The organism is Micromonospora sediminimaris (genome assembly GCF_016863575.1).
Classification (GTDB): Bacteria; Actinomycetota; Actinomycetes; order Mycobacteriales; family Micromonosporaceae; genus Micromonospora; species Micromonospora sediminimaris.
Genome location: NZ_BOPD01000013.1, coordinates 1 through 57,671 on the forward strand (window position 1 = coordinate 1; position 57,671 = coordinate 57,671).

Below are 57,671 nucleotides of genomic sequence, written 5' to 3' on the forward strand. Positions count from 1 at the left end.
TCCGCTGCTCTGCCAGTTGAGCTAGCGGCGCTCGCTGACAACGGGGGAAACACTAGCACGCACTCTGAAGCGGGTTCCAATCAGATCCCGGGGTCCTCCCTTCGGTCGAGCTTTTCGGACATTTAACGAGAAACCTTTGCAAAGTGTGGGACCGGGGTGATGCCGGGCGGCAGCGATACGGCACGATGTCCGCCAGGTGCGCTAGGACAGGGGTGGGGATGGGCAGGTTCGCGCGGGCCGGGGCGTTGTTGGGTGCCTTGGGGCTGGTGGCGTCGCTGGCATTGTCGGGCTGCGGCAAGGAACGCGCGGCGGCCGAGTTCGTACCCGGTCAGACACCCGGGGCGACCGGCACGGAGGCCCCGGGGACGCCGGGGGCGCCGGAGGTGCCGAGTGGTCCGCCGCTGACGGTGAGCCCGGCCGACGGGGCGAAGAACCGGCCGGTAAGCGTGGAGATCGGCGCGAAGCTGCCGGACGGCGGCGAGGTGTCGCAGGTCACCCTCAAGACCGAGGACGGCAAGCAGGTCAAGGGCAAGCTGCGTACGGACGGGTCTTCGTGGGTGCCGTCGGCGCCGTTGAAGTGGTCGACCCGCTACACCGCCACGGTCTCCGCAAAGGGGCCGGACGGCGCGGTGAGCGAGGGCACCAGCACGTTCACCACGATGGCCAAGCCCGGCTCGATGATCACCTCGGGGCTGTACCTGTTCGACGACCGGACGTACGGGGTGGCCATGCCGGTGGTGGCGGAGTTCCACCCGGGCATCCCGAAGAAGGACCGGGCCAAGGTGCAGAAGCGGATGTTCGTGCAGACCGATCCGCCGCAGCCGGGCGCCTGGCACTGGGTGGACAACGGCACGCAGGCGTACTACCGCGCGCCGGAGTACTGGAAGGCCGGCACCAAGCTGACCGTACGCATCGCCCTGGCCGGCATTCCGCTGAGCAACGGTCGGTTCGGCAACGTCGACCGCAACGCCACCGCGAAGATCGGCTCGGCCTTCGAGATGAAGGTGACCAACTCCGACAAGCGGATGCGGGTGTACGAGGACGGGCAGCTGATCAAGACGCTGCCGGTCAGCCTGGGCAAGAAGAAGACCCCCTCGTCCAGCGGCACGCTTGTGGTGATGGAGAAGAAGGAAGCGACAGTCTTCGACACGATGGACGACCCGGATCCGGAGAACCGGTACGTCACGGACATCGAGTTCGCCCAGCGGATCACCTGGGGCGGCGAGTACATCCACGCGGCCCCCTGGTCGGAGCACGTCCAGGGACGACAGAATGTCTCCCACGGCTGCGTGAACGTCTCGATGGCGAACGCCCGCTGGCTCTTCCAACGTACGAAGATCGGCGATCCGATCACCATCACCGGCACCGAACGCAAGCTGGCGGCGGGCAATGGTTGGACCGCGTGGAACCTGAGCTGGTCGGAGTTCGTCAAGGGCAGTGCGCTGCCAGTTCCGGACGGTGGCGCCGGTCCGGCCGTATGACCGGACGAAATATGTCACTATCCGGACATCCCGCTTCCACGTGTTTCGGTTCACTTGTCGCAACGGGTACGTGAACTGGTGCGTCAGTAATGGGAACGGGCAGCGGACCACGACTGTGAGGACACCATGCGAGTTCGGGACCAGCGCAACCGACGGCGGGGGGTGCTCGCCGCGGGCTTGCTCGCCGTGACGTTGGCACTGACCTCCGCCTGCACCGGCGGTAAGGGTGGCGACAAGGGGCCGGGCTGGCAGGACGGCGCCGAACAGCCGGCCGCGAAGGCGTCGGTGAGCATCAGCGAGCCGGCCGCGGACGCGAAGGACGTGCCGGCGTCGGCGGCGATCGCCTTCGCCGCCGAGCAGGCCGAGGACGTCACGGTCGAGCTGACCGACGCCGAGGGCGAGGCGGTCGAGGGCGACCTGGCCGCCGACGGCCGCAGTTGGCTGCCGTCGAAGGCGTTGACCTACGGCGCCGCGTACACCGCCACCGTCACCGCGACCGGCGACGATGGCCTGCCGGTGACCGCGACCAGCGCCTTCACCGTGATGGAGGAGCCGGAGAAGCAGGTACGCGTCAGCAGTTTCCTCGGCGACGACCAGACGGTCGGGGTGGCTATGCCGCTGATCGTGAAGTTCGGTCGGGACATCCCGGAGCAGTACCGCGCCGACCTGCAGCGCCGGATGACGGTGACCTCGGAGCCGGCCCAGGAGGGCATCTGGCACTGGGTCAGCCCCACCGAGGTCCGCTACCGGCCAAAGGAGTTCTGGCAGGCCGGCAGCAAGGTGTCGTACCGGGTCCAGGCCGGCGGGCTGCCGCTTGGCGACGGTTGGTACGGCCGGGCCGACCTGACCGTCGACATCGCCATCGGCCCGAAGCTGCTGATGACGGTGGACAACCGGACCAAGCGGATGATCGTCACCAAGAACGGCGAGAAGATCAAGACGATCCCGGTGAGCCTCGGAAAGAAGAGCACCCCGTCCTCCAGCGGCACGATGGTAGTGATGGAGAAGCTGCGCAAGACGGTCTTCGACACGTACGACGAGCTGGGCCCCGAGGACGGGTACCGGACGAAGATCGATTACGCGCAGCGGCTCACCTGGGGCGGCGAGTTCATCCACGCGGCACCGTGGTCGGAGGGGCAGCAGGGCACGACGAACGTCTCGCACGGCTGCGTGAACGTCTCGATGGCCAACGGCGCCTGGCTGTTCAACAACACGCGGGTCGGTGACCCGATCGTCGTCAAGGGCACCGAACGCAAGCTCCAGATCGGCAACGGCTGGACAGACTGGAACGTCAGCTGGGAGGAGTACGTCAAGGGCAGCGCCCTGCCGTACGAGCCGGCCGCCAACGACGAGACCGACCCGGACGTCTCGTCAAGCGAAGCACCCACCGCCTGACCCCACGCCGGCACCGGCGCCACGACGTGCCGCAACCTGGGGCCTCCGCCGGCAGGCGTACCGCGACACGCCGCAACCTGCGGCCTCCGCTGGCAGGCATACCGCGACATGCGGCAGCCGGGGTGGCTGCTCCCCGCAGGGGACCGCAACGCTCCCGTGGCCCAGCCGCCGGGAGATCGCCGACAGCGGCACGTTCGGCGAGATCAGCCGCCGCCTGGGTGTGCCGCAAATCGTGGATACGCAGCCCGGACAGCCCGGCCGCCTCCACTGACGTGAGCCAGCCCCGGCGGAAGTTCCTGGCACGCACCGGCTCGCCGTTGGGGTGGCGAAGACGAATTCATCGCGGCTCTTGCCGACGACCAGTGCGCTGAGCGCCTCGGCGACCTTCGGCGTGAACGTGACGGTACGGCACCCCCGGGCCTTCTTCGGCGTACCGAAGATCAGCGACCCGATGCTGACCTCGTTGGCGTCCGGCTCCTCGTCACGGGCGGCCCGGTCCGGGTTGAGGTGCTCCAGCAGCAAGAAGCGAACCGCGAGCAGGCTGGCGGGCGAACGCGCCTCGGGGCCATCTCCTTGATCGACTGATGGTGAGCGGCGATACACTCCTGACCCGCACCCGGACAGGGGACGACAACGCAAGGGAGCACTGCATTGAGGCGCTGGCTACCGCTACTCGTGGCGCTCGCCTGGGTGGGGCTCTGGGTGGTGGCTCTTCGCCCCGCCGTCGGACCCGCCAACGACGCCTACCGCTACGCGAGCGCCACTCTTGAGCTGCTCGGCGAGACACCCGCCGACGCGCAACAGGCCGCCCTCGCGGCCTACTGCCGCGACCAGGCCCGGTCGGACGCCCGGCGGGCAGCCGTCAACCCGCTCACCATCGACAAACCGCCCCGCATGGCCCAGCGCGTCCGTGACTGCATCGCCAAGTACCCCGACGGCCTGACACCGAACAAGCCCCGCTACGAAGCGATCTTCGGCGACCGGCCCGGCTATCCGATCCTGGCCGCCCCGCTCGTCGCAGTCCTCGGCGTCAACGCCGGCCTGTCCGTGACCTCCGTGCTGTGCACCGCCATCGGCGGGCTGATCGTCGCCAGGCTGCTACGCGAGCTCGGCGCGCCGGTGCACCTGGCGGTAGCCGGGCAGGTGGCCTACTACGGGTCACCGATCGGCTGGTGGGGCTCCTACCCGCTCACCGAAGGGCCGGTCATGGCGCTCACCGTTGCCGCGCTACTTGGCGCGTGGTGGCTGACGCGCCGCCGTATCATGGCCGGCACGGTGCTGCTTGTCGGCGCGGTCGCGGTAGGGGCCACGATGCGCCACTCCACGTTCCTTCTGGTCGCGGCGGGGCTGACCGCTGCCGCTCTCCTTGCCGCCGCGACCAGCCGGCAGCACCGGCACGCCGGCACGTTCCTCCTCGCCGGTGTGGGTGCCGCCGCGGCGACGGGTATCGCCGTGACCGCCAAGGTGCTCAACCTGGCAGGTGCCGGGGAGACGTTGCAGGACAAGTTCACCGACCACTTCACCCGGCCCGACGTCGCCGACCCGTGGCGTCGACTGGTCGACCTGAATGTCAACTTTTGGCCGCAGTGGTTGCAGCAGGAGCTGCGGGCACCGTGGCTGCTCGCTGGTCTGGCCCTGGGCGCGTGGGCGCTGATGCGCCGCGACCGTGCTTTGGCGTGGGTGACGTTGGCTGTCGCCGGCACTGGGTTGGCCACGCAGGTCGCCCACCCGGTGACAGGTCAGGGTGATCGGCTCTACATTGCGATGTGGCTGGTGCCGGTCGTGGGTGTTCCGCTGCTGCTGGCGTCGCGGCGTGACGCTCCTACTACCGGTGGATCATCGTCTTGGGCCGCGGATTCGACCCACCCCATCGATCTTGACAAAGATGCTGCGGACCGAGTGGTAGCCGATCGCGAACGAGTGCGGCGGATGCCACGCGTTGTAGACCCGGCAGGCGTTACGCACCCGCACCCTGATCGTCCCGTCCGTCGGTGAATCCCACACCTCATCGACCTGTGACAGCCAGCTGTCCGACCAGTAGGCCGGCCGGATCCCACCAGCGGCGGTCCGGCCACCGCACCGGGTACTCCATCCCCAGCTGCCGCACCGCCTCGCCCGCCGCCAGGTGGTCGGGGTTGTCGTCGAGCAGACCTACGCCGAGGGGTACGCAGACAGGGCACATGAACTGACTTCCCCTACCCGTTCCCTATGACGTGTCAGGCCCCCTCCGTGGAGGGGGCCTGACCGCTGGGGTGACTGATGGGAATTGAACCCACGACAACCGGGACCACAACCCGGTGCTCTGCCAACTGAGCTACAGCCACCATGCCGCCGCGCCCGGTCGATTGCCCGGGGCGGGTGCGGTGAAATCATACCCCCACCACGGCCGACCACGTCCAGCGGGTTGCCGCCGGGCCGCGACAGGCAAGCCGCGGCAGCCTGGGGGCGGTCAGAGTTCGCCGGCGATCGCCTTGGCGCTCTCCACGTCGGGCCCGGGCAGGGGCACGAAAATGGTGCGCCGGTAGTACTCCAACTCCCGGATGCTCTCCCGGATGTCGGCCAGGGCCCGGTGCGCCAGACCCTTCTGCGGCTGACCGAAGTACACGCGGGGGTACCAGCGGCGGCACAGTTCCTTGATCGAGGAAACGTCGATCATGCGGTAGTGCAGGTGGGCGTCGAGGCGGGGCATGTCCCGGGCGATGAAGCCACGGTCGGTGGCGATCGAGTTGCCGCAGAGCGGGGCGGTGCGCGGATCCTTGACGTGGCGGGTGACATAGTCGAGCACCCGGTCCTCCGCCTCGGCCAGGGTGACGGCGGAGCGGCGTACCTCGTCGGTAAGCCCCGACTTGCCGTGCATCGTCCGGACGATCTCGGGCATCGCGTCCAGCGCGGCGTCGTCAGCGTGAATCACCACGTCGACGCCGTCACCGAGCACGTTGAGGTCGGGATCGGTGACCAGCGCGGCGACCTCGATCAGCTTGTCGCCACCGAGGTCCAGCCCGGTCATCTCACAGTCGATCCAAACGAGAAGATCAGCCACCGGGACAGCCTACGCGCAGGCCAAGTCTCGTGGCTCCGCGCCGCCACGGTCACCGACCGCTAAGGTCTTCCCCGTGTCCGCCGAACCCGCCACACCACCCTGCGTCGACCTGGACGACCCGGGCAGCCGTACGGCCCGCCGGGTCGTGGGAGCGCTGGCGTTGGCGGCGGCGCTTCCCGCCCTCTACCTGCCGGGACGCACCCACGACTACTTCGACCTGAAGATCTACATGGCGGCCATGGACTGGTGGGCCGCCGGCAACCCGCTGTACGACTACGTGCAGCCGGACCGGGTGCAGGGCGAGTTGTACTTCACCTATCCGCCGTTCGCCGCTCTGGTCCTGCTGCCGTTCTCCTGGCTGAAGTTGGGCGCCACGGTGGCGATCTTCACCGGGCTGACCCTGCTCGGCGTGGTGGTCACCACGAAGTGGCTGCTCGACCCGGTGATCCGTCGCCACCACCTGCCCCACCTGTTCACCCTCGTGGTCGGCGTGCTGCTCGTGCTCGGCGTGGAGAGCACCCGGGAGACGATCACCTTCGGGCAGATCAACATGCTGCTGGTGGTGCTGATCCTGGCCGACCTGCTGTTCGCCGTACCCCGCGACAGCCGCTGGGCCGGAGTGGGCGTCGGGTTGGCGGCGGCGCTCAAGCTGTTCCCGGCCATTTTCGTGATCTACCTGCTGGCCACCCGGCGGTGGCGGGCGGCGGTGGTGGCCGGGGCGACCGCGGCCGGGGCGACCCTGCTCGCCGCGGCGGTCGCGCCGGCTGATTCGTGGCGGTTCTGGACGCACGAGCTGTGGGCCACCGACCGGGTCGGCCGCACCGACTACACCGGCAACCAGTCGCTGTTCGGGCTGCTGAGCCGGCTCATCGCTCCGGAGGAGCCGAGCCGGCTGCTCTGGCTGCTGCTGGTCGCGGTGGTCAGCGGGTACGGGCTGTGGCGGGCGGTGCGGGCGTCGCAGGCCGGGGACGCGCTGACTGGTCTGACGCTCACCGGACTGGTGGCGGCGCTGATCAGCCCGATCACCTGGACACACCACATCTACTGGTTCATCCCGGCGGTGGTGATCCTGGCGGACGCGGCGTTGGGCACCGATCCGCGCTCTGTGGCGGGGGCACGCCGACGCCGCCGGCTGCTGATTCTCGCCGTCGCAGTCACCTCGATCATCGTGTACGGGGTGGTGTCCTTCTACGACTGGGGAATCACGCCGACGCCGACCGGCAGCCCGTGGGAGTTCCTGCTCCGCAACGCGTACGTGTGGCTCTGCCTCGTGCTGCTGGTCGTCCTGCCGGTGCGTCCCGGCACCCGGGTCCAGCGCCGACAGCACGCAAAGTCGGACACTCTTCCCGAGACCCCCATTCGTCGGTAATCTGGTCCCAGGGTTATCAAAACCCCACGGACACCGATATCCCCCGGTGAAGGGCGGCCCTCCGCGTCGGCAGCACGGAGGGCCGCCCACCCCCGCCTCCCCCCACCAATCCCCCACCCCACCCACCCCACCCCCGCGTCTCGCCCACCCACCCCGCCCCGCCCCACCTCGTCGATCTTGCCGTTGTGGTCGCCAATACGCCACCTTTGCACCCTTTGCCGGGACCAGAAGTGCAAGATCGCGGGCGAGGTGAGCGGGCGAGACGCGGGGGTGGGGGTGGGGTGGCGTGGTCAGCTGGGTGGGGCGGGTGGGCGGAGGGGGCGATGGGGGGTGGCGGGGGTGGGAAGCTCGGCGAGAGTGGCGGGACGCGGGACGGGGCCGATCGCGGGGCGGCTCGTGGTGGCCGGCACCGTGGCGGCGACCGGGACGAGTTGACGCTCGGGCAGCCTGCGGGGGCCGGGCGGCACCGGCGCCCCCAGGCCGGTGAGCGAGCTGATCCCGAGTCGTCCGGCGAGGACCGGCACCTGATCCGGCTCGACCACGATGACCACCTCGCGCGGGCGGACCGGCCGCAGCAGCACCAACGCGGCGAGGATCACCAGCAGCGTCCCGCCGGTGAGTGAGCCCCAGGTGGCCGGGGCGATCCAGCCGGCCCGCAGTTCCGCACTCAGGTCGAGGGTCACCCCCGCCCCACCGTCGGGTCGCATCAGCACCAGACTCAACCGCTGCCCGGCCAGGTCGCCGGGGTCCCATTCGAGTACGCCGTAGCCCGCGCGTACCCAGAAGGTCTGTGCGGCGGGTGCGGCCGGGACGGTGGGCGGCGTCCCCGCCACCGGGGTCACCTGTTCCAGCCGGACCGGCAGCGGCCCCCGGGCCAGCGACATCCGGAGCACCGCGGCGTGCGGCGCGCCGGCCAGCCACCGTTGTGCCTCCTCGGCCGGGGCCAGGCCGACGAAGGCCGGCCCGTCGGGGGTACGCGCGTCCAGCCGCAGCCGGGCCTGCCCGCCACGGGCGAACGGCACCTCCTGCCGGACCAGCGCGTCGAGGTCGGTCACCACCACCGCGTGCCCCGGAGTCTGCACGGTCTCGAACCGGGCGGTGAACGCCCCGTCGGGGCCGGCGTGACCGGTCAGCAGTCCGAGCGCGGCCGCACCGATCAGCGCGGCGGTGCCGACGGTCAGCAGCAGCATTCCGGTAAGCGTCCACACGAAACGCATGCGCCCTGTTCCCCTCTGTAGCCAGACACCCGGCCGACCTTACCTACGCCGACCCGCCAATCAGCGGATATCCACGGCACGGACGCCGAAAGCGGGCAGGCCCGCCGGGATCACCCGGCGGGCCTGCCACTGCGGTGACGCTCAGGAGGTCGGAGTGGTCGCCTCGTCGCCCGGGGCCCCGCCACTGGTACGCCGGGTACGGGCGAAGGCCAACCCACCGAGCACCAGCCCACCGAGGCCGGCGATCAGCCCGGCGACGCCGAGGCCCACCGCCACACCGTTGCCGTCCTCGTCGTCGCTGTCGTCGGGCGACGCCGCAGCGGGCGCGTCGGTCGGTGCCGTCGTCGGCGTGTCGGCGCCGGCAGCGGTGAGGGTGAGCACCGGGGCCGGGGCGGCCGGCTCCTCGCCACCGGGCTGCGGCTCGTCGATCCAGCGCACCACGGCACCGTCGGAGTAGGTCTGCAACGCCTTGAAGACCATCTGGTCGATCTCAGGCAGCGGACCCATGGAGACCGGGAACTCCTGGAAGGTACCGGGGGTGATGGCGGCTCCCTCGCCGGCCGTCCAGGTGATCTTCGAGACCACCTCGGTGATCTCGCTGCCGTGCACCTGCACCGGCGGGTCGACCTGCCGCTTCTCCACGGCCACCGTCCAGCCCGGCACCGGCATGGTCGACACCGAGCCGAGCGGCGCGTTCTCCGGCAGGAAGATCTCCAGCTTGGTGGTCGACGCGGTGTCGCTCTCGTTCGGTACCCGGAACGCGAGCCGGCCGTAGCCGCCCTGGGTCGCCTCACGCGGATTGACCGTGACGTGCGCGGAGGCCGGCGCCACGAAACCGAACACGGCTGTGGCGACGGCGCCGAGCGTCAGAGCGGCGGCGGTGGCGGCGAAACGCCGGTGACGGAGCATCGATGGAACCTCTCTATCGGACGGGCACGGTGGCGGTCACCGTGGCCTGGTCGATCTCGGTGGTACGGGCGGTGACCCGCAACTCCCACTCGCCCGCCGCGGGCAGACTGATCTCGCCGGTGGCGTGGTTGTCGGTGAGCGGCAGCAGGGGCACCTGGATCGGCTCGATCCCGGCCGCCGGCAGGGCCACGGTGACCTGCCACTCGACGACCGGCAGCGGCTGGTTGTCCAGCGTGTACGCGTACAGGTGCACCGAGTTGTTGCCCCTGCGGGCCGGGGACACCTCGATCTGCATGGAGTAGAGCGAGCTGGTCGCCGTGGTGCTGAAGTACCCGCTGTCGGCGGCGGACACGTCCGTGGAGACGCTGCGGGCGGGTGTCGTCTGGACCAGGGTGGCCGACACCCCGAGCACGATCGCGGTGATCGTCAGCTCCGCCCAGATCGCCCGGCGTACCGGGGCCGGTTGGCTGGCCGCGACCCGGGTGCGTACCAGGTGACGGGAGTAGGCGGCCACCGCGATGACAAGCACGAAGAGCCCGATCTTCGCCAGCACCAGTCGCCCGTACGTGGTGTTCACAAGTGCCGCCGGGGTGGCCACCTCGATCAGCGCCTGGACGGTGCCGGCGAGCAGCAGCGCGGAGACCGCCAGGGCCGCCCAGCGTGACCAGATCGGCAGGATCGCCCCCAGTTCCCGCTCGTCGGCCCGGGGCAGCAGGAACACGGCGAGCATCACCAACCCGCCCAGCCAGACGGCCATGCCGCCCAGGTGGACCGTGTCCACGAGCACCGACACCGCCGGGGCGGGCGAGGCGGCCGGGTGCCCGGCCATCGGCCAGGTGAGCAGCGCGCCCACGGCGAGCACACCGAGGATCACCAGGTCCGTCCGGCCCACCGGACCGGCCAGCAACGGCCGGAGCAGCAACGCCACCGCGGCCAGCAGTCCGAGCCGGACCAGGTGAGCGGCGCCGAAGGCGCTGCCGAGCACCAGGCTCAGCCCTTCGCCGGTGATGTCGAACAGTCCGCCGCCGTTGGTGTAGGGCACCTGGAGCAGGACCGCCGCCACCGTGGCCAGCGTCACCAGCCCGAGGCCGGTCCAGGCCAGCCGGGCCGGCCCGCGTCGGGACAGCCGGCGCGGCCAGAGCAGGGCGAGCACCAGCGCCGGCCCGATCACCAGCAGCAGTCCGGCGTAGCCGACGAACTTGGCGACCTTGACCGCGGTGCCGACCACCGGGTTCGCCTGGCCGTCGTCGCCGCTGTCCACCGGCGGCTCGGAGGGTGCCCCGACGGAGTAGGTGAACGCGCCGGAGACCGGATGGCTGTCGGCGGAGATCACCCGGTAGGTGACCAGGTAGGTGCCGTTACCGCGACCGGTGTCGACGGGAATGTTGACCACACTGCCGGCGAAGGTGGGCTCGCCCTGATCCGCGCGCGATCCGTCCGGGGCGATCACCCGGATCCGGTCCGGCACCTTGCGTACCGACTCGCTGAAGGTGAGCACCACCTCGGCCGGCGCGGCGGGTACCACGGCCGAGGCAGCCGGGCTGCTGCTGGACAGCACGGCGTGAGCACCGGCCGGGCTGGCGGGGACGAGCAGCAGCGCCACGACGGCGACCAACAGGCCGGCGGTCGCGGCCAGCCGGGCGAACCGGCGGCGATGGGCGGCAGTCATGACGCCCATGGTCGCCGACGACACCCGTTCCAGGCGAGCCACATCCATCGATTGATCCCGATTTCCCATGAGCGGGCGCGGGCGCGCGGAAACCGGACCGGACGTCATACGCGGATAGTCGGTCACCGGGCCGGCAAAGTTCCCGGAGTGGCGCATTCCATGGAAGGGCCGAAGGACCCTGCTGCTCACCGTGCCGCCGCGTAACCTGGATTGTCGTGATCCCCGCCCCGCGCGACATCCCCGCCACCGCCGACAGCGGCATCGTCGGCGCGGAGCGCGCCGACGGCCCACCCCGGTCACCTGCCCGATCGGCGCAGCAGGCAGAGCCGGACCCGACCGTCGACCCGACCACCCGGTGGGCGCTGGCCGCACGGGACGGCGACCCGGTGGCCCAGGCCGCGTTCGTGCGCGCCACCCAGGCCGAGGTGTGGCGATTCGCCGCAGCGCTTGTCGATCCGGACAGCGCCGACGATCTCACCCAGGAGACGTACCTACGGGCCTTCCGCGCGCTGCCCGCCTTCGCCGGCCGGTCCAGCGCGCGCACCTGGTTGCTCGGCATCGCCCGCCGAACCTGCGCCGACCACCTGCGCACCGTGGTACGGCGGCGCCGACTCGATCAACGGCTCACCGCGCACGCGCACACCGACGTGCCGCACCCCGACCCGGCCGGTCAGCTCGGCGCGAGCGACCTGGTCCGCCGGCTGGCCGCCGAACGGCGCGGGGCATTCGTGCTGACCCAGCTGCTCGGCCTGTCGTACGCCGAGGCCGCCGCGGTGGAGGGGGTGCCGGTCGGCACCATCCGCTCCCGGGTGGCGCGAGCCCGGGCCGAACTGGTCGACGCGGTCGGTGAGGCGTTGGCCGGATGAACAGCAATCTGCGCACCTGGCGCCCCTGGCTCGGTCTCGCCGTCCGGCTCGGCCTGGCCGTCGTCTGGCTGTGGGCCGGCTGGTCGAAGGTCGGTGACCTGGCTGGCTCCGGTCGCGCGGTGAACGCCTACCAGGTGCTGCCGTACGACGTGGCGATGGTGGTCGGTGCGGCGCTGCCCTTCGTCGAGCTGGCGTTGGCTCTGCTGCTGCTGCTCGGGCTGGCCACCAGGCTGGCCGCCGGAGTCTCCGCGGCCCTGCTGCTGGTCTTCATCGCAGGCATCGCCTCGGCCTGGTCGCGGGGGCTGGCCATCGACTGCGGCTGCTTCGGGGTGGGCGGCGAACTGCCGGCCGGGGAGACGCCCAGCTATCTCCCGGAAATTCTCCGGGACATCGGCTTCCTGGCACTGGCCGGGTTCCTGCTGATCTGGCCCCGCACCGCCGTCTCTGCCGACGGCGCGCTGGCGGGCGAACCGGTGGAGGACGACAATGAGTAGTCGCAAGGGACGCAAAGACGCGGCCCGGGTGGTCCGGGAGCAGATGGCCCAGGAGCGACGCCGCAAGCGCACCCTGTGGATCTCCCTGAGCGCGGTGCTGGTGCTGGTCATCGCCGGCCTGATCGGCTGGAGCGTCTGGTCGAGCCAGAAGTCCGACGAGTTCACCGCGCCGCCGGGCGCGAACGAGGCAGGCACCGGCGTCGTGGTCGGATCCGGGCCGGTGACCATCGACATCTACGAGGACTACCTCTGCCCGGCCTGTAAGCAGTTCGAGCAGACCAGCGGTGCCACCATCGAGCAGTTGATCGCCGACGGCAGGGTGCGGGTGGTGTATCACCCGGTGGCCTACCTCAACCGTTACTCCAGCACCGAGTACTCGACCCGGTCCTCGGCCGCTTCCGGCTGCGCCGCCGAGGGCGGCAAGTTCACCGAGTTCAGCAAGGCGCTGTTCGAGCGGCAGCCCCCGGAGGGCGGGGCCGGCCTCAGCAACGACGAGCTGATCGACATCGGGGTCGGGGTGGGGCTGGACCGCGACGCGTTCGGCAGCTGCGTCCGGGACGGCAAGTACCAGCCGTGGACGGAGCACGTGACCGCCGAGGCGAGCCGCGCCAACGTCACCGGCACGCCGACCATCCTGGTCGACGGGGAACCGGTGCGGGAGTGGACGCCGGAGAACATCACCGCAGCGGTGGAGGCGGCCGGCCGGTGACCCTGCTCGCCCGGGCCGGGCTGCTGCTCGCCGCCACCGTCACCGCGATCCTCGCGACCGCCGCCCCGGCCCTCGCCCACGGCGCTGACGCGCCGAACGGGACGGACTACCGGGTGACCGTCACCGACGCCGGTCGCCCCGACCTGCGGGTGCGGATCATCGAGGCGGGTGCCCGGCTGGAACTGACGAACACCGGCGACACGCCGGTCGAGGTGATCGGCTACTCGGGAGAGCCGTACCTGCGGATCGGTCCGGACGGCGTCCACGAGAACTCCCGCTCACCCGCGACGTATCTGAACCGCACCATCGTGGGCGACACCGCCCTGCCGGCGGAGGCCGACCCGGCCGCCGAGCCGCGCTGGCGTCGCGTCGACGGCGGGACGACGGCCCGTTGGCACGACCAGCGGGCCCTGTGGCGCGAGACGACACCGCCCGCCCAGGTCCGCGCCGCGCCTGAGCGCGAGCACCGGGTACGCGACTGGGTGATACCGCTGCGCGACGCGGACGGGCCGCTGGAGATCCGCGGCACCCTGGACTGGGTGCCGCCGCCGGACGCGTACACCTGGTGGGTGGTGACCGTCGTCGGTGCGCTGGCGGTCGGTGCGCTCGGGGTGCTGCCGGCGACGTCCGGCCCCGGGCGGCGGGCGCTTGTCGCCCTCGGCGGGCTACTCGTCGTCGGCGGGGCCGCGGCGATCGCGCTCGCCCTCGGACGGACGCTTGACGCCGGGGCCCAAGGACTGGGCGGAGTGCTTGCCGGCCTGCTGACCGGTCCGGTATGGACCCTGCTGACCGGCCTGGGGGCGATCGCCGCCGGGGCGCGGGCGATGACCGGCGGCCACACGTCGACCGACGGCGGTGGAGCGGCGTCGGCTTCCCGCTCCCACGCCGACTTCCTGGTCGCGCTCGCCGGGGTCTGCCTGGCGTTGTTCGCCGGGGTGACGAACATCGCCGGGTTCGCCCGGGCGGTGCTTCCAGTGCCGTGGCCGCCCACGATCGCCCGGGTGCTTGTGGTTCTCGTGCTGGTCGCCGGTGCCGGCGCGCTGGCCGCCGCATTGCTGCGCCTGCACGCCGCGGCCCGCCACGCGGCTGGGGCGACGGCCGCTACTCGCTGATCGACGTGCGCCCCGGGGTGGGACGGAACGGGTAGGGCAGTTCGAGGCGGTGCCGGGCGAGCAGTTCCTCGTCGTCGAGCAGGACGGCTGTCGGCCCGTCGGCCACGATCCGCCCGCCGTCGAGGATGACCGAGCGGTCGCAGAGTTCGTACGCGTACGGCAGGTCGTGGGTGACCATCAGCAGGGTCACCGGCAGGGTACGCAGGATGTCGGCCAGTTCCCGCCGCGCCGCCGGGTCGAGGTTGGACGACGGCTCGTCGAGCACCAGGATCTCCGGACGCATCGCCAACACGGTGGCCACCGCCACCCGACGGCGCTGCCCGAAGGAAAGATGGTGCGGGGTCCGGTCGCGGTGCTCGGACATGCCCACCGCGGCCAGCGCCTCGTCCACCCGGGCGGCCAGCTCCGGCCCGCGCAGCCCGAGGTTGCCCGGCCCGAACGCCACATCCTCGGCGACGGTGGGCAGGAAGAGCTGATCGTCCGGATCCTGGAAGACGATGCCCACCCGGCGGCGGATCTCCGCAAGCGTCGCCCGGTCCGGGCCGACGGTCAGACCGCCGACCGCGATCTGCCCCTCGGTGGGCGTCAGGATGCCGTTGAGGTGCAGCACCAGCGTGGTCTTGCCGGCGCCGTTGGGGCCGAGCAGGGCGACCCGCTCGCCGCGCCCCACCGTCAGGTCGACGCCGTCCAGCGCGACATGGCCGTCGGGATAGGCGTACCGGACGCCGTGGACGTCCAGGCTGGGCGGGGTGGGCTGCACGCTTCGATCATGTCAGGACGGCGGCGGTGGCGGCCACGGTGCCCGCCAGGACCGGCACGGTGGCCGCGATCAACCACTGCCCGGTCGTTGCCGCCGCGGTGCCCTGCCACACCGTCGGCATCCGACCGGTGTAACCACGCGACAGCATCGCCAGGTAGACCCGCTCGCCGCGCTCGAAGGCACGCAGGAACAGCGCCCCGATGCCGGCGGCGAAGCCGCGTAGCTGCCACACGAAGCGCGGGTCGTCGCCCCGGGAGATCCGGGCGACCCGCATCCGCCGGGCCTCGCCGACCAGCACGTCGAGGTAGCGCAGCATGAAGGTGGCGATCTGGGTGAGGATCTGTGGACAGCGCAGCCGGTCCAGCCCCACGATCAGGTCGCGGGTGCTGGTGGTCGCCGCCAGCAGCAGCGACGCCCACACGCCGAGGGTGCCCTTGGCGATGATGTTCCACGCACCGTAGAGACCGTCGACCGACAGGTGCAGCCCGGCCACGTCCACCCGTTCGCCCGCGCCGAGGAACGGCAGGGCGAAGGCGAAGAGCACGAACGGCAGCTCGATTGTCGAGCGCAGCAACAGCCAGCGGGCGTTCACCCGGGCCAGCGCCGCGACGGCCGCGACCAGCAGGGCGTACGCGCCGAAGGCCCAGAGCGCCTCGCGGGGGGTGGCGACCACGGCGATGGTGAACGCCACCATCGCCGCGATCTTGACCTCCGGTGGTAGCCGGTGGACCGGCGAGTCGGACGCCCGGTACAGCACGTGGGCGTGCCCGGCCCCCACCTCGGCTACCCGCCGCTCGTGGTGGCCGGGTCGGTGCGCTCCGCCCCGGTCGCGTTCTCCGCCGCCGGCTGCCGGCGGCGGACCAGCCAGAAGGCACCGCCAGCCACGGCGAAGGTGAGCAGTACGCCCAGCACGCCGGAGAGCCCGGTGGAGAGGAAGTCGTTGTCGATGCCCGCGATGCCGTAGTCGGCCAGCGGTCCGCCGATCTCGTGCTCCCGCTCCTGCTGCGCCGGGCAGCTGCCGCCGGTGATCTCATCGTCGGCGTCGAAGGTGCAGCCCTCCCGCAGCGACGAGTCCAACCCGTCCGGATGCGACGAGGCGAAGTTGCTGACCACACCGGCCAACAGCAGGGAGACGAGGAGCCCACCGACGAGGAAACCCCACTTTTTCACCGGACACCTCCGACGGTCGGGACGGTCACCGGCGCGGCCGGCTTCAGGGCGCGCAGCGCGTACACCAGATCGGGGCGGACCTTCGCCACGGTGACCACGGTGGTGGCCGTGATCAGCCCTTCGCCGATGCCGATGAACAGGTGGGACACGGCCATGGTGCCGGCCAGGCCGGCCAGGTTGCCGCCGAGGTCGGTGGTCCCGCCGAGCTGGTACTGCAACACGAAGCCCATCGCCGCGACGACCACGCTGACCAGCGCGGAGACGAAGGCGGTGGCCGCCAACCCGGCCGGGGTGCGGGGCAGTACCCGGAGCAGCAGCGCGATCAGCAGGTACGCCACGGCGATGCCGATGACGGCCATGTTTGTGATGTTGAGCCCGAGCATGGCCACGCCGCCGTCACCGAAGACGAGGGCCTGCACCACCAGCACCACCGCGACGCAGAGCGCGCCGACCCAGGGCCCCACCAACATGGCGGCGAGCGCACCGCCGAGCAGGTGGCCACTGACCCCGGCGGAGAAGATCGGAAAGTTGAGCATCTGCACGGCGAAGATGAAGGCGGCGACCAGGCCGGCCATCGGCGCCAGCCGGTCGTCCAGGTCCTGCCGGCCACGCATGACGCAGTACGCCATCGCCGCCAGCGCGATCACCGCGAAGACCGCGGCGACCGGACCGTTGATGATGCCGTTGGAGATGTGCATCGCCAGGGCTTCCACGTGACCTCCCACGTGCCGGCGGACCCGTGCTCACCGGCAGAGGTGAGCGTATTTCCCGTACCACGCTGTTGCCAATAGCTGGCAACAGTGCCGTACGCCTCGCTCCCGTGCGGCGCCGGCCGGGCCGACGCAGCCCGACGGTAGGGTCGTGCCATGACCGCACCCGCCCGCCTCTCCCCCGGTGACCCGGCGCCCGGGTTCAGCCTGCCCACCGACAGCGGCAGCCAGCTCGCCCTGACCGACCTGCGCGGGCGCAAGGTCGTCCTGTACGCCTACCCCGCCGCGATGACTCCCGGCTGCACCAAGCAGGCCTGCGACTTCCGCGACTCGTTGGCCTCGTTGCAGGCCGCCGGATACGAGGTGGTGGGCATCTCACCGGACAAGCCGGAGAAGCTGGCGAAGTTCCGCGAGCGCGACGCGATCACCTTTCCGCTGGTCGCCGACACCGACAAGTCAGTGCTGACCGCCTACGGCGCGTACGGCGAGAAGCAGATGTACGGCCGCACCGTCACCGGCGTGATCCGCTCCACCTTCGTCATCGACGAGGAGGGCCGGATCGAGCGGGCGCTCTACAACGTCAAGGCCACCGGCCACGTCGCCAAGCTGCGCCGCGACCTCGGCCTGGACTGAATCGTCGCACCGGTCGGCGCGACGGACGGACCCGGATCCCGTTCCGCCCATCCCCGAGGGAGGGCCGGGCTCGACACGGCCAGGTGTCGCTCTAGAATCACTCAGGCCGGCGGGAGTGGCGGAATCGGCAGACGCGATAGGTTTAGGTCCTATTGTCCGAAAGGATGTGGGGGTTCAAGTCCCCCCTCCCGCACCAGTGGGCGCTCTCCCAACACAAGGGGTCAAAGGCGCTGTCGGACTCGTCACCATCTCGGGCGGTGGGTACGACTCGCGGGTCAGGATGACGGGCGTGAGCCTGCGCTTCGTCCTCGACCCGGAACTGACCGCTGAGCTGCGCGAACGGATCGTCGCACTCTGGGTCGACGTGACAAACGCCGGCGGTGCCGTCGGTTTCGTGGCACCGGTCACCGCCGACGAGGTACGCACCATCGCCGACCCGACGCTCGCCGGCATCGCGGACGGGCCGGACCGGTTGCTCCTCGGCTACGACGGCGACCGGCTGGTCGCCATGGCGATCTTCACCGATCCCCGGTTCCACCTGAAGCCGCACCTACGGGTGCTCACCCGGGTGATGGTGCATCCCGACACGCAGGGGCGTGGTTTCGGCGAGGCGCTGATGCGCGAGGCCGAACGGGTGGCCCGCCGCCTCGGGCTGGCGGCGCTGCACGTCACCGTCCGCGACGGGCTCGGGCTCAACCGGTTCTACCGGCGGCTCGGGTACCGGGAAGTGGGCCGCTGGCCCGCGGCGATCCGGGTCGCTCCCGGCGACGACCGCGACGAGATCCTGATGTGGCTCGGCCTGACCACAGACCGGCAGGATCACGGCACGAGCGGCTGACCGGCTCCGGCGCGGACGGCCCCGGCGCGGACGGTCGAAGCCCGCCGGCCGCAGCGTCAGCCGCAGCTGGGCGAGGGCGTGGCGAGCGGCGCGGCGGCGAATGCCTCAACCGCGGTCGGCTCAACCGACGCGGTCGCGTCGGTCGTCAACGCGACCGACGGCGTCGGCCGGGCCGAGGCGCGCGTCGACGCGCTGGCGGACGGTTTCGGGCGCGCCGACGGCGTTCCGGTGCCCGTGGCCGACCCGCGTGAACTGCCTCCGTACATCCGGACGGAGCTGCGCTGCACCGTCCCGGGTGCCATCCGGACGCCAGTGGCGGTGACCCGGTGGCCCCGGGTGTCGGTGACCCGGATCTGGTACGGACCAGGCCCGGCACCGGAGTCGATCAGCCAGTAGTTGTAGCTCTCCCGAGTGGCGGTCCGCCACTGGCCCGAACTGCCCTGACGCACCTCGACCGAGCGCAGCGGGTTGCCGTGGTTGGCGATCAGGACGGCGAACCACCACTGCGACGCGCCCTCCTTGATCCGGAAGGTGAGCGGACCGGGCAACGGCGGATCGACAACCAGCCGGTAGTTGACATCGACGATGCCCTGCACCGGGTCGGCGATGCGGGCGAACGCCTCCCGGGACAGGTCGAGATGGCCGGGAGCGCACTCGGGGCACTGGTCCATCACCATGACCCGTACGGTGCCCTTCGGGCCGGTCACCTCCAGGTATCCGCCGCAGGCGGCACCGTCGGCGTACTCGGACGGGCCGAGCGCCACGTAGCGCCGGTCGGCGGGGGCGGCCGGGTACGAGCAGTTCCCGCCCGCGCCCTTCGAGTCGTAGAAGGTGACCTTTCCCTTGTGGACGGTGCCGGCGGCCGGCGGTGCCAGCAGCCCGCCGACGGCGCGGAGCGCGGCACAGGCGGGGGCGGCACCCGAGCGCACCGCGAGGGTGACTCCGAGGAGTACGGCGAGCGCGGCGACGCTCCCACCGGCGAGCCAGCGGCCCAGAGCAGGACGGGACGCAGGCATCCCAGGCTCGTCCGCGGCGGTGGTGGCGTCGGTCATGAGGACCGATGCTGCCGGACCGGCGGGCTGGCGGACAAGCGAGCTAACTGAAATCTAAGCCTGGGCAACACCCACGCGCGGTTCCCGCAGCGAACCATGCCGATGCGGTGGCCGGAAGAGCTGAACTCCGAATTGGACACTGATCACAAACGGGTTCTCGGCGGACCGCATCCCTGACACGGTGTTCGTGGATGCGCATTCCGTAATTGACAGGAATGCCATCCACGCGGGGATGAGGGCGTGGGTGGCACATGACCGAACGGATGATCATTGTCTGCACACGCACGAACAAGGCGGTCGGCAGGCGTTCTCGCCGCGGTACTGGCAGTCTGGACGGGCGCGCTCTTCGCACCCGGTCAGGCGGCGGCGGCCCCACCCGAGATCGCTGTTGAGGACGGCGCCACCCAACCGGTCTTCTCCCTGGCCAACGCGATCAGCGAGACCGTGCATGTCGATTCGGACATGGACAGCGACGGTGACGGCCTGCTCGACACCATCACCGTCCAGCTGATCCGGCCGGCGGAGACGGCCGACGGCATGCAGGTCGCATCGATAGTCAAGGCAAGTCCGTACTGGACGGTCCAGAGCACGGCGGCCCGCCGCAGCACGGTGACCGACCCGATCGGTGATCCGGCCGTCCACTGGAGCGGCTGGTTGGACGAGTACTTCGTACCGCGAGGCTACGCGGTGCTCGAGGTGGAGATCGCCGGTACGGGCACGTCCGACGGGTGCCTGTCGGTCGGTGGCGAGTCGGACGGGCGGAGCGTGGCCGCCGTCATCGACTGGCTCAACGGCCGTACAACCGCCAACTACGCCAACGGCACCGCTGCGGTCGCGTCGTGGAGCACCGGCAACGTAGGCATGTACGGGGTCTCGTACGACGGCACGCTGGCCACGCAGGTGGCCGAGACGGGCATCGACGGGCTCAAGACGATCGTGCCGGTCAGCAGTATCTCCAGCTGGTACGACTACACCCGGGCCCAGGGCATCGGGTACCGCAGCTGGAGCGTCCGCTACATGGAGGGGTTCACCTCCCGCTGGGGCAACGACCAGTCCCTGGTGAACTGCACGGCGCAGTACCAGGCCATCGGTGACGGTGAGACGCTGGCCGAGTGGGACTACAGCCCCTTCTTCGCGGAACGTAACTACCGCAACGACGTGGATCAGGTCCAGGCATCGGTGTTCCTCGTGCACGGGCAGCGTGACGACAACGTCAAGACCACCCAGTGGGGCCGTTACTGGGACGAGTTGGTTACGCATGACGTCCCGCGCAAGGTGTACCTGCACGACGGAGCGCACGTCGACCCGTTCTACAGCGAGTCCAAGGACCCGGTCGGCCGGTGGATGGACTACTGGCTGTACGACATCGCCAACGGTGTGATGAACGAGCCGCAGGCCACCATCGCGCGACCGGACGGCACCCAGGTGAACGAAACCGGGTGGCCGCCGGCCGGCACCACGGACACGTCGCTGTACCTGGGCCCAGCCGGCAACGGGGGTGCCGGCAGCCTGACCACCACCGCGGGAGCGGGCAGCCAGCAGTTCACCAGCTCCGGCGCGGTGGCGGAGTCGACGATGCTGGCGAGCCCCGGCACCGTGCGGAGCTACCGGCTGGCGTATCTCGGGCCGACCCTCGCCTCGGAGAGCCGGCTCTCCGGCGCCGCCCGGATCGAGGTGACGTTCACCTCGGCCACCACGAGCACCCCGCTCACGGCTCTGCTCGTGCACTACACCGGCGGGTCGGTCACCCGCGTCGTGGCACGCGGCTCGCTCGATGCCAAGAACCGCCTGTCGCTGACCACCGGCACTCCCCTGACTCCGGGGCAACAGGCCACGGGCACCGTCCTGCTGGAGCCCAAGGACTACGTCTTCCCCGCCGGCAGCCAGGTCGGTCTCATTCTCACCGGCAACTTGAACGCGTTCGTCCACTCGGACCCGCTGGCGGGCCAGCTGACGGTGGCGCTCGGGACCAGCCGGGCGATCCTGCCGCTTACCGTCGCGCCAGCCCCGTCCTGCGCAGACCCGGCGTGGAGCCCCGCGGCCGTCTACAACACCAACGACGTGGTGTCGCACAACGGCCACCGCTGGCGTGCCCAGTGGTGGACGCAGAACCAGGAGCCGGGCACCACCGGTCAGTACGGCGTCTGGGTTGACCTGGGAGCCTGCTGACCTTCCCACCCCGAGGGCCCGCGCCGAAGACCGGCGCGGGCCCGACGGTCGTGTCGGCGGGTACCGCAGCCTGCTGATGCTACGAAAGGGCCCTGGATCACGCGTGGCGAGGGGTGGCCACCGCCCCGCCGGCCAACCAACGACGCAGCGCGGAACGCTGAGTCGGTGCCTGGTCGGCGGGGCCGTCGATTCCGTCGGTCACGTGCAGACATGCTGCCGGAGACTCGACCGCCCGGACAAGCGAGCTAAGCGAAAGCTAAGACGAGATCCATCTCGGCTGGGCGGTGGCCACCAGCCGGCGCAGCGGTTCCACGGCGTCCGGGTGGCTGCGCAGCGCGTCCTCGATCCGGACCCGCCACACGCCAGCCTCCACGAGGTCACGGCCGTCGTCCGGGGCCGAGCGCAGCCGGTCCCGCGTCTCCCGCAGCGACTGCGCCGTCCCCTCGCCCAGCAGTCGTTCCAACTCACCGGCGATGCTGCGGAAACGCTCGTCGTCGGGTACCGCCCCGACCAGCGTCCGGGCTGCGTCCCACGCCACCCGGGGATGATGGATCACCGACATCTCAGACTCCTTGGTCGAGGGCCCCTTCGGCCATCATCGATCCGCCGGTGGCTCAGCGACAAGGGCTGTCCGCCGGTCGTCGCCGAGCCGTGTCCGCCCGGTCAGTCGACAAGTTCCACCGGGTCGTCGAGCTTCACCTCACCCGACTCCAGCGGCACCAGGTTCAGTCCGAAGAGGAGCTTGCGATCGATGTTGCGGTGCCGGGCCAGGGTACGCAGCGGCTCCCGGCCGCGTACCCCGGTCTCCTGGTCGGTGGCGATGACCAGACAGCGGGCCGACAGGTCGGCGGCGCGGAAGCGGACGGACCCGATCCGCAGCCCACGCCCGACCCACTCGTCCTCCGCCCAGGCAGGGGCGCCGTCGACCACGAGGTTCGGCCGGAAGCGGGTCATCGGCACCGGTTGCGCACCATCCGCGACGAGCCAGTCGCCGAGCGCGGCCAGCGACGCCGTGCTGGTCAGCAGCACCGGGTACGCGTCGGCGAAGCTGACCTGGTCACCGGGATCGTACTTCCGGTCGCCGCGCGGGACGTGCCGGGCCGGGCGAGCCAGCCGGACCAGCCGGACCGGCCGGTCGAGCACCGCGCCGAACCAGGCGTCGGCGGCGGGGCCGGCGGGCAGCGCGTCGACAGTCAGCACCCGCCTGCGGAAGGTCCGCACCGCAACCGGCGTGACGTCGGCCGGCACCGGCACCACCAGGTCGGGGTGGCCGTCGGCGCGCAGCAGCAGCCCTTCGGGGTGCGGCCGGGCGCGCACCCGGGCCAGCGCGGTGACCTCACGCTGGGTGACGCCGACCCCGGCGTCGTCGACAAGCATCCACCGCCGGTCGTCGTTCAGCCCCCACTGTCGTACGGCGGCCGCGCCGTGGACGAGGCCACGGCAACCCTTTACCGGATAGGTGGTGATCCCGCTCAGCCGCACCTGGCTACCATGCCACGCCGATGCCGTCGCCCGGGTACCAGTGGTTCGCCGGCGTCTCCCGGTAGGCGAGGAATCGCCGCCCGGTGCGTTCGGCATGCTCGGCCAGCACGTTGGTGTGGGTGACGTTGTCGGTGAGCAGAATCGCGCCCGGGGCCAGCTTCACCTCGACGGCGGCGAACTCACGCCGCTCGTAGGCACGGCTGTGGTCGCTGTCGTGCAGGAACAGGTCGACCGGCCGGTCCAGCGCGGTGATCGACTCGACCGAGTCGCCGATCACCAGGTCGATCACCTCCGACCAGGGTGCGGTGCGGGCGAGGTAGCCGGCCTCGGGGTTGATGTCGATGGAACTGACCCGGCCGGGGTGCCCCTCGGCGGCGTTGCGCAGCAACGCGGCGGCCAGTACGCAACTGCCCAGCCCCTTGTCGACGCCGGTCTCGACGATGTGCTTCGGCCGCTTGGCCCGGACGATCGCGTACCAGCCGATGCGGCGGGCATAGCGGACCTGCTTGTCGGCCAGGCCACGCCGGGCGGCGCCCGCGACGGCCGAGCTGATGTGCTGCCGCAGCACGTCATCGGACTCGATCTCGGCGAGGTACTTACGGACCTGCTTGACCGGCAGCTCGCAGACGACGCTGACGAACCAGGCGAGATGATGGCGACTGAGCTTGGTCAACTCGTACGTGTAGTTGTGATGCTCCCGCGAGGCGACCAGCCAGCGGGCCGAGGTGCGCAGCACCTTGGCGTCGTGCCGCGCGACGGCGACCAGGCGTTTCGGAAAGGCGGCGACGGGGGCGAGGCGGGTACGGGCGATCGCCCGGCGCAGCTTGACGGCATCCACCGGGAGGTTCTACCAGATCGAGGGAACCAGTTGGGTAACTTCACGTCCGCAGCCGGCAGGCCGACGCCCCACAACTGCGCTGGGTGCTGGCTCCGCTAAACCTCCCCACCGGCAGCGGCGCAACGCGGGCGGACGTCGGCTACAGACAGATCTTGAATGACTAATACGGCAGCCGCCGTTTGAGATCTTGCTGGTGAGCCGGGGTGGACGCGAGGCGGCCACCGCGTGATCGTCTGTGCGTTGTGGACACAACATCAGATCTTGCGGTGGCCGCGTGCCACAGCGTAGCTGTTGCTCGGTGGGAGCGGGTGCTGGCCGAAGTGCTTAGCTGTTTCGCGGGCCGGTTCGGGCGAGTGGAGCCGCGTCGTGCGGCGGGACAGTTCGTGACGGGGCTGCTGTCCGATCTTGAGGTCAAGACGTGTTGGCAGTTGGCCGAGCAGGCCGGGCACGCCCGGCCGGACGCGATGCAGCGGTTGCTGTACCGGGCGGTATGGGACGCTGACGCCGTCCGCGACGATCTGCGGCAGCTGGTCACCGACCGGTTCGGCGGTCCGGACGCGGTCCTGGTGGTCGACGAGACCGGTGACCTGAAGAAGGGCACCCACACCGTGGGGGTGCAGCGCCAGTACACCGGACGGCCGGGCGGATCGAGAACAGCCAGGTCGGGGTGTTCCTGGGCTACGCCAGCGCGGGCGGGCATACCCTGATCGACCGACGGGTGTATCTACCAGCGTCGTGGACCGACGACCGGGACCGCTGCCACGCCGCCGGCGTGCCCGACGAGACCGAGTTCGCCACCAGGTCACAGTTGGCGGCGGACATGATCACCGCGGCCCTCGACGCCGGGGTGCCAGCAGGCTGGGCCACCGCGGACGAGGCATACGGCAACAGCGCCGCCTTCCGCGCCCACCTGCGCGGACACGCACTCGGCTACGTCCTGGCCGTGTCCCGCAGCCACCTGGTTCCGCTCGACGGCGGCAAGACCCGAGTTCGCGCCGACCGGATCGCCGCTGACCTGCCCGCCTCGGCGTGGCAGCGCCGCAGCGCTGGCGCTGGATCCAAGGGCCCCCGCTTCTACGACTGGGCCTGGCTCGACGACGTGTGCACCGACGCCGACCCCGACGACGGCGGCCGCCACAGCCTCCTGATCCGCCGCAACACCACCACCGGTGAACTGGCCTTCTACCGCTGCTGGACCCCACGTCCGACCACCCTCGCCCAACTCGTCCGGGTCGCCGGCATCCGCTGGACCGTCGAAGAAGCCTTTCAGGCCGCCAAGAGCCAGGTCGGCCTCGACCAGCACCAGGTCCGGCGCTGGGACTCCTGGCACCGGTTCACCACCCTCGCGTTGGCCGCCCTCGCCGTCCTGGCGATCTGCGCCGCCGACGCGACCGACGACGACCCGACCGACACCACACTGATCAAGCTGACCGTCAACGAGATCCGCCGCCTGATCAACGCCTGCATCATCCGCCCGATCAGCGACCTCGCCCACCGTTTGCACTGGTCAGGCTGGCGACGCCAGCATCAAGCCCGAGCCCGACAATCCCACTACACACGCCGCCTCAACCTCGAACTCCAACCATGATCCCGAACGGCGGCTGCCGTACTAAATCCACTGTGGGTCGACGTGTTGGCGTGATCTTCGTTGGTGGTCGCTGTAGGCCGGGGTGATGAGGTATCCCGATTGGAGGTGGGTTGTCCGCGCGGGGCGGGCGAAGCGTAAGGCGGTACGGCGGCAGGCTGCCGGGTGGTTCGCCCAGGATGTGTCGGTGCCGGAGATCGCCAATCTGCGCACGAGATAGCCATATCGACGATCTCGGATAATTTTGATCAACTGACATCGACTGCGACAGCAACGCCAGCGCATCACCGCGTACGCGAGCGCGCACGAGCGCAGCCCCGCCCGGCGTATGGGCCACCTGCCGATTTCCAGAATGGTGACGGAAGACGGAGTTCGCACACCTTCCGTCACCAATTGCAGTCAATACTCTGACCTTACCGCATCTCACAAAGATTGATAAGAATGGCAGCAGGGAATTTCAGCAGCAGATCAATCGAAGTGCCTGTAACCTTCTTCCGCGATCCTATCTGACGCCTCCTACCCAACCACCTGCTCAAGAGCGTCGAAGATCGCACTTCGCGCCGAAGCAAGCCGTTGCCGAACGTTTCTTTCCGAGAGGTAGCTCGTCAGCAAGTCCGAATTTGCTTCCCCGAAAGCAATCCGCGAAAGAATCTGGTCGAATGCAACAACGAACTCATTGAGGTCGGTGGCGATCTGGATCGCCTCATCGACCCTCAGCTGGCAATGCTTGCCGCCACCCTCAGTCATCGAACCACCCTGGCATTGGAAATTGGCAAATCACCATCGGCCACCCACTCGGTGATACCCATTGTTGGGTTAGATCTACTACTGACACTACTGGCCGGCACATCAAACTCAATGACTTTACGGCCACGACCACGGCCAATACCCAAAGTGTCCTCGGCATCGCGCGGGCTCATCGGCTTCCCCCGCGCGGGCACAATGAACAACTTGTTTTGGTCGCTGGCTTTAATCACGCCACTCTCCATGACGCCAGCAGCGCCACGAGAGTTGGTGTAGTGCCGCATTCGAACCGTCGCTTCAGCAGCTTCACCGCCGCCTACCCCGGAAGGGCAATTGTGTACGAGTACCGGGGTGGTGCCGGCGAGCACATAGTACGTGTGGCATATTCACCGAAGACACGGAGAGTGACCTATCTGCGCAGGGCTCTCACCTGGTCTTTCGTGGATTGGCTGCGTCGCGGTTCGTGCTGTCGGGCGGTGTTGACGGCAACCGTGACGGCAACGTGGGCAGACAACCAGCGTCGTCGGCGGCCGTCAAGCGGTCCGCTGGGGCTACACGCGCCCTTTTCCAACAGGTCGTCGACGACATCCTCGACCAGATCCGCGACGGACGTCTCAACCCCAACGACCCGCTACCGTCCGCCCGCAAGATGGCCGACGTGTACGGCGTGGCCTCCATGACCGCCCAACGCGCCCTACGCGAGCTGCAAAACCGACGCATCACCTACGCCGTCGCCGGCAAAGGCACCTTCGTCCACCCCGACGCCTTCGACCTCCTACGCAGCGCAGCCCTCCAGGAGCCCATCGACGACCCCGAACTACGCCGGAGGGTCGCGACCTACCTCGCAGACCAACAGGCCATCACCATCCGCTACCACCAGGCCCGCACCGCCGCCGACAAGAACACCGCCCTGCAAGACCTGCTCGACCACGCCGACACCCACAGCCAACTCATCGACGAAGTGATCAAATACCAAGCCGACCACGGCAACTTCGCCAAACCACCCGCCATCGCAGCCGCCGCCAGCGACAACGATCCGCCGACCGCGCCCACCAAATGCCGCAGCAGCCACACCCGCGAACCCAAGCAGTAGCCACCAACCGGGGCCAGGTTGTTCAAAACTGCTCTACAGGATCAAGACGGCCCGGCTGGCGCCGGGCCGCGCGCACGCCAACCGCAACCGTCCACTTCATCACCAGCAGGCGGCATGAGGCAACAGGGCCGCGACACTCCGGATGAACTGCATCCGAGCGACCAGCGCTCGGATTGACGCCGATCACCAACCAGCACGTCTGCAAATCGCCCGATTCGCAGCCGCAGGGCGATCAATAGATCACTTTCGATTGAGCGCAGCTCGTGACGGCAACCGTGATGGCAACGCCTACCAACGACAGCGAACCAGCACAACCAACGAACACGCTCCGTGATGCCAAGTTCCATGCCCCCCGAGACGGCCGCGCCAATTCTGCGCGACTTACCCTAATTCAAGGATCAATTCTCCGCCGAAGGATTTGACCAGCAACGGGCATCCGTCCAACGAAAATCGCACCGAGGCCAGAATCCCCGCGTCATTAAGACCTGGGACCACCTCATCAACCACTTTCCTGGCCCCGGAAAATTCTTCTATTGCAGTACGAGTTCTATCCTCAACGGGCCACAGATAGTCAGGCACGACAGCCTCAGATCTCAACTCAACCGTAAGCCTCCAGTCGGTCCAAACCGTCAGGGTTAGAGATTGTCCATCGACAAATACGAACTGAACCGCCTCAAGCAAGTCGTCGGCATCAGCTATTCTCACAACCTCTGACACGGTACGCCCCCGCAGGTCAAGGGCATCGACGCCTTCAGCCAGCACAGTCATCGAAGCTGCCTCCATGACTAATTACACCCACAGGGGATCCGGGCAGCTCCATTGAACCATCCATTTCCACTTGCGCCCGGAAACATGGTAACGAAAGTTCCGTCACCGCGCGTAACTAGAAGATCCTCATCTTTCCTGTAGAACCAATAGTCGGTTCCACCGCCATTATCCGGATTCCATGGGCCACGTCGCACCTCATCATGACTGTTCCGCACCTCGCCAATCCGATTCCGGAACCAATCTCTCGCCGACGCGTCGCCCGGATTTAGCCGATAATCCTTGGAATGCTTGCCCCATTTCTTTCCGAAGTTTTCCATCCCGCTCAACTCCGGCCCACACCCTGAGTTATGCACGAGGACCGGGGTGTTGCCCGCCAGCACATAATACGTGTGGATGTTGTCGACGGTTAGGTTGAAGGCGGGGGCTCGCCATGAGGAGTTCGACACGCGCCCTGTCACCAGGACTGCTTCGCCTCCGGCATCCAGTAGCCGGTCGCCTGGGTCCAGGGCGTCAGCGCGCTGCCACTCGCCGTCGGTGTCGTTCCAGAACGGATGGTCCTCCGTCGTCTTCAGGGTCTTCCCGCCGACCTCAAGCGTGTGCAGGTCGTCATCGTGCACCCAGAGGTGGGTGACTCGACGGTCTCCTCGCTCACCGGTTTCCGGGTCGGTCGCCTCTACCTCGTCGCCAACCCTTACCTCGCTGATCGGCTTACTCGAACCGTCGGCCAGCAGAACCTCGGTGTCGCCGCTGAAGCTGCACAGTCCGGCGAAGACACGATCCATGTTCACCGGCTTGTACGTGGATCGCGCCAGGCTGATGAGGCCGAGTCCACCGCCGGAGAGGCCCATCATGCTTCCGGTCGCGGCGAACGCCAACTCGCCTTCCGCAATTCCCAGAAGACACGCGGGTAGGGTTCGTGCACACAGGAGTGTTCCTCCGAGCACACCCACGAAGGCGACCGCCTCCAGCGGGTCGGGGGTGCGTGCCATCGGGTTGTCCTGTTCACAGCCCGCCGAGTCGCCGCCCAGCATGTTGGTGCAGAGGAACACCCAGTTGTGGGTGCTCTCGGCCGCCCAGGTCAGCATCTCCCGCCAGTTGAACTGAAGCGATCCGCCATACCCGCGGTCGAAGAGAAGTTCCTTGAACACCTTCGCGCTTGGGACGCTCTGCGCGAGCGTGTCATTGATCGTCGGCGGTTGGCTTTCTGCGACGGCGATGGGAGTACCTGTGACGGTGGTGCCCCCCTGGTCCTCCTGGTACCCGATCTGGCCGCGCTCGTCGTTGCCCTCCAGATGACGCAGCCCGGTCGGGTCGGCGAAGGTGATCGGGCTGTTGTTGCCGTACGCGTAGCCGTTCCATTGTTGTGGATCGGCCAGATCCTGAAGTGGATCGACCGAGACGAACCTGCCGATCGACGGGTCATACGAGCGCGCGCCGATGTGGGTCAACCCCGTCGGGTCGGTGGTGCCGTCGATCGTGCCCCCGACAAAACCCAGCTGGTTAGGCCAGGCGGGGGTGCTGCCACGCGGACCGCCGTACGGGTTCTGGCGACGCTGGGTGACCACCTGCGATCCGGCAGTGATGGAGATTCGCTGGGTGCCCTGATGGTCGTTGACCAGCCAGGTGATGCCGGCCCCGGGCTGCCGCATCGCGTACGTTTGCCCCTGGTGGCTGTAGTAGCGAGTGGCGGACTTGCTCGCGTTGGTGATGGTGTAGCGGACCTCCATGCCGGGCAGGTACAGCGTCCGTCCCGTGGGATCCCGGGCGATCAGCCGGCCACCGTCGGCGTCGTAGAGGTACGAGTGGTTCTTTCCGCCGTCACTGACGCTGGCGAGCCGGCCTTCGCTGTCCCAGGTGAGCGTCTGGCTGCCGCTGCCGCTCGGGCAGCTGTTGCTGGTCGCAGTGGCGTTCGGGCGGCAGGTGGTGTTGCCGGCAGCGTCGTACCGGTAGTTCTTCGTGCCGACCCCGGTGCCGGTGGTGACCACCTCGGTCGCGGCGTGTGGCCGCGCCGCACCGGCAGTCGGATAACGGTAAGACGACACCGTGTCCGTCGCACCGTGCCGCGTCTCGGCAGCCCGGTTACCGACGGAGCGCCCCACCGGGTCGAATGTCCACGAGTGCCAGTAGGGTGCCGGGCCACCCAGGCCCGCCGTGGTTGGGTCCGGTGCGCAGTCAGCGGCGACGGGTGTCCAGGCACTGGTTAGACGCCGCACGTAGTCGTACCGGAAGCACTGCACATCCCGCGACCCACCCTCCGGATCATCCATGATTCTGGTGATGTTTCCGGCCGGGTCGTACTCGTAGTCGACGGTGGCGACAGGCTGCGGCGCTTGCTGGCGGATGGTGGTCGCACGGTTCAGCCGCGCCGTGCGGTCGTCGTAGACGAACGCCTTCTCCACATAGTTTTGGGCAGTCTGCTGATAACTCACCATGCCCAGTTCGGCGAAGGCCGTGTAGTCGGTGTTGGCGACGTATTGTCCGGCACCGGGCCAATTGGTGCGAACCTGCTCAGGCAAACCGGTGGTTGAGTCGTAGGTGAAGGTGAGCTGTTCGCCGCCGAGGCCGCCGGTGTTGGGGTAGGTGGCGCTGGCAACGCTGATCCCGTCGGCCTTGTAGCTGCGGGTGAAGATGTAGGTTCCTGCTAATCCCGTTTCGCTGGCTGGGATGATGTAATCCTCGCCCGAGGACTGGTAGAGAGCGTTATAGCCCCGAATCTGCACGCGGTACTCGTTCTTACCGCCGTCGGTCCAGCGGCTGCTGGAGGCCGGGTGCCCTCTCGCCCCGCTCGGGTCATAGGTCCAACTGGCCCGCAGGTTCGCGGCGGCCACCGAAGTGTCGTAGGTCGCGTCCCTTCGACCGAGGCTGTCGTAGGTGTACACGAGCTTCTTGCCGAGCGCGTCGATGGTCTCCGTCAGATCGCCGGCGTCGTTGTAGGTCGACATTGTCTGACCGCGGTCAGGATCCTCTGTCCGAATCTGGCGACCGCGAATGTCGTGCTCGAAGATCCAGTCGTTACCAGCCGCGTCGGTGACTGCGGCCAATTGAGCCTTAGCGTTGTAGGTATAGGTGGTGGCGTCGAAGGGGCCGGTGACGGAACCCTCCGCGTGCTGGCGAACTTCTACCGTGTTCCCGCGCGCATCACTGATCGTGGTCGTCGGCGTACCACCGTTCGGCGGTGTCACGTAGACACGGTCGCCGCCGTAGGCTGTGGTGGTCTGCCATTGCTTCTCGCCGCCCGACATCAGGATCGAGGCGGTTTGTCGCCCCGCCCGGTCGTACTCGTTGACCGTTTGTCCGTTGGCCTCCCAGGCCGCGATCGAACGCAGTTGGGTGCCCGGCGTCAGGTTGGGGTCATGGTGCCGTGAACTGGAGTAGGCGACGCGACCGGCCGAGTCGTACACGGTCTCGGATAGCACCGTACCACCGCCGGACACCGCCGGGGACTGGGTCTGCCGCGGCCGGGCCAGCCCGTCGAAGAGGGCGTAGGTGGTGACATACGTGCCCTCGGCGGACACCGCCCGAGTGGCGGTCGCGTTGACCCCACCGCTGTTGCGGACCGTGTAGCTGTACTCGATAGAGGGTGGACCCGGGTTGGCCGGATTGGTGCCGATCGGCCGGTTAGGCAGCCACACCTTGACAAGCCGACCCAGAGCGTCATAGCGACGATCGGTCATCTTTCCGTTGGCATCGGTGATCCGCTCAGGCAGTCCCCAGATTGGAGACATGTCCTGCGAGGTAGTCCACTCGAGATGGTTGGTGGTGGTGACCCGGGTAACTGGTCCGCCCGTCGCCGGGGTGTAGTCCGTGGTCGTGCTGTTGCCGCGGATATCGGTCGCCGCTACCACGCGACCATGCGGGTCGTACTGCGAAGTCGAGTTGGTCAGCCAGGTGGTGCCCCCGGTCGTGGACCAGTCCTTGAGCGTCTCGGTCCGAGTCAAGTCCCCCTTGGTCGGTGCCGCGCCGTAGGGCTTTCCGTCGTAGTAGTTACGTACGTCGGCGATCACATGATCGGTCTTGGTCGCATCGGTGCCACACGGTAGAGCGAAGGTCTGCAGCCGGCTCGGCAGCCCGACAATGTTGGCCGAGATGTTTCGGGCGTACGTGGTGATCAAACACTGTTCGTCGTCGGTGCGGGCGGTGTCGCCCCGGTCGCTCGCGGCAATGCTCATGCCGTAGTCATCGAAGGTATTGGTCTTACTGGTCACCCGCCAACCGCGACCGGCGTCGAGCCGGACGGCGTTCCAGGTCGCCCCGACGCCGGTAAAACGGGCGTGTGTGTTGGTGGATCCCATGTCGCGGGTCGCGGTCGGTGCGGACTGCCAGCCCTGGTTGACGGCCCGGGAGATCAAGTCGGTGTCTACGCCGTTGTAGACAAGGTGTTCTCGCACCGTGCCCCGCAGGGCGTCGACGTCGTCCACCTGTGGGGCGTCAGCCGCATCTGTGGTGTCGCCATCGCCATTGAGATCGCGTGCGGGGTGCCTCACCTCACGCGCACCGCCGTCGGGCGATGCTTTGTCTCCATGCATGCCGCGGTAGTAATGGGTCTCGGTGAGGGTTTCCCGACCGTCAGTCCCGGTGCGCACCCGCACCCGGCCGTAGCCTCGGTAGTCGGCCCAGGTGCGGAACTTGTCCCGGGTGAGGCCGTCGTCGTCGGTGTGGTGCCAGGCGGCACCGCCAAGGTATTCGTATGACGTGATGACGTTGGTGCCGCCGCCAGTCCAATCGGCCTCGGTGACCTCCCGAACGACATACTTGTGGAAGTAGTCGCGCTCGATCTGCTTGGTCAGTTGATCCTCGGACAGGACGGGATAGCAGCGCAGCGTGTTGCTGTGCGGTGAGGCTGGCATGTTCGACCCGGCCACGCACTCTGGGTTCGAGTACGCGACGGTGATCTTTCCGCCGGTCTCGGTCCAGATGTCGCTCAGCCTCATCCAATGCATCGGTGGTTTACCGTCGTCGGCCTGATCGACCCGGTTGGGCTTTTGCACCCAGTCGAAGTTGATTTCGGGCAAACTGACCGTGCTTCCGACGTGACCGGCGTGCCGAATGCTCTCCAGCCACATACCGTCGCGCGACGCGTCGCCGTTCTTCGGGAAGGTGTGGGTGAGCGTCCAGGTCTCGACGTCACCCGAGACGCCGGCGACCCGGGTGCTGATCTTCGCGAGACGTTTCGTGCTCCAGAAAGTCGGCGAGTAGCGCCCGGCGCAGCTGTCGCCAGTGCACTCCTGATCCCAGGGGACGTCCGGCCAGTGCTGCTCCGTCTTCGTAGTACATTCGGACAGGCAACGGTTATCGGTGGTGAAGAACACCTGCGCCGTCGGCGTGGTCGAGCGGTCGGCGGAACCCCGGTCCCAGGTGCCGTAGTCGATCCGGCTCAGCGTAGAGGCTCGGATGTAGGAGACGTCGTTCGAGTCGGTGACGTTGGCGGCGTACTTGTTGGTCTCCCGCTGGTACCAGAGGGACATGGTGCCGCCGTGCGTGTCCACTACGTAATCGAGATTCCAGCGCCATGCCTGCCGACAGTGCCCGTCCTTGAAGGAGGAGTTGTAGCAGGGCTCGCCAGGGTGATTGCCATAGACGCGGACCGTGTTCGTCGATGCCGTGGCGGCGGTGTGGCCCGGCAGGTCGTCGCGGCCGAAGTAGTACTGCACACCGTCAGCGGTCGTCACCCGCCAGTACTCGCCGTCCCGCTCGTCGCCATTGTCGGCTCCGGTCAGTTTCTCCACCCTGGACGCATCATCGCCTTTGAGACGCCACTGCCCGGACGCATCGTCCTTGACAAGTTCGTTAGAGCGTCCGTTCAGTGACAGCACCGCGTTGTCCGTGCCCCAGCAAAGGTCACCGACGTCCTCGCTGTTGGTGGCGTCGCCGGCCGTGTCCTCCAGACAGGGCACGTAGCGTCGCTCGATAAAGCCCGGTGCATAGTCGAACCCCTCACCGACCCAGGAAGGCTGGTTGTTGGAGGCGTCGCTGCGCCCGTCGACGGCGCTGGAGGAATAACCGAGGGTGAGATCGGGAGCCGGCCCCAAGGCTGGCGGTACCCGTACCGGGTACGACCAGACGAAGTCACCGCTCGACCCGCCAGCGGACCAACTGGACGAGGGCTGCAGGGGTGTCGCGCCGTAGTCGCCGGCCGGCCCGGCGGACGCGGCCTGCAAGGCGAGGAGCGTCGACGGCGCGCCAGCGGACGCGTTCGAGTCCGCGTCGAGGTCGACGTCGGCCACCACCTGCTTCGTCTTAAAGTCGTTCCGAGAGGGAAGTTGCCGTGCACCGCAGCTCTTGCGATCGGGTGTGCTGAGGGCACACTCTGGGAGGGCGAGCAGGCGCAAGCGGGTGCTCCAGTCGGCGCCGAAGGCAGACTCGAAGGCGCCGTAGTCCACCGCGACGCCCATCCGGCCAGGAGCGCCGCTGCCGTCAGTGCGCTCGATCCTGAGCAGTAGACCGTCGCGCCAGACGGGCGAGGCCGCCGCGTGGTCAATGACTTCGACCCGGGCCCGGCTCACCGGGACACGAGCGGTCCGTGTGGTGGCCATGGCACCCGTGCGCGCCGAACCGATTCGGACCGGTAACGAACCGGCCCGGGTCATCACGGTCGAAGCGCCGTCGGAACCTTCCAGGGCAGCCCGACCCACGAAAAGGTCCACCTCAGCGACTTCAGGACGGGGCCATCTCACATTCGCCGCCGGTCGGGTCCCGGCGCCCTGTGACAGATCGGCCGGACGCGGCTTCGGCGGAACCGGTTCTGAGGAGACCGGCTTCGGCTGCGTCACGGAAAGCCGCTGCGAGGTCGCCGACGCCTCCTGCGGCAGGGCTGTCAGCAGCGTGGCCATCACCGTCACCGCGAGAGCCACGGCTAGGACGGGCCGTGCCCGCCCACGGTCCGGGGTAAGTCGGAATCGGGTGACACGCCGAAACTGGTCGCTGGACGGACGAGAAAGCATGAAGACCTCCGCAGGAGCGCGGTATCGGTGTCGCGGGTCGATCGGTGGCACCGCACCGGCAGGCCAGTGCGGTGGCGGTATTCGATGAGTCAGGAGGTGTGGTGGAGACTGGCGACCTCGCGGTCAGACATTGCGCCGGCGAAAAGCTTCAACTGGTCGAGACCGCCCTCAAGGTAACCCCACTCCGGCCGTCCAGCGCCGACATACAGCGGCGCCTGCGAGGCCGCCCCAACGGCTCCGCTACCGTGCACCACTTGCCGTATGCCGTTGACATAGATGCGGACCTCAGCTGCGCCCCCGTCGAAGACACCGACGACATGTACCCAGTCGCCGATCGAGGCCGTCTGATCGGCTGCGGCTGTCGCCCACGTACCACCGCCGCCGAATTCTGGTGTGAAGAGTGCGAACTGCCATTTCTGTGAAGCCGGCCAGAGGCTGAGCTTGAAAGCGCCTTCACCGCGTTCGCTCCAGCCTTGGCGGAAGATCACCTGCTCCTCACTCCTGTTCACGTCCACCCTGACCCAGGCGGAAACGGTCAGGGACTGCCCGGAGTTCAGGACCGGGCCGCTCGTCGCGGCGTAGCCGTCGCGATTGCCAGCGCTACCCTGACCGTCGGGCTGCGGCGTGTTGAGCCAAAGCGCGTCATTGCCGTCATGCGAGTCGCCCGTGTACCCGACGCTCTGGTCCGCCTCGACGCGGCCTTCGCATCCGTACAGGTCGAGAAGTTGGGACCAGTACGTCGCGCTCATCATCGGTGAGCAGCCCGAGTACGTTGCACCGTTGAAATCCCAGGACGCTATTTCGACCGGTGCCAGTAGGCCCGCCAGTTCGTGTGTGCCGGCGGCCTCGTCCGAATCGGTGCCCCATAGGTCGTCCCAGGTGAGCACACGGTCCCAGAGACGCACATCGGCGATCTGTCCCCGCCACCTGTCGGTCATTCTGGCCTCACCGTCGACGGTCCACAGCCCCGTACCGACCACGAGCGGTCCATTGGCCTTCCATGGCGCGGTTGCTCGCGGTGCCGAACGCACCAGTTGGCCATCGACGTAGAGCTGCACCTGCTTTGTGTGGGCGTCGTACACCCCGGCCAGATGGGTCCACCTTCCGACGTCACGAGTGGTCAAGGCGACGGGCGACAGGGCTTCGACCATCGTGTTTCCCGTCTCCACATCGTGGCTGGGCAACAGGAAGTTCCACTTAAGCTGTCCGTCGGCGATGCGTGCTCCGAGGTAGAAGGAACTCACCTTCGAGCCAGATTTACCGATCGCGTTCCAGTTGGCGGTGGGGAGGTCTGGATCTGGATCGCTCGGATCCGCGTCCGCCAGTCTGACCCAGGCGGCGACGCTAAACGAACGGCTGGTGTCCAGCGGCACACCGTCCGCCGAGAGGTACGAGCTGCCGTCGAACGATGCGTGGGACTCTCCGTAGATCCGCGTGTCAGACGCCCAGCCGACGCTGCCGGTCGAATGGAGGTGGCGACCGCTGATCTGGTCAGACAGTCCGTGGCCGTCGATGGTGTCTAGCGGCCAGTGAGCGAGTGGGTTGGAGGGGGAACCCACAAGGAATTCGTACGCATTGGTGTCACTCCGCTTATTCGCCTTGTCGACGCTGTAGACGTTCAAGACGTTCAAGCCGTGCTTCGGCGGTGTGAGTTGGGCCGTGTGCGACGAGCCCTCGCTGACCGCGACAGTGGTCAAAGGAGAGGTCTGCCCCGTCCAGCCGTAGACATACTTCACCACATCGGGTGCGCCGGCGGTAAAGGTAAACGGCCCGCCAACACCCGGTCCGCCAGCCGCCGTACCGTCGTTCCTGTACAACGACGATGTCACTCCGGGTCTCGGCGGCCGGGAGACGTCAACGGTGAAGCTGCACCATCCCGACCACGATTTGGAGTAGTCACCGGCCGCATCCCTGGTGCGTACCCGCCACTGGTACGTCTTGCCCTCGGAGGCCGCTCCGAGACTGATCGTGCCGGACTCTCCGTAGCTGTTGCCCGGCCTGGTCTGTCCGGTCTTGGCCACAACGGCACCCGACGGCAGCTGCTGATACTCAAAGTAGCCGACGAGGCTGTCGCCACTGGCGTCGGCGTCGCCGTAATACGCCCTCAGTACAGGGGAAGCAGTGCCGATCGTCGCACCGCATGCTTGCGAGGAGGTGCTAAGGGAGGTGGGGGTGGCCGGCGGAGTGTTGTATGTGACCTCAAGCCAGGCCTGGTTCGTGTAGAACTTTTTCCACCGGCCCTGCAAGGACTCACCCTCACCCGAAGGGTTGCACGCGCAGAGGCCCACCGTGTACGTCGATGACTTGTCGTCGATCTCGCTCTGCAGATCCTCGTTGAGGCGGGAGCTGACAAACTCTGCGTCGGTATCGGGTTGGATACGCCCACAGCCGCCGGCCTCGTTTGCGTTTCCTTCCCAGGAGTCGAGGTATGTCGCCGGCAGGGGACGTGTCTTCCAGGCCATCCGGCCGGCGCTGGATACCGTGATCGCGCTGGTGCGGTAGGCGTACACGAAGGTCGGGTCGCAGGAGTACGAGTGGTCGAGAGTGACCCGAACCTCGGCCCGGATGACCTTTTTGCCCTTCAGACCAGAGATGTTGAAGTCGTAGTACGAGCGGTACATCTCGCCGTTGCCGCCCTCGGGCTCGGGTTGGCGGCCAACCCGAGCCCGACTGGTCTCGTTGTTCTCTCCGTTGCTACTGGAGTAGGCCCACTTGCTTCTCAGCTTCTCGAACTGGGGATCCACGAACACGGGGTAGGTCAGTTTGGAGTCGGCTAGCAGCGTCGGATCGGGTGCCACCGACAGCTCGTTGCCGGCCACGCTCACGACTACCTCTGCGGTGCGTGAGGTGACGGCCGGCTCGGCGGCCGTGGCCGGCTCCCCTGATGTCGCACTCGCCCGCACGCCAGCCTCGGTGACCGAGGCGCGCACCTCCCCTGCCCGGGCCGGGTCGCTGGAGGAGTCCCACATCTGCGCCAGCGCCGAGACGGCAACCGTGGCACCGGACCGGTCGACCAGCCGCAGCGTTCCGGCAGTGCCCCGCTCCACTCGCAGGTCACCACCGGTCAGATAACGCAGCGAGCGGATCAGCGGGTTCGCGGCGGCCTGCGACGTCAACAGTTCCACGACATGGCTGTAGCCCTGGGCGGTCGCAGTGACGTGGAGGTTGACGTCTTCGAGCACCGATCGGTAAGTGGCGGTCGCGCCTACGACGTCCGGCACGGGAAGCGGCCCCAGCGGCCAGGTCAGGGTGAACGTGTCATCGCCTTGCCTCCACACCACCAGCGGTCCGCCACCACCAGGCGAGAAGGAGACATCTGCGGTGGTGACGGCGGGAGCGAGCCGTCCGTCGCGGATGCCCAGCGCCGGATCGATCGGCCTCCACGAGCCATCAGCTCTGCGTACCCGCTGAGGTGCGACCGACGTCCGCAGCGTCCTGGTGCCCGAGGGGTCGATGACCACCTGGGCGTACTCGGTACGCGCACTGAGGACTTCCACGGGGCGATCGCATGCGAGCGCGAGTTCAGCGGCGGCAGCCTCATCGGCGGCCTCCCGCGCTGTGCAGTCGACTGTGGTCGTACCAGACGGAGCGGGCGTGGAGGCCACGCTCGACGTCGGCCCCGCGATCAACCCAGCAACAAGCATGCTGGCTGCGAGCAGGCCACTGCAGGCACGCCGCTTCCACGACATCATGACGCTCCCCCCGTGCACGTCGTACGACAGCAGGCGAACCCTAAAGATCGGTTAGGCGTGTTGTAAATAGACGACTACAAGTTGCGACCACAAGCCTGACAAGGCATGCGTAACCGGGCGGGGAGAGCCACGATCTGTGGGCGGGACCACGCCACTGCCTATGAGGCGACTCAACCATCATCAGCATGGAGGTGCAGCGCGACCGGCGGGTCCCCGCCGGAAACGTGAAGTCAGTAGCATCTCCGCCATGTCGAGTGGAGAGCAGGCGGGGACGATCTCCCCGGAGCAGACCCTGCCGACGGGGGACACCGACGGTTCGGAGAAGACCGGCGGGTCGGCTGGCAAGCCACGCCGCCGGTGGCTGCGGATCACGCTGATCGTGCTGCTGGTGCTGTCGCTGCTCGGCGTGGGCGCCGTGGTGGCGAGCGGCTTCTATCTCAAGTCCGTCGAGTCCGACATCGAGCGGGTCGACGCGTTCGACGGGGTACCCGAGGAGACCCGCCCTGAGGTCGTGGCGACCGGCGCGGTGAACATCCTGGTGCTCGGCAGCGACTCCCGCGACCCGGAGAACACGGGTGGCTCCCGAGCTGACACGATCATCCTGGCGCATCTACCCAAGGATCGCTCCAGCGCGCAGCTCATCTCCATTCCCCGGGACACTTGGGTCGCCGTGCCCAGGTCGAAGGAGGGCCGCGGTGGTCGCGACGCGAAGATAAACGCGGCCTACGCCTGGGGTGGCGTGCCGTTGATGGTGCAGACCGTAGAGCAGTTCACCAAGGTCCGCGTCGACCACGTGGCGATGGTCGACTTCGCCGGATTCAAGGAGATCATCGATGCTCTCGGCGGTATCGAAATCGATTCGGAGAAGGAGTTCACCTCCATCCACCCGCCGTTCCGCACCTTCCGAAAGGGGACGCAGCGGATGGACGGCGCGACGGCTCTGGACTATGCGCGCCAGCGCAAGCAGTTTCCGGACGGTGACTTCGCTCGTATCAGGCATCAGCAGCAGGTGATCAGAGCCATCATGGAGAAGGCGACCTCAGGTGGCATCCTCACCAACCCGGTGAAGCTCAACTCGTTCCTCCAAGCCACCTCGGACAGCCTGTCTGTCGACCGGAAACTGTCCCTGTTGGACATGGCCACCGAGAACCGCAACCTCCGCAGCGGGAACCTGTTCTTCCTGACCACCCCGACGAAGGGCACCGGCCGGGTCGGCTCGGAAAGCGTTGTCTTCGCCGACGCGGAGCGGTCCCGCGCCCTTTACGAGGCGGTCCGTGACGACTCGGCCCAGGACATCATTGCCCGCGCCGACCGGAAGTGACGGTCCCGCCCCAGCGGGGGACCGCACGGGCGCAGCACCAACCGTTCGGTACGGAACGCCCGGCTCGCAAGGTCGCTGGCCTTAATAGGCACCCCGCCGGTCAAGGACCACCCGGACCGTGTGCCACAGAATGCCCAGGTCGTACACCAACGACCAGTTGTCGACGTAGTGCAGGTCAAGCCGGACCGCGTCCTCCCAGGTGAGGTCCGACCGACCGGAGATCTGCCAGAGCCCGGTGATGCCGGGACGCACCAGGAGACGACGGCGGACATCGCCACGGTAGTCGTCGTCCTCGGTGGGCAACGGACGTGGGCCGACCAGGGACATCTGCCCCATCAGCACGTTGATCAGCTGTGGCAGCTCGTCGAGCGACAGTGCGCGCAGATGACGGCCGATCGGGGTGACCCGCGGATCGTTCCTCATCTTGAACAAGAGGCCGTCGCTCTCGTTGTGTGCGCGCAGAGCCTCCAGCCGCTGCTCCGCGTCCGTGTACATGGTGCGGAACTTCCACACCTTGAACGCCTTGCCCTGGTGGCCGATCCGGGACTGCCGGAACATCACCGGGCCCGGGTCGGTGAACTTGATGGCCAGTGCGATGCCGACCAGCACGGGGCTCAACACGATCAGTCCGAACAGCGCGGCAATCCGGTCGATGAGGCTCTTGGCCAGCAGCGACAGACCGGAGATCGTCGGTTCCTCGACGTTGAGCAGCGGCAGTCCCTCGATCGGCCGGACGTGGATGCGCGGCCCGGTGACGTCGGTCACCTGGGGCACCACCACCAGATCGATGCCGGTTCCTTCCAACTGCCAGGCCAGCTTGCGCAACTCGTACGACTCCAGGCTGGCCGGCCCGCAGACGGCGATGGTGTCCGCCCGCAACTGCTGCACCAACGGCACCAGGTCCCAGCCCACGTACACCGGGACGGGAGCGTTGACCCGTTCTCCCGATCGCGGATACTGCGGCAGGTGGATGGCGACCGGACGTAGCCCGGCGCCCGCGTTGCGGGTGACCACCTCGTGCACGGCCAGCGCGTCGGCCAGCCGCCCGACGAGGAGCACCTTCTGGGAGGCGCGCTGGTTCACGCGGCGAATCCGCCGCAACGCGACCCGGGCCACGATCCGGACGAACACGGTGTAGACAAGCAGGCCCACGATGATGGCGGCGACCGTGGCCCGGGAAACGTCCTTCTTGAAGCCGAGGGCGAGGAAGGAGACCGCTGCGGCCATGGCGATGTTGGCCCGTACCACCCGGTTGAGTTCTTCGGTGCCGCGGCCGAGTGCCCGCCGGTCGTACGCGCCGGCGCCAGCCAGGATCACCAACCACAGCAGCGGCACGCCGATATTGGCCACCAGCACGAAGGCGCTCACCGTGTCGCCGAGCACCCGTTGATCCCAGAACCCGGCGTCGGCGTCCTGAAACAGGGCCACGACTGTCCGACTGGCGGCCACCGCAGCGACGAAATCGAGCACTACCAGGCAGGCTGCGTACCGGCGGCGCCACTTCGCCAGCGGAGCGACCGGCCGGCCGAACACCGAGCGCGGCATGCCGTTGGACGGCGGCATGATCACGCCCAGGTCCGGGTCAAACCTTGCCGAGGGCGCGACGGTCGCCATGATCTGCGTGTGCGCGGACACGTTCTTCCTTTCACCAGCCTCTTACCGAGGCAGCGAGGGCGGCGGGGACGGTCCGCCCTTGGTTTGCCGGACCAGGGGATCAGTCCGGGTTGGGCCCGGCCCTGGTGGTGCCGGCGTGCCGGCTGAGTTCATCGACAAGCGCCAGGTAGGCGGGTTTCGGCGAGAGGTCCGCGTCGAAGAGGCAGGCTGCCCCGTACCCGCGGTGGTAGCCGGGGATCCAGCTACGCGAGTCGGTGAAACCCCACACGGTGAAGGACACGCAGGCGGGCACCGCTAGACAGGAGCTGAGCACCTGCCGATAGACGGCCGCCTGGCGCTTGAGTTTCTCCGATGTCGCCGGAAGCTCGACCCGGACGTCGAGTTCGGTGATCGCTACCGCTACCCCCAACTCCGCAAAACGGCGCAGATTCCGAGTGAGATCGCGAGGCGGTTCGTCCCAGGCGAGATGACTCTGGAAGCCCACCCCGTCCACCGGTACCCCGTCACGGCGCAGGTCTCGGACCAGAGTCAGCAGAGCGTCGGCCTTCCTGGTACGCCTCTCGATGCCGTAATCGTTTATGAACAGCCGGGCTCCGGGATCGGCGGCGTGAGCCCAGCGAAAGGCATCGGCGATGTAGCCGGGCCCCAACTTGCGCAGCCACAGCGTCTCCCGCAGCGAGCCGTCTTCGTCCAGCACCTCGTTGACGACGTCCCAGGCCCACACTCGTCCTCGATACCGCGAGACGACCTCGGTCACGTGGTCCCGCAGTTCCGTCCGGATCCGTTCCGCCGGCCACTCCGGCGACACCCATTTCGGCATGTCGCTGTGCCACACGAGGGTGTGCCCGTACACCTCCTGACCGTGCCGCTCGGCAAACTCGACAAGCTGGTCCGCGCCGGGCCAGGCGTACACGCCGGGCAACGGCTCCAAGTTGCGCCACTTCATGGCGTTCTCGGTGGTCACCGCGTTGAACTCGGTGCCGAGCAGAGTGCTGTAGGCCGGATCCAGGCTGAGGCCGCGACCATCGACAGCCGAGCCGATACGCATTCCCGGGGGCGTCAGTTCCCTGAGCGTCTGACGTCCGGGCGCTGCGGGCTCCGACGCAACCGGCGATGATCCGGCCACTTCGGCCGACTCGCCGCCGCGTGCCTTGACCACCAAGACCAGACCCGTCGCGAAGAGCGCGGCGATCACCAGCACCAGCGACACCAGCAGGATCGGCAGGCGGAGGGACCGAGACCGGCCAATCGGTGTCCGGACCGGATTCGCCGGTGGTGGCCGGGACACGTCGCGGCGGGCCGAGAGTTGGTCAATCACGAGGGGACCGATCCGGGGAGCGCCCAAGGCGCCCGAGTGAAGTTCCATCGGGCCCGCTCGGCGAACTCCTCCCGAGCCAGTCGCGGGGCCGCCTGGTCGGTGAGCATGCCGGCCAGCACCTTTGTCACCTCGACGGAGTCCTCCGGCACCCGAGCGAGTCGCCGCGATTCCGGCTGGCCGATCTCATCCAGGAAGTCGTCGCACTTCTGCTGGTAGGGCACGAGGGCGAACGGAACGTCTGCCAGGTAGGCGAAGACAGCCCCATGCATCCGCATGTGCAGACCGAGGTTGCAACGCTTCATCTCGTCCCAGCACGCTCGGACACCGTCGCGGGCGGTCACCACACGGACATCACAACGCCCGTCGAGGGCACGACGAAGTCGTCCGCTGACCCGTTCGTCTCCATGGACGGGGTGGGTGTTGAAGACGAACACCGTGACGTCCACCGGTTCCCGGCGCACCAGCTCACTCACCCCGTCGATCAGCGCGTCCTCGCGCCGTCGCGCCTGCGGGGCGGCGGCCTCGTAGTCAACACCGAGCAGCGTCACACCGAGTCGCGCCCTGGTGCCCTGCGCCCGTTCGTACCGCTGCCCGAGGCGCTCCCCGAGCGCCTCGGGCAGGAGTCCCGCGAGGTCTCCGGCGGCAACCAGTCTTCCGGGATGTCCCGCACGCCGGAGGAGTTCAGCGGAGGCCTGGTCACGCACCCCGATGAAGTTGATCCGGCGGAGCACCTCCAGCAGACGCCGCTCGGCCGAGGCTGAAAGGAACGGCCCGACGGAGACGCCTACCGCCGCCATCGGATGCCCGGAGAAACGGGAGAAGAGGGAGAACAGTCGCTTCTCGCTGAGCGGCCCCATGTCCCTGAAGACCGAACCACCGCCGAAAACGAGCATCGAGGAGCCACGCAGCAGCATCGCCTTGTTCAGCACCCAGCCCATCCGGTCCGGGACGCTGCGGGACCGGTACCAGCGGGGGCTCATCCCGGTGCTCTCCGGCGGCAGGTCGACCATGGGCGGGGCCGCGAACACGGGTCGCTCGCTGCCCCAGTACGTCCGACTGGCCCAGTCGGTCACCAGGCAGAAGGCGTTGTCGCCGACGTTCTCCATGCCGTAGTAGCCGACGACGAGCGGCCGGCGAGCGGCGGGATCGGCTTCAGGACGCACTCGGACTCTCCCTCGTCAGACGCCGGCGCAAATCGTGCCACGACGGCAGAGCGGCCCCACGCACCACGCGACGCCGGACCGTGACCCAGAACAGCACACAAAGCGCGGCTTCGGCCACCACGGTGGCGAAAGCTGTGCCCCGCACCCCCCACATGGGAGTGGCGACCGCGAGTGCTGCCAGCAACACCAGGGCGCCCGCTCCCTGGTGGACCACCTTGCGCCGGAGCAGACCGCCGCTGGTCAGCAGAGCGGCCACGGCGGCTCCGCCGAAGCGGAAGGGTACGGCCAAGGCCAGCACGGCCAGTACCGCCGCCGTCTCGCCGTACCCGGGGCCGAGCAGAACCGGCAGTAGTTGCCCGCCGAGCGCGACCAGCCCCGCGGCGACGATCCCGAGCGCGAACATTCCCGAGGTGCCGAACCGGTACGCCAGTAGCACCGCGTCCCGGTCACCGTGGGCCCACCGGTGCAGTTTGGCCAGAAAGTACTGCTGGTAGACGACTCGCGGGACGAGGTACGCCGCAGTGATCACCGCCATCGGCACCGCCAGCAGGGCCGCGGCCTCGGGACCAAGCACCTCGGCGGCGACGATGGTGCCGAGATAGATGCCCATCAGGTAGAACACGTTGCCCAGTACGAACGGGGTGGCGGCCGTGACCACCCGGCTCACCGGCACGTCGGAGGTCGCGGCAGGTGCGGTGCCCCGGTGCCCCTCCAGCGGCACCGTACCAGCGACGAACGGTCGCAGCACCACGATGCAGGCGACCACGGTGAGCAGTGCGACGACGGCGTAACCAGCGGCGACGGCCACCGCTGACAGTCCGATGGCCCAACTCGCGAGCACCACCAGCACTCGTCCGACGTGCGGAGCGACCTGAAGCACCGACAGCCCGCGGTAGTCACCGCGCAGCTGTTGCGCCGAAGCCACCAGGGTCAGCCCGACCTGAGCGACGATCACGCTGATGAGCAGCGCGCGGACCGACGTCACACCGGGGCCCGCACTCCCGGCGAGGCTCCACCCGAGCGCTGCGGCGAGCACCCCGACACAGATGCCCGCAACGAGCCGCAGCGATGGACGTATCCAGCGTCTGGCTGCGTGGCCTTCCAGGCCAAACCGTTGCAACCAAAGTTCGGAAACGCCGAAGACCACGAGCGGTGCGGCCAGCGCCGTAACAGCCAGGGCCGCGCTGAACGTACCGAAATCGCTCTGCGGGAGGGTGCGGGCCAGCAGGATCTGCGCGAAGAAGGCGGCAACGGTGACGCCGACCTGACTCAGACCCAGCATGCCCAGGTGTACGAGGATCCGGACGAGCCGGTTCGGTGCCGCACCCGGCCGCGGTGGGTCGCCGGTCAGTCGATCAACGGCCGAGGGTGACAAGCCACTTGCCCGTCTCGCTCAACGTGCGCAGCGCCTTGATGGCCAGCCCCACACCGGGCCACCGCACCGGCCGGTACATTTCGATCAAACGGAACCAGAAGACCAGACCGGATAGCCTGCCCCTGGTCACGTTGCCGTCATGCCGGTAGAACCGGACGATGGGATGGGCCAGGTGACAGGGCTGCACCCCGGATTTCAACGCTCGCAGCATCAGTTCGATGTCCTCGAAGAGCCGGAAACTCTCGTCGTACCCACCAATCCGGTCGAGCAGGTGACGATCGATTGTGGTGCCGGAGTGCTTGAAGGGCAGCCGAGGCCGCGTGAGAACTCCGACCAGCATCCGCCGCGCCGAGGCATATTCGGGGAGCCGAATCAGCCGGTCTGAACCGCGGCTGACCTCGGTGTAGTCGGCATACACCCAGCTTCCGCCCGTCGCGGCGAGCAGCCGATGCAGCTGAGCGAGTGCGTCAGGGGTCAACTCGTCGTCGGAGTCGAGGACGGTGAGGTACCGGCCGGTGGCGGTGCGCAGGCCCAGGTTGCGTGCCTCGGCGATGCCGGTGGGGGGCTGCGTCACCACCCGCACCCGGTGGTCCCCGGCGAGTTTCGCCTCCGCCAGCACCGTCGTCACCGGCGTCCGCGAGCCGTCATCAACGACCACCAGCTCGAAGTCCTCGAAGGTGTTGGCGAGTACGCTGCGCACCGCGTTGACGAGCAACACGGCGCGGTCGCGCACCACGATGCAGACCGTGAAGGTGGGTTGCACCACGGCCGCACCTCGGATTTCGGGGTTCTCGCGCTCCGCCGGATCGCGGGCCAGGTCGCGGCGCTGCTGGTTCTGCTTGTGCCCGCTTACCTGGGCGGGCGAAGACGGCCTCACGCCGCCGTCGACTCGGTCGCGGGCGAGGCCTCTCCGGCATCGTCCTGCTCAACGGGGGCGAGTGCGAGTATCACCATCTGTCCGAAGAAGAAGAGCCAGAGGAAATACGGGTAAGCCAACGGTTTCTGGGTCAAACCGAAGATGACCAGGGCACCGAAGAGCACCATCAGCGCCACCCGGTGCGAGCGGTCCGAGCGGCTCCGGACGACGCGGTACACCGCCACGAGAATCGCCACGGTCACGATCACACCGACGAGTCCCCAGACCACCATCAGTCGCAGAAAGTCGTTGTGCATGTCCCAGGGCTCGTAGCCGAACCCGAACAGCCACACGTCGACCGAGGCACGCCCGAGAATCTCCGCCACGTCGTTCCAGATCGCTCCGCGACCGTGCATGAAGGTGTCGGATCGGACGTTCATGGAACCGACCTCGGTGACGACGACCTCGGCCCTACGCCAGATCGCGTCTCCCCAGAGCATGCCGGCCAGGGCGGCGACGGCGGCGAGTCCACCGCCGACGAGCAGCACGCCCCGTCGGTTCAGGTCGCCGCGGCGGCGCGCCTTGACCAGTGAGCGAACGCGTTGCAACTCGAACGCGGCGACGATCAGCACCAGACACAGGATGGTGAAGCGGTGCAGCGAAACGACCCCCGTGGCGAGGAAGAGCCCGATCAGCCCGTACCGCACTGCGGTCGGTACACCCATCCGTTCGCCAAGGACATAGACAAGAAAGACCGAGAACATCAACAACCGGCCGAGCGACATCGGGTGGAAGTAGCCACCGGAGGCTCGGCCGATCTTCTGCCATCCCGCCAGTTCGAAGTGGAAGGAGTAGGGGATCACCTCGGCGACCTGCAACCAAGCCAGAATGGAGTGCACGATCGCGCCGACCACCACGACTCCCGCGACGAGCGCGAGGCGGCGTACCGGAAACCAGTCCCGGCGCAGCAGCATCAGGCCGATCAGGGCGAGCGGCGCGAACCCGACCAGCAGTCGAACGGCCTCGGCGGGTATCGCACTCGTCGCCTCCTGGGGCGGTCCGTAGATCGAGTATCGCCGAACGTCGAACGCCGCCAACAAATCAGCCCGAGCGTCGACGGCCAGATAGCTCACTGCCGAGAGGACCAGCAGCAACCCGATCCCTGCGGCCATGAACAACAGCGATCGGGGCGGCAGCCGCCGGGAGCCGAGCGCGAAAACAGCAAGAGCGGCCACCATCAGCACGGCTCCCAGGGCGGTGAGCAGCGCTCCGAGGTCGACACCGCCTCCCCGGCCCTCTCCTATGTCGAAGAAGGGCTTGACCGCGACGAGCGCCAGCGCGGCGGTCGCCAAGTTGCGGGCCAGCCGCAGAGGCGGGGGCACCGAACCATTCTGGCGAGGATGCCTGGACCATGGTCTACGGGCCGGAGCGGTCAAGCTTCCCATGCGGGTGCGTCTCCCATCAGTTTCCGCCGCGCTGACGACGGGGACTGTGGAACTCGACATCGACGCCCACTGTGGTCAGCCCCCGCCCGGCCCTGAAAACACGAGGACGATACCAGCGGCCCGCCTGTCCACGGTGTCCCACGGATTCATCCGTACGGCTGTGATAGGCGGCACAGTCAGGACACGCGCTGGGCAAGACGGATACACACGGGCAAACCGTCGCACGGCAGCGCCCATCCCGAAGACTGCGCCGGCATCTGCTTGCGACCGAACGATCCGCTCCGGCAAGCTTGACGGCCGTGCGTGCCGGCAGGTGAACGGGCGCGTGCCCACAACGGCGACCCACCGGCCAGTGTGGCCGGTGACGCCCTGCATCGACGGGTGAGGCTGGTGTGACGAGCCATGAGCGACCGGTGATCAGCGTGGTCATCGCCGCGCACAACGAGGCTGCGGTGATCGGCGGTTGCCTGGACGCGCTGCTGGCCGATGCCGCGTCCGGCGAGCTGGACATCGTGGTGGTGGCCAATGGCTGCACCGACGACACCGCCGAGGTGGCGGCGGCGCGCCCGGGCGTACGGGTGATCGAAGTCGCCGAACCCGGCAAGGCCAACGCCCTCAACCTGGGTGATGCCGCGGCCCGCGGGTTTCCCCGGGTATACCTCGACGCGGACGTGGTCCTCTCCCCCGGCGCACTCCGCGCAATGGCGGCGGAACTCTCCGCCGGTGAGCGGCCACCGTTGGCCGTGACGCCCCGCCGGGCCATGGTGACCGGGGATCGACCGCTCGCGGTGCGGGCCTACTACGCGATCAACACCCGCCTCCCGATCTTCGCCGACGCGCTGTTCGGCAGGGGCGCGATGGCGATCTCGTCCGCCGGCCGGGAACGCTTCGAAAGCTTTCCGGAGCAGATCGCGGACGACCTGTATCTCGACTCGCAGTTCAGCTCGGCGGAGAAACGGGAGGTGACAGCCGCGACGAGCTTCGTGCAGGCGCCTCGGCGCACGCGCGACCTGGTCCGCACCCTCGCACGGGTCCGCGCCGGCAACACCATGCTGCGCGCCAGCCATGACGGGATCCGATCGTCCGTGCCGTCGTCGTGGCTGCGGGATGTCGTGCTTCCTCGGCCGTGGCTCGCGCCCGCGTCGATGGTGTACGTGACGATCACCCTGCTGGCCGCGCTACGCGCCCGTCGACACCCGCGTGACGCCTGGGGACGGGATAACTCCACCCGCTGACCATCCCTGGCCGCAGTTGCCGCTCAGTACGAGGATCGACGGCGCATCACCAGCACCGCCGCGCCAACCAGTCCGACCACCAAGGCACCGCCGAGGCCAGCCAACAGGATTGGCAACAGGTTGGACGACCCGGACGAATCCCGCTCCAGCCGACTCCGGTCGATGGCGTTCTGCCGGTATGCCTGCGCGACAAGATTCGCCGGTGACGCCTCGGCCACCGCGTCGAACTGCGCGATCGCATCGGCACTGCGGCCGGCGAAGAAGGCGTCGAGCCCGCTCCGGTAGGCCCGGTCGGCATCGGTGATTTCGTTCTCGACACCCGTCTCGTTAAGCAGCCCAGCAACGGCGGACACCGGTACCAGGGCTCGGTTGGCACCACCGTTGACCGCTCGATCGTTGTCGATGACTCCAACCACCCGCCCCCGGGTGTCGATGGCGATGCCGCCGTGTGAATAGATGCCGAGGTCATCGTTGACCCTTGCCACCTCTACGGTGCCTTGCCTGCCGGTAGTCGACACCTGGACCTGCTTTGCCTCTACCGTGTAGGTCGCCGCCCGAAAGTCGCTGTCCCCCGTCTGGTAGCCGATCAGCAGCAGAGCCGTGCCCGCGCCGGGCGCCGCCGCCGGGTCAAGCTCCGCCGTGGGCAGGCCGGACTGCGCGAGCTTGACGAGCGCCAGGTTCCCACCGTCCGGCGCGAGGACGTGCTCCAGTTGCGCGGGCACGGCAGGGCTGGCGGTCAAATCGCCTCGCGCGATGTTGAGCTGGGCGAACACCTGCATGGCCGGGTCGACCTCTGGCTGGTCACCCGTGAAGGTGGTGGTTCCCATCTTGCCGCGAACGTAGCCGTCCAGTTCGGTGGCGGAAAGCTTGTCCTGCTCGATGAGGATGCGCCCGAGCGTGTACAGGGCGCGCTCACGGGCGACCTCAGCGCTCGGCTGGACGCACTGACCGTTGGTCACCACATGGCCATCCGCGTTGACAACGAACCCGCTGCACCTCCGCTTGAAGGTCACGGGCGTCGCGCTCAGGGGCACGTTGGACTTGGCTTCACGCACAAATCCGGTGAACACAGCCTCGACGAAGACGAGCGAGGGCGCGGCGATCGCCAGTGCACGCTCCTCCGGACTGTACGGCGGAACCTGCGCCCACGGCTTGATGCCCGGGTTGACCTCAGCCGGGCCGGGGAAATTGCCAGAACCCTCGACCCCGGTCGGTGCCGCCTGCGGCGGCTCGGGGTCGCCCTCACCGGTGAGCGCCCAGACGGCGGCACCGGTACCGACGGCCGCCACCAGTGCGAGCGCGGCGACGGCGGCCCAGAGGCCGGTGCGTCGCTTGGGCCGCGCCGAGGGCTGGATCCGCCGCACCGGCGCGGTGAACGGGTCGAGCCCGAACTCGTCACCAGCCGTTCCAGGGCCGGGCGACATCGGCGCCCCGGAGACTGGGCCCGGGGGGTGCGGCTGAATCGGGGCCGGGCTCGTGGCCCCGCTCCATGGCGGCTGCGTCGTCGCGGAGTTCGGCGCGTTCAGGCCAGGCGCGGGAGCACCTGAGACCGGCTGGGGCCCACCCGACACCGGCTGGGGCGGACCGGAGACCGGCTGAGGGGCCCCGGAGACGGGCTGCGGCGGACCGGAGATCGGCGCAGGCGGGCCGGACACGGACTGCGGGGCACCCGAAACGGGCTGGGGTGGCCCGGACACCGGCGTACCAGCAGGGGGTACTGGTTGGTAATCGACGCCGAGGGCCCGGAACAGCTTCTCCGCCGCCGGCCCGGCCTCCGCCGCGTACGCGACCCAGGGCGCGGCGGCCGAGAAGTCCGCGTACGTGAAAGGCGAGCCACCGGGAGCCTGGGCGAGACTGTTGGCGGTGCCGGCGAAGGCCTCCCGCCAGCCCGGAGTTGCGGCGACCGTGGCGTCGAGCACGGCCACGGTGACGAATCGGCCCTGACCGTCAACGGCGGCCCACGCCTTCCCGACCGGTGACCCACCCAGCATGTGGGTGTACCGGTAGGGACCCTCCGGCTGCATGTCCCACTCCTCTGCTCGACCGCCGACCGGGATCCTATCGGCCCGGCGCTTGCTGCCCAGTGGGCCGGGCCCGCAGCCCGGCGACAGCCGCCATACCCGCAGACCAGATGCCGTCCACATTGGAATAGGCAGATCAGCTTGCCGAATGAAAGTTTTCATGCATAGAGTCACGGGGTGAATGAGGGAGTTGCCATGGCATCGACGGAGCGGGTCGTCGGCCTGTTCGACGGGGTCCGCCTCACCCCGACGCAGCGACGCATCGCGCACTGTCTGGTGCAGCACGCCCCCGCCATCGGCTACCTCTCTGCCGCCGAGGTCGCCGAGCTGGCCGGGGTCAGCCAGCCGTCGGTCACCCGGTTCGCGGTGGCGCTGGGCCACGACGGCTACCCGGCCCTGCGTCGCCGGCTGCGTGAGCTGACCGCCGCCGCGCCCGGTCCGGCCCCCGCCGGCAACGAACTTCAACAGGCGGTACGCGCCGAGATCGGCAACCTGGACCGGCTGGCCGGTCAGTTGGCCGACCGGGAGCGGATCGCCGAGGCCGGACGCCTGCTGGCGGCCAGCCGGCCGCTGCCGGTGCTCGGCCTGCGCTCCGCCGCGCCGCTTGCCGCGTACTTCGCGTACTTCGCCGCCAAGGTGCATCCGGACGTGCGGGTGCTCGACGACGGCGGCAGCCTGCTCACCGACCGCCTCGAACAGGCCGCCGAGGCGGGGGCGCGGGCGCTGCTGGCGTTCGTGCTGCCGCGTTATCCCCGGGAGACCCTGGAGGCGCTGCGCGAGGCCCGCGCGGCGGGGCTGACGGTGGTGGCGATCACCGACTCACCGGTGAGCCCGGCGACCGAGCACGCCGACGTGGTGCTCTCCGCCGCGGTCGGCGCGCAACTCGTGTTCGACCTGCACACCGCTCCGATGACCCTGGCCATGGTGCTGCTCCAGGCGATCTGCGACGCCGCCCCGGCCGAGACCCAGCGGCGGCTGGAGGCGTTCGAAGCCTCGGCGGCCCGTCGACAGTTGTTCCTCGGTTAGGAGGAGTCCGCCATGACCCACGCCGACCAGACCGCCCCCGGGCCCGTCCGGTCCCCACGCGGCCAGGAGCGCAGCGCCCGAGGGTGGCCGCAGGAGGCCGCCCTGCGGATGTTGATGAACAACCTCGACCCCGAGGTCGCCGAGCGCCCCGACGACCTGGTGGTGTACGGCGGCACCGGCAAGGCCGCCCGGGACTGGCCGTCGTACCACGCCCTGGTGCGGACGCTGACCGAGCTACGGGACGACGAGACGATGCTGGTGCAGTCGGGTCGCCCGGTCGGCGTGCTGCGTACCCACGAGTGGGCGCCCCGGGTGCTGCTGGCCAACTCGAACCTGGTCGGCGACTGGGCGACCTGGCCGGAGTTCCGCCGCCTGGAGCAACTCGGCCTGACCATGTATGGGCAGATGACCGCTGGCTCGTGGATCTACATCGGCACCCAGGGCATCCTCCAGGGCACCTACGAGACGTTCGCCGCCGTGGCGGCGAAACTCGCCGGTGCTGCCCGCGGCGACGGGCAGCCGGGCAGCGACGGCACCCTCGCCGGCACGTTGACGCTCACCGCCGGCTGCGGTGGCATGGGCGGGGCCCAGCCGCTCGCGGTCACCATGAACGGCGGTGCCTGCCTGATCGTGGACGTGGACCGCGGCCGGCTGGCCCGCCGGGCGCACGACCGCTACCTGGACGAGATCGCCGACGACCTGGACGACGCGGTCGCGCGGGTGCTCGCCGCCAAACGGGAGCGCCGGGCGTTGAGCGTCGGTGTCGTCGGCAACGCCGCCACCGTCTTCCCGGAGCTGCTGCGCCGGGGCGTACCGGTCGACATCGTCACCGACCAGACCAGCGCCCACGATCCGCTGTCGTACCTGCCGGAGGGGGTGGAGCTGGTTGACGCCCGGGAGTACGCGACGGCCAAGCCGGCCGAGTTCACCGACCGGGCCCGGGCGTCGATGGCCCGGCACGTCGAGGCGATGGTGGGTTTCCTCGACGCGGGCGCGGAGGTCTTCGACTACGGCAACTCGATCCGGGGCGAGGCCCGGCTCGGCGGGTACGAGCGCGCCTTCGACTTCCCCGGCTTCGTGCCGGCGTACATCCGGCCGTTGTTCTGCGAGGGCAAGGGGCCGTTCCGGTGGGCGGCGCTCTCCGGCGATCCCGCCGACATCGCCGCCACCGACCGGGCGATCCTGGACCTGTTCCCGGAGAACGAGTCCCTCGCGCGGTGGATCCGACTGGCCGGCGAGCGGGTCGCCTTCCAGGGGCTGCCCGCGCGCATCTGCTGGCTCGGTTACGGCGAGCGGGACCGCGCTGGCGTACGGTTCAACGAGATGGTCGCCTCGGGTGAGCTGAGCGCGCCGGTGGTGATCGGCCGCGACCACCTGGACTGCGGCAGCGTGGCCAGCCCGTACCGGGAGACCGAGGCGATGGCCGACGGCTCGGACGCGATCGCCGACTGGCCGCTGCTCAACGCGCTTGTCAACACCGCCAGCGGGGCCTCCTGGGTCTCCATCCACCACGGCGGCGGGGTCGGCATCGGCCGGTCCATCCACGCCGGTCAGGTCTGCGTGGCCGACGGCAGCGCGCTGGCCGGGCAGAAGATCGAGCGGGTGCTGACCAACGACCCGGCGATGGGCGTCATCCGGCACGTCGACGCCGGCTACGAAGACGCCCGCGAGGTGGCCACCCGGACCGGCGTCCGCGTACCGATGGCGGAGTGAGGAAGGCCCTTGTTGACACACACGGTGCAGGACGGACCGCTGCTCGACAGGTTCCGCGAGCTGTGGGGACAGATCGCCCCGATCGGGCGGGACGCGCACAGCGGCGGCTACCTGCGGTACGCGCTGACCGAGCCGGAGCTGCGGCTGCGGGAGTGGTTCCGGGCGCAGGCCGACGAGCGGTCCATGCCGGTGACCGAGGACGGCAACGGCAACCTGTTCGCCTGGTGGGGTGATCCGGAGGCCGGGGACGCGATCCTGACCGGCAGCCACTTCGACTCGGTGCCGCACGGCGGGGCGTACGACGGTCCGCTCGGCATCGTGAGCGCCTTCCTCGCGGTCGACGAGCTGCGCGCCGCGGGCGTTCCGCCCGTCCGGCCGCTGGCGGTGGCGGCGTTCGTGGAGGAGGAGGGCGCCCGGTTCGGCGTACCGTGCCTGGGTTCCCGGTTGCTCACCGGCGCGCTGGACGTCGAGCGGGCGGCCGGGCTGCGCGACACCGGCGGGGTGAGCTTCGCCGAGGCGCTGGGCGACCGGCCGGCGGGTGCCCGGCCGGAGCTGCTCGGCCGCTTCGCGGCCTTCGTGGAGTTGCACGTCGAGCAGGGCCGTGCGCTCGTCGAACGGGACGCGCCGGTCGCGGTCGCGAGCGCCATCTGGCCGCATGGCCGCTGGCGCTTCGACTTCACCGGTGAGGGCAACCATGCCGGTACGACGCGGATGGCCGACCGCAGAGACCCCATGCTCACGTACGCGTTCACGGTGCTCGCCGCCAACAAGGAGGCCCGGCTGCGCGGTGCCCACGCCACAGTCGGTCGGGTGGCGGTGGAGCCGAACGCCACGAACGCGATCCCGTCCCGGGTGACCGGCTGGCTGGACGCCCGCGCGGCCGAGCCGGACACTCTGGCCGGCATGGTCGAGGCGGTGCACGGCAAGGCCGCCGAGCGGGCCCGGCGCGACGGTACGCAGGTGACGCTGACCGAGGAGTCGGCCACCCCGCTGGTGGCCTTCGACGGCGGGCTGGCCGACCGGTTGGCCGGGCTGCTGGACGCGCCGGTGCTGCCCACCGGGGCGGGGCACGACGCCGGGGTGCTCGCCGCCCTCGTACCCACCGCGATGCTCTTCGTCCGCAACCCGACCGGGGTGTCGCACTCCCCCGCCGAATCGGCCACCGACGCCGACTGCGCCACCGGGGTGACCGCCCTGGCCAGGGCGCTGGAAGAGTTGCTCCGATGAGTGCCACCCGTTGGCTCGCGGAGTACGCCTGGCTGCCCGGAGAGGCCGCGCCGACCCCGGACGTGCTGATCGAGACGGTGCACGACCGGATCACCGGCGTCACGGCGCTCGCGCCCGACGGTGGGCCCGACGCCGGGGTGGACGTGCTGGCCGACGCGGTGCGGCTGCCGGGGCTGACCCTGCCGGGGCTGGCCAATGCGCACTCCCACGCGTTCCACCGGGCGCTGCGCGGGCGTACCCACGCCGGGCGGGGCGACTTCTGGAGCTGGCGCGACCAGATGTACGCGGTCGCCACCCACCTCGGCCCCGACTCCTATCTGGCGCTGGCCCGGGCGGTCTACGCCGAGATGGCGCTGACCGGGATCACCTGCGTGGGTGAGTTCCACTACCTGCATCACGGGCCGGGCGGCAGCCCGTACGCCGACCCGAACGCGATGGGCGCGGCGTTGGTCGAGGCGGCGGCCCAGGCGGGGATCCGGCTGACCCTGCTGGACACCTGCTACCTGACCGCCTCGGTGGACGGTCGGCCGCTGACCGGGCCGCAGCAGCGGTTCGGTGACGGCGACGCGTTGCGCTGGGCGGAGCGGGTCGACGCGTTCACCGCGGACGGTGGGCACGTGCGTCTCGGTGCCGCGGTCCACTCGGTACGGGCGGTGCCGGCCGATCAGCTCGCCACCGTCGCCGGTTGGGCGCAGCGTCGCGACGCGCCACTGCACGTGCACCTGTCGGAGCAGCCGGCCGAGAACGACGCCTGCCGGGCGGTGCACGGGTGCACGCCGACGCGCCTGCTCGCCGAGCACGGGGTGCTCGGCCGGGCGACCACGGCGGTCCACGCCACCCATCCGACAAGCGCCGACGTGAGTCTGCTCGGCGACAGTCGTACCGGCGTCTGCCTCTGCCCCACCACCGAACGGGATCTCGCCGACGGTATCGGTCCGGCCCGTCGGATGGCCGACGCCGGCATCCCGCTCAGCCTGGGCAGTGACAGCCACGCCGTGATCGACCTGTTCGAGGAGGCGCGCGCCGTCGAACTGGACGAGCGGCTACGCACCCGCAAGCGGGGCCACTTCACCGCGGCGGAGCTGTTGACCGCCGCGAGCAGCGCCGGGCACGCCGCGCTGGGCTGGACCGACGCCGGCCGGATCGCCGTCGGTGACCGCGCCGACCTGGTCACGGTGCGGCTGGACAGCGTCCGTACGGCCGGGGTGGCCCCGGCGGGCGTCTGGTTCGCGGCGAGCGCGGCCGACGTCGCCCAGGTGGTGGTGGACGGTCAGGTGCTGGTCCGCGACGGCCGGCACGTACGCGTGGACGTACCGCAGGAACTGGCCACGGCGATCACGGAGGTGACCACCCCATGAGCAGCCTGCTGGTGGATGACATTGGTGAGCTGGTGACGAATGTGGCCGGCGCGGGCGGGCCGCTGGGGGTTCGGCGACGGGCCGCGGTGCTCGTCGAGGACGGCGAGGTGGCCTGGGTCGGCCCGGCGGCCGACGCACCGGCAGCGGACCGGCGGATCGACGCCGCCGGTGCGGCGGTGCTGCCCGGGTTCGTGGACAGCCACGCCCACCTCGTCTTCGCCGGGGACCGGGCCGCCGAGTTCGCCGCCCGGATGGCCGGCGAGCCGTACACCGGCGGCGGTATCCGCACCACTGTCGGCGCCACCCGGGCCGCCTCCGACGGCGAACTGCGGGCCACCGTGCGCCGGCTGCACGCGGAGGCGCTACGCCAGGGCACCACCACGATCGAGATCAAGAGTGGGTACGGCCTCACCGTCGCCGACGAGGCCCGCTCGCTGCGGATCGCCACCGAGGTCAGCACGGAGACCACGTTCCTCGGCGCGCACGTGGTCCCGGCCGAGTACGCCGCCCGTCCGGACGACTACGTGTCGCTGGTCTGCGGGCCGATGCTGGCCGCCGCCGCGCCGTACGCCCGCTGGATCGACGTGTTCTGCGAGCGGGGAGCCTTCGACGCCGACCATGCCCGGGCGATCCTCGCCTGCGGGCAGGCCATGGGGCTCGGGGTGCGGGTGCACGCCAACCAGCTCGGCCCCGGCCCGGGCGTGCGGCTCGGGGTGGAGCTGGGGGCCGCCAGCGTGGACCACTGCACCCACCTGACCGACGCCGACGTGGACGCGCTGGCCTCGACCACCACGGACGACGGGCAGTCCGCCACCGTCGCCACCCTGCTGCCGGGTGCCGAGTTCTCCACCCGCTCGCCGTACCCGGACGCCCGTCGCCTGCTCGACGCCGGGGTCACCGTGGCGCTGGCCACCGACTGCAACCCCGGCTCGTCGTACACCTCGTCGATGCCGTTCTGCATCGCCCTGGCCGTACGCGAGATGGGGATGACCCCGGCGGAGGCGGTCTGGGCCGCGACCGCCGGTGGCGCGCGGGCGCTGCGCCGCGACGACATCGGGGTGCTGCGTCCCGGTGCCCGGGCCGATCTGATCATCCTCGACGCACCGTCCCACCTGCACCTGGCCTACCGGCCCGGGGTGCCACTCGTCCGCCAGGTTCTGCACAACGGAGTACCGCGATGACCGTCACCGTCCAGCCCACCGGAATCACCCCCGCCGACGTGCTCGCCGTGGCGCGGGGCGGCGTCAAGGTGGTCCTCGACCC

45 protein-coding genes, 2 tRNA genes and 1 pseudogene (1 of these 48 running past the window's edge) are annotated in these 57,671 nt (G+C 69.2%); 22 read left to right on the forward strand and 26 right to left on the reverse strand.

Translation table 11 applies throughout. From position 1 onward, the window contains the following. Positions 1-218: 218 nt before the first annotated feature. The 3 genes from Vse01_RS11290 (at position 219) to Vse01_RS11300 (ending at position 4,871) form a co-directional block, all read left to right on the forward strand. Positions 219-1,481, forward strand: coding sequence for a L,D-transpeptidase (locus Vse01_RS11290; RefSeq protein WP_093401874.1), 1,263 nt, complete (start codon positions 219-221; stop codon positions 1,479-1,481). A gap of 126 nt (positions 1,482-1,607) precedes the next feature. Continuing rightward, positions 1,608-2,876, forward strand: a complete 1,269-nt coding sequence (locus tag Vse01_RS11295; protein WP_093401875.1) for a L,D-transpeptidase — start codon at positions 1,608-1,610, stop codon at positions 2,874-2,876. 651 nt (positions 2,877-3,527) lie between these two features. Next, the gene (locus Vse01_RS11300) at positions 3,528-4,871 is read left to right on the forward strand and encodes a hypothetical protein (protein ID WP_232511038.1); all 1,344 of its coding nucleotides are present in this window, start codon (positions 3,528-3,530) and stop codon (positions 4,869-4,871) included. Between the two features lie 10 nt (positions 4,872-4,881). On the opposite strand, the gene Vse01_RS11305 is transcribed toward Vse01_RS11300, so the two are convergent. The 3 genes from Vse01_RS11305 to orn all read right to left on the reverse strand — a co-directional run bounded on the left by Vse01_RS11305 (position 4,882) and on the right by orn (position 5,916). Next, entirely contained in the window at positions 4,882-5,058 is a 177-nt protein-coding gene (locus tag Vse01_RS11305) for a hypothetical protein (protein ID WP_170863292.1), read from the reverse strand. Positions 5,059-5,124: 66 nt separating this feature from the next. Then, positions 5,125-5,200, reverse strand: a tRNA-His gene (locus Vse01_RS11310). A gap of 125 nt (positions 5,201-5,325) precedes the next feature. Then, a complete protein-coding gene (gene orn, locus Vse01_RS11315; protein WP_093401876.1) occupies positions 5,326-5,916 on the reverse strand; it encodes an oligoribonuclease in 591 nt (196 codons plus the stop codon). Positions 5,917-5,989: 73 nt separating this feature from the next. Here orn and Vse01_RS11320 point away from each other — a divergent pair, with 73 nt between their 5' ends. Then, positions 5,990-7,285, forward strand: a complete 1,296-nt coding sequence (locus Vse01_RS11320) for a glycosyltransferase family 87 protein (protein ID WP_093401877.1) — start codon at positions 5,990-5,992, stop codon at positions 7,283-7,285. A 290-nt stretch (positions 7,286-7,575) separates the two neighbouring features. Here Vse01_RS11320 and Vse01_RS29780 read toward each other — a convergent pair whose 3' ends face one another. The 3 genes from Vse01_RS29780 to Vse01_RS11335 all read right to left on the reverse strand — a co-directional run bounded on the left by Vse01_RS29780 (position 7,576) and on the right by Vse01_RS11335 (position 11,080). Next, on the reverse strand, positions 7,576-8,502 hold the full coding sequence (locus Vse01_RS29780; protein ID WP_093401878.1) for a hypothetical protein: 927 nt from the start codon (positions 8,500-8,502) through the stop codon (positions 7,576-7,578). A 141-nt stretch (positions 8,503-8,643) separates the two neighbouring features. Further along, entirely contained in the window at positions 8,644-9,411 is a 768-nt protein-coding gene (locus Vse01_RS11330) for a YcnI family copper-binding membrane protein (protein WP_093401879.1), read from the reverse strand. Between the two features lie 13 nt (positions 9,412-9,424). After that, positions 9,425-11,080, reverse strand: coding sequence for a copper resistance CopC/CopD family protein (locus Vse01_RS11335; protein ID WP_093402047.1), 1,656 nt, complete (start codon positions 11,078-11,080; stop codon positions 9,425-9,427). Positions 11,081-11,442: 362 nt separating this feature from the next. On the opposite strand from Vse01_RS11335, the gene Vse01_RS11340 reads away from it, so the two are divergent. From Vse01_RS11340 to Vse01_RS11355, 4 genes are read left to right on the forward strand one after another with little or no spacing between them, the layout of a single operon-like run. Next, positions 11,443-11,946: a sigma-70 family RNA polymerase sigma factor gene (locus Vse01_RS11340; RefSeq protein ID WP_232511059.1), complete on the forward strand. Its 504-nt coding sequence runs from the start codon at positions 11,443-11,445 to the stop codon at positions 11,944-11,946. Continuing rightward, positions 11,943-12,440: a MauE/DoxX family redox-associated membrane protein gene (locus tag Vse01_RS11345; protein WP_093401881.1), complete on the forward strand. Its 498-nt coding sequence runs from the start codon at positions 11,943-11,945 to the stop codon at positions 12,438-12,440. The genes Vse01_RS11340 and Vse01_RS11345 overlap by 4 nt, the downstream gene beginning before the upstream one ends. Then, positions 12,433-13,149 carry a DsbA family protein gene (locus Vse01_RS11350; protein WP_093401882.1) on the forward strand — a complete coding sequence of 239 codons (717 nt, stop codon included), beginning with the start codon at positions 12,433-12,435 and terminating at the stop codon, positions 13,147-13,149. The genes Vse01_RS11345 and Vse01_RS11350 overlap by 8 nt, the downstream gene beginning before the upstream one ends. Beyond that, positions 13,146-14,261, forward strand: coding sequence for a hypothetical protein (locus Vse01_RS11355; RefSeq protein ID WP_093402048.1), 1,116 nt, complete (start codon positions 13,146-13,148; stop codon positions 14,259-14,261). Before Vse01_RS11350 ends, Vse01_RS11355 begins: the two co-directional genes overlap by 4 nt. Here Vse01_RS11355 and Vse01_RS11360 read toward each other — a convergent pair. The 4 genes from Vse01_RS11360 to Vse01_RS11375 are packed head-to-tail and all read right to left on the reverse strand — an operon-like array spanning position 14,251 to position 16,904. Beyond that, positions 14,251-15,021, reverse strand: coding sequence for an energy-coupling factor ABC transporter ATP-binding protein (locus Vse01_RS11360; RefSeq protein ID WP_093401883.1), 771 nt, complete (start codon positions 15,019-15,021; stop codon positions 14,251-14,253). The two genes, Vse01_RS11355 and Vse01_RS11360, sit on opposite strands and share 11 nt — an antisense overlap. 7 nt (positions 15,022-15,028) lie before the next feature. Next, positions 15,029-15,799, reverse strand: a complete 771-nt coding sequence (cbiQ, locus tag Vse01_RS11365; RefSeq protein WP_093401884.1) for a cobalt ECF transporter T component CbiQ — start codon at positions 15,797-15,799, stop codon at positions 15,029-15,031. Positions 15,800-15,804: 5 nt separating this feature from the next. Continuing rightward, positions 15,805-16,191 carry a PDGLE domain-containing protein gene (locus Vse01_RS11370; RefSeq protein WP_093401885.1) on the reverse strand — a complete coding sequence of 129 codons (387 nt, stop codon included), beginning with the start codon at positions 16,189-16,191 and terminating at the stop codon, positions 15,805-15,807. Beyond that, positions 16,188-16,904 (reverse strand): energy-coupling factor ABC transporter permease, encoded by a 717-nt coding sequence (locus Vse01_RS11375; RefSeq protein WP_093401886.1) that lies wholly within the window; start codon positions 16,902-16,904, stop codon positions 16,188-16,190. Before Vse01_RS11375 ends, Vse01_RS11370 begins: the two co-directional genes overlap by 4 nt. 153 nt (positions 16,905-17,057) lie before the next feature. On the opposite strand from Vse01_RS11375, the gene bcp reads away from it, so the two are divergent. The 3 genes from bcp (at position 17,058) to Vse01_RS11390 (ending at position 18,372) form a co-directional block, all read left to right on the forward strand. Further along, positions 17,058-17,534, forward strand: coding sequence for a thioredoxin-dependent thiol peroxidase (bcp, locus tag Vse01_RS11380; protein ID WP_093401887.1), 477 nt, complete (start codon positions 17,058-17,060; stop codon positions 17,532-17,534). Between the two features lie 109 nt (positions 17,535-17,643). Next, positions 17,644-17,730: transfer RNA gene (locus tag Vse01_RS11385), tRNA-Leu, on the forward strand. A 93-nt stretch (positions 17,731-17,823) separates the two neighbouring features. Next, positions 17,824-18,372, forward strand: a complete 549-nt coding sequence (locus Vse01_RS11390) for a GNAT family N-acetyltransferase (RefSeq protein WP_170863294.1) — start codon at positions 17,824-17,826, stop codon at positions 18,370-18,372. Between the two features lie 56 nt (positions 18,373-18,428). Here the strand turns inward: Vse01_RS11390 and Vse01_RS11395 are convergent, their stop codons facing one another. Next, the gene (locus Vse01_RS11395; RefSeq protein WP_093401889.1) at positions 18,429-19,424 is read right to left on the reverse strand and encodes an expansin EXLX1 family cellulose-binding protein; all 996 of its coding nucleotides are present in this window, start codon (positions 19,422-19,424) and stop codon (positions 18,429-18,431) included. Positions 19,425-19,886: 462 nt separating this feature from the next. On the opposite strand from Vse01_RS11395, the gene Vse01_RS11400 reads away from it, so the two are divergent. Next, the gene (locus tag Vse01_RS11400) at positions 19,887-21,593 is read left to right on the forward strand and encodes a CocE/NonD family hydrolase (protein ID WP_093401890.1); all 1,707 of its coding nucleotides are present in this window, start codon (positions 19,887-19,889) and stop codon (positions 21,591-21,593) included. A gap of 256 nt (positions 21,594-21,849) precedes the next feature. On the opposite strand, the gene Vse01_RS11405 is transcribed toward Vse01_RS11400, so the two are convergent. The 3 genes from Vse01_RS11405 to Vse01_RS11415 all read right to left on the reverse strand — a co-directional run bounded on the left by Vse01_RS11405 (position 21,850) and on the right by Vse01_RS11415 (position 23,913). Beyond that, positions 21,850-22,155, reverse strand: coding sequence for a hypothetical protein (locus Vse01_RS11405; protein ID WP_093401891.1), 306 nt, complete (start codon positions 22,153-22,155; stop codon positions 21,850-21,852). A 101-nt stretch (positions 22,156-22,256) separates the two neighbouring features. After that, positions 22,257-23,075, reverse strand: a complete 819-nt coding sequence (locus Vse01_RS11410; protein ID WP_093401892.1) for an MOSC domain-containing protein — start codon at positions 23,073-23,075, stop codon at positions 22,257-22,259. Between the two features lie 4 nt (positions 23,076-23,079). Continuing rightward, the gene (locus tag Vse01_RS11415) at positions 23,080-23,913 is read right to left on the reverse strand and encodes an O-methyltransferase (RefSeq protein WP_093401893.1); all 834 of its coding nucleotides are present in this window, start codon (positions 23,911-23,913) and stop codon (positions 23,080-23,082) included. Positions 23,914-24,221: 308 nt separating this feature from the next. On the opposite strand from Vse01_RS11415, the pseudogene Vse01_RS11420 reads away from it, so the two are divergent. Further along, a pseudogene (locus Vse01_RS11420) lies at positions 24,222-25,501 on the forward strand (IS701 family transposase). Positions 25,502-26,014: 513 nt separating this feature from the next. Here the strand turns inward: Vse01_RS11420 and Vse01_RS11425 are convergent. Then, the gene (locus Vse01_RS11425; protein WP_093401894.1) at positions 26,015-26,245 is read right to left on the reverse strand and encodes a hypothetical protein; all 231 of its coding nucleotides are present in this window, start codon (positions 26,243-26,245) and stop codon (positions 26,015-26,017) included. After that, positions 26,242-26,526 carry an HYD1 signature containing ADP-ribosyltransferase family protein gene (locus Vse01_RS29320; protein ID WP_093401895.1) on the reverse strand — a complete coding sequence of 95 codons (285 nt, stop codon included), beginning with the start codon at positions 26,524-26,526 and terminating at the stop codon, positions 26,242-26,244. Before Vse01_RS29320 ends, Vse01_RS11425 begins: the two co-directional genes overlap by 4 nt. A gap of 218 nt (positions 26,527-26,744) precedes the next feature. Here Vse01_RS29320 and Vse01_RS11435 point away from each other — a divergent pair, with 218 nt between their 5' ends. Continuing rightward, positions 26,745-27,335: a GntR family transcriptional regulator gene (locus tag Vse01_RS11435; RefSeq protein WP_093402049.1), complete on the forward strand. Its 591-nt coding sequence runs from the start codon at positions 26,745-26,747 to the stop codon at positions 27,333-27,335. Between the two features lie 381 nt (positions 27,336-27,716). Here Vse01_RS11435 and Vse01_RS11440 read toward each other — a convergent pair whose 3' ends face one another. The 3 genes from Vse01_RS11440 to Vse01_RS11450 all read right to left on the reverse strand — a co-directional run bounded on the left by Vse01_RS11440 (position 27,717) and on the right by Vse01_RS11450 (position 38,736). Continuing rightward, positions 27,717-28,103 carry a hypothetical protein gene (locus Vse01_RS11440; RefSeq protein ID WP_139233080.1) on the reverse strand — a complete coding sequence of 129 codons (387 nt, stop codon included), beginning with the start codon at positions 28,101-28,103 and terminating at the stop codon, positions 27,717-27,719. Positions 28,104-28,120: 17 nt separating this feature from the next. After that, the gene (locus tag Vse01_RS11445) at positions 28,121-34,933 is read right to left on the reverse strand and encodes a polymorphic toxin-type HINT domain-containing protein (RefSeq protein ID WP_170863295.1); all 6,813 of its coding nucleotides are present in this window, start codon (positions 34,931-34,933) and stop codon (positions 28,121-28,123) included. A gap of 200 nt (positions 34,934-35,133) precedes the next feature. Continuing rightward, a complete protein-coding gene (locus Vse01_RS11450) occupies positions 35,134-38,736 on the reverse strand; it encodes a LamG domain-containing protein (RefSeq protein ID WP_093401897.1) in 3,603 nt (1,200 codons plus the stop codon). Between the two features lie 247 nt (positions 38,737-38,983). On the opposite strand from Vse01_RS11450, the gene Vse01_RS11455 reads away from it, so the two are divergent. Further along, entirely contained in the window at positions 38,984-40,057 is a 1,074-nt protein-coding gene (locus tag Vse01_RS11455; protein ID WP_093401898.1) for an LCP family protein, read from the forward strand. 81 nt (positions 40,058-40,138) lie between these two features. On the opposite strand, the gene Vse01_RS11460 is transcribed toward Vse01_RS11455, so the two are convergent. The 6 genes from Vse01_RS11460 to Vse01_RS11485 all read right to left on the reverse strand — a co-directional run bounded on the left by Vse01_RS11460 (position 40,139) and on the right by Vse01_RS11485 (position 47,765). Continuing rightward, entirely contained in the window at positions 40,139-41,620 is a 1,482-nt protein-coding gene (locus tag Vse01_RS11460) for a sugar transferase (RefSeq protein ID WP_093402050.1), read from the reverse strand. A gap of 151 nt (positions 41,621-41,771) precedes the next feature. Beyond that, complete coding sequence (locus Vse01_RS11465) at positions 41,772-42,881, reverse strand: endo-1,4-beta-xylanase (protein WP_198413117.1); 1,110 nt, start codon at positions 42,879-42,881, stop codon at positions 41,772-41,774. A 104-nt stretch (positions 42,882-42,985) separates the two neighbouring features. Beyond that, complete coding sequence (locus tag Vse01_RS11470; protein WP_093401900.1) at positions 42,986-44,152, reverse strand: polysaccharide pyruvyl transferase family protein; 1,167 nt, start codon at positions 44,150-44,152, stop codon at positions 42,986-42,988. Further along, positions 44,142-45,434, reverse strand: a complete 1,293-nt coding sequence (locus Vse01_RS11475; protein ID WP_093401901.1) for a lipopolysaccharide biosynthesis protein — start codon at positions 45,432-45,434, stop codon at positions 44,142-44,144. The genes Vse01_RS11470 and Vse01_RS11475 overlap by 11 nt, the downstream gene beginning before the upstream one ends. Before the next feature lie 73 nt (positions 45,435-45,507). Further along, positions 45,508-46,404, reverse strand: coding sequence for a glycosyltransferase family 2 protein (locus Vse01_RS11480; RefSeq protein WP_093401902.1), 897 nt, complete (start codon positions 46,402-46,404; stop codon positions 45,508-45,510). Further along, positions 46,401-47,765 (reverse strand): O-antigen ligase family protein, encoded by a 1,365-nt coding sequence (locus Vse01_RS11485; protein WP_093401903.1) that lies wholly within the window; start codon positions 47,763-47,765, stop codon positions 46,401-46,403. Before Vse01_RS11485 ends, Vse01_RS11480 begins: the two co-directional genes overlap by 4 nt. A gap of 455 nt (positions 47,766-48,220) precedes the next feature. Between Vse01_RS11485 and Vse01_RS11490 the strand changes: the two genes are divergently transcribed. Beyond that, on the forward strand, positions 48,221-49,063 hold the full coding sequence (locus Vse01_RS11490; protein WP_232511041.1) for a glycosyltransferase: 843 nt from the start codon (positions 48,221-48,223) through the stop codon (positions 49,061-49,063). Positions 49,064-49,086: 23 nt separating this feature from the next. On the opposite strand, the gene Vse01_RS11495 is transcribed toward Vse01_RS11490, so the two are convergent. Continuing rightward, a complete protein-coding gene (locus Vse01_RS11495) occupies positions 49,087-50,487 on the reverse strand; it encodes a trypsin-like peptidase domain-containing protein (RefSeq protein WP_139233081.1) in 1,401 nt (466 codons plus the stop codon). Between the two features lie 792 nt (positions 50,488-51,279). On the opposite strand from Vse01_RS11495, the gene Vse01_RS11500 reads away from it, so the two are divergent. The 6 genes in view from Vse01_RS11500 to hutH are tightly spaced (at most 12 nt apart) and all read left to right on the forward strand, a layout consistent with a single transcriptional unit that may run on beyond the window. Next, positions 51,280-52,110 carry a MurR/RpiR family transcriptional regulator gene (locus Vse01_RS11500; protein ID WP_093401906.1) on the forward strand — a complete coding sequence of 277 codons (831 nt, stop codon included), beginning with the start codon at positions 51,280-51,282 and terminating at the stop codon, positions 52,108-52,110. A 12-nt stretch (positions 52,111-52,122) separates the two neighbouring features. Continuing rightward, entirely contained in the window at positions 52,123-53,823 is a 1,701-nt protein-coding gene (gene hutU, locus Vse01_RS11505) for a urocanate hydratase (RefSeq protein ID WP_093401907.1), read from the forward strand. Positions 53,824-53,832: 9 nt separating this feature from the next. Further along, a complete protein-coding gene (locus Vse01_RS11510; RefSeq protein WP_093401908.1) occupies positions 53,833-55,050 on the forward strand; it encodes an allantoate amidohydrolase in 1,218 nt (405 codons plus the stop codon). Beyond that, a complete protein-coding gene (locus Vse01_RS11515) occupies positions 55,047-56,408 on the forward strand; it encodes a formimidoylglutamate deiminase (RefSeq protein WP_093401909.1) in 1,362 nt (453 codons plus the stop codon). The genes Vse01_RS11510 and Vse01_RS11515 overlap by 4 nt, the downstream gene beginning before the upstream one ends. After that, entirely contained in the window at positions 56,405-57,589 is a 1,185-nt protein-coding gene (hutI, locus tag Vse01_RS11520; RefSeq protein WP_093401910.1) for an imidazolonepropionase, read from the forward strand. Before Vse01_RS11515 ends, hutI begins: the two co-directional genes overlap by 4 nt. Continuing rightward, positions 57,586-57,671 carry the beginning of a histidine ammonia-lyase gene (gene hutH / locus Vse01_RS11525; protein ID WP_093401911.1) on the forward strand. Its footprint extends 1,450 nt past the window's final position, so the window shows 86 of its 1,536 coding nt (coding positions 1-86); its start codon is at positions 57,586-57,588; its stop codon lies beyond the right edge, outside the window. Before hutI ends, hutH begins: the two co-directional genes overlap by 4 nt.

Coding starts and splice junctions, on each gene's coding strand:
- Vse01_RS11290 (WP_093401874.1), top strand. CDS start 219: ATGGGCAGGTTCGCGCGGGCCGGGGCGTTGTTGGGTGCCTTGGGGCTG.
- Vse01_RS11295 (WP_093401875.1), top strand. CDS start 1,608: ATGCGAGTTCGGGACCAGCGCAACCGACGGCGGGGGGTGCTCGCCGCG.
- Vse01_RS11305 (WP_170863292.1), bottom strand. CDS start 5,058: ATGTGCCCTGTCTGCGTACCCCTCGGCGTAGGTCTGCTCGACGACAAC.
- Vse01_RS29780 (WP_093401878.1), bottom strand. CDS start 8,502: ATGCGTTTCGTGTGGACGCTTACCGGAATGCTGCTGCTGACCGTCGGC.
- Vse01_RS11330 (WP_093401879.1), bottom strand. CDS start 9,411: ATGCTCCGTCACCGGCGTTTCGCCGCCACCGCCGCCGCTCTGACGCTC.
- Vse01_RS11335 (WP_093402047.1), bottom strand. CDS start 11,080: ATGACTGCCGCCCATCGCCGCCGGTTCGCCCGGCTGGCCGCGACCGCC.
- Vse01_RS11345 (WP_093401881.1), top strand. CDS start 11,943: ATGAACAGCAATCTGCGCACCTGGCGCCCCTGGCTCGGTCTCGCCGTC.
- Vse01_RS11350 (WP_093401882.1), top strand. CDS start 12,433: ATGAGTAGTCGCAAGGGACGCAAAGACGCGGCCCGGGTGGTCCGGGAG.
- bcp (WP_093401887.1), top strand. CDS start 17,058: ATGACCGCACCCGCCCGCCTCTCCCCCGGTGACCCGGCGCCCGGGTTC.
- Vse01_RS11395 (WP_093401889.1), bottom strand. CDS start 19,424: ATGACCGACGCCACCACCGCCGCGGACGAGCCTGGGATGCCTGCGTCC.
- Vse01_RS11400 (WP_093401890.1), top strand. CDS start 19,887: ATGGACAGCGACGGTGACGGCCTGCTCGACACCATCACCGTCCAGCTG.
- Vse01_RS11405 (WP_093401891.1), bottom strand. CDS start 22,155: ATGTCGGTGATCCATCATCCCCGGGTGGCGTGGGACGCAGCCCGGACG.
- Vse01_RS11425 (WP_093401894.1), bottom strand. CDS start 26,245: ATGACTGAGGGTGGCGGCAAGCATTGCCAGCTGAGGGTCGATGAGGCG.
- Vse01_RS29320 (WP_093401895.1), bottom strand. CDS start 26,526: ATGCGGCACTACACCAACTCTCGTGGCGCTGCTGGCGTCATGGAGAGT.
- Vse01_RS11440 (WP_139233080.1), bottom strand. CDS start 28,103: ATGACTGTGCTGGCTGAAGGCGTCGATGCCCTTGACCTGCGGGGGCGT.
- Vse01_RS11445 (WP_170863295.1), bottom strand. CDS start 34,933: ATGGCCACGCTGCTGACAGCCCTGCCGCAGGAGGCGTCGGCGACCTCG.
- Vse01_RS11450 (WP_093401897.1), bottom strand. CDS start 38,736: ATGATGTCGTGGAAGCGGCGTGCCTGCAGTGGCCTGCTCGCAGCCAGC.
- Vse01_RS11455 (WP_093401898.1), top strand. CDS start 38,984: ATGTCGAGTGGAGAGCAGGCGGGGACGATCTCCCCGGAGCAGACCCTG.
- Vse01_RS11460 (WP_093402050.1), bottom strand. CDS start 41,620: ATGCCGCCGTCCAACGGCATGCCGCGCTCGGTGTTCGGCCGGCCGGTC.
- Vse01_RS11475 (WP_093401901.1), bottom strand. CDS start 45,434: ATGCTGGGTCTGAGTCAGGTCGGCGTCACCGTTGCCGCCTTCTTCGCG.
- Vse01_RS11495 (WP_139233081.1), bottom strand. CDS start 50,487: ATGTCGCCCGGCCCTGGAACGGCTGGTGACGAGTTCGGGCTCGACCCG.
- Vse01_RS11500 (WP_093401906.1), top strand. CDS start 51,280: ATGGCATCGACGGAGCGGGTCGTCGGCCTGTTCGACGGGGTCCGCCTC.
- hutU (WP_093401907.1), top strand. CDS start 52,123: ATGACCCACGCCGACCAGACCGCCCCCGGGCCCGTCCGGTCCCCACGC.
- Vse01_RS11515 (WP_093401909.1), top strand. CDS start 55,047: ATGAGTGCCACCCGTTGGCTCGCGGAGTACGCCTGGCTGCCCGGAGAG.
- hutI (WP_093401910.1), top strand. CDS start 56,405: ATGAGCAGCCTGCTGGTGGATGACATTGGTGAGCTGGTGACGAATGTG.